Origin of the sequence: Bacteroides uniformis, assembly GCF_025147485.1 — a bacterium.
In the GTDB taxonomy this organism is placed as follows: domain Bacteria; phylum Bacteroidota; class Bacteroidia; order Bacteroidales; family Bacteroidaceae; genus Bacteroides; species Bacteroides uniformis.
Window position 1 is genome coordinate 3,733,994 of sequence record NZ_CP102263.1, and the last position, 57,671, is coordinate 3,791,664.

Consider the following 57,671-nt stretch of genomic DNA (forward strand, 5'->3'; position numbering starts at 1 on the left):
ATTGATTTATTTTAATAATCTCATTTAAGCACACAAGCGCAATTTAGTTTATAACAGAAACTTCCCTATGAAAAGGGGTGAGGTTTTCGGTACTCAACCCTAAGGTTTACGACGCTAAACCTCAGGTATAGGATTGTAAACCTCAAGTTTACGAAAACCTCTATTATGCGTTAGGGCACTTCAACCTTGTTCAGTATCTTGCTGACGATTTCATCAGATGTCATATTGCTGGCTTCCGCCTCGTAAGTCAAGCCGATACGGTGGCGAAGTACGTCGTGTGCCACAGCGCGCACATCCTCCGGAATGACATAACCGCGACGCTTGATGAACGCGTAGCTACGGGCAGCCAAGGCCAAGTTGATGGAAGCACGGGGCGAACCGCCGAAACCAATCATGTCTTTCAGTTCTTTTAAATCATATTTTTCCGGATAACGGGTAGCAAATACAATATCAACAATATATTTTTCTATTTTCTCATCCAGATACACCTGGCGAACCACTTTACGAGCTTCAATAATTTCGTCTGCCTTCAAAATGGGCTTCACTTCAAATTTATCACCATTGATATTCTGACGGATAATCAGTTTCTCCTCTTCCAGCTTCGGATAGTCTATTACGACTTTCAGCATGAAACGGTCCACTTGCGCTTCGGGCAGCGGATAAGTACCTTCCTGCTCGATAGGATTCTGTGTGGCAAGCACCAGGAATGGTTTGGGCAACCCGAAAGTTTCATTGCCGATAGTAACTTGACGTTCCTGCATGGCTTCCAGCAAAGCACTCTGTACTTTGGCCGGAGCACGGTTGATTTCATCAGCCAAAACAAAGTTTGCGAAGACCGGACCTTTTTTTACTTGGAACGTTTCATCCTTCTGGCTGTAAACCATTGTACCTATTACGTCGGCAGGCAACAAGTCAGGCGTAAACTGAATGCGGCTGTATTGCGCATCAATCAACGAAGCAAGCGTCTTGATAGCTAAAGTCTTTGCCAAACCGGGCACACCTTCCAACAACACATGTCCATCGGACAACAAACCAATTAACAACGACTCTACCAGATGCTTTTGTCCTACAATGACCTGGTCCATACCTGTGGTAAGATTGGTAACGAAAGCACTTTGTCTTTCAATCCGCTCATTCAGTTCGCGGATGTCAATTGTTTCAGCCATAAATCAATCTATTTTTTAATGTTTAATTTCTTCATTTATCCGGTTTTGAACCGGCAATTATTTTTTTCGCTCCCAAAAGTACGGGAATAAATTAACCATACCAACTAATTTTTATTAAAAAACTATGCGAAACCTTTTAGATTAAACTACTTTCATAGAGTTTAGTATTTAACAAAAAAGAAGCAGTAATTTTTTACTGCTTCTTGGCTAATTTCGGTATCTTGATAGTGGTACCATAAGGTACATTATCCGGATTCTTGATTACGCCGGGATTATGCTTCACGATATAAGGCCAAAGAGCTTTTGTCCCATAAAAACGAAGCGCTACCCTAGTCAGCGTTTCCCCTTCCTTGATGGTATAAGTGGTTTCTGTTCCCACAATCGTATACCCCACAGAATCCGGCTCAAACGGTGCAACTGTCTTTTTCTGCTCTTTTTTAGGAGCGGGAGACTGTGCCTGTACATTTTCCTTTGGAGTTGTTGTAAGCGCAGGAGTTGTTGTAGCAACAGTTTCTGCCACAGTATCTGTCCGGGCAGGAACTACAACATCTTTTGAAACAATGCTGTCTGTCAAGGCAATATTGTCTTGACCGGCAGGGACATCCACCTTTTCAGTAACAGATTCCTTCACATCCGAGTCTGCAACCTCTTCTACAAGAGGCTTTGCAGTAAGTTTGTCAAGCAAGTCCGGATAATACATGAAAGCTACGGCACCACCACACAACAACACTACAAATACAACGATGCCTATAAAATATTTCATAGTCGAAGAATCTGCCGTATCTTTTATCACTGGCTCAGACGGTTCCGGTTCAACAGCAACTATATTTTCAGGCATTGCTTCAGGTTCAGTTTTTTCCGGTTTCTCCTCTTCAACTTCCGGTTCGGGCTCAACTAACGGCTCTTCGACTACAGTTTCCACCAAAGGTTCTTCTATCGTGGCTTCTTCCACTAAGGCAACCTTCTCCTCCACCTCTTGTTCCGGAGTTTTGATTTCAGTATCTTCATCATCTTCACTGTCATTTTCCTGCAGGGTGTCCTCAAGCACCGTAGCGTCATTCAAAACTACAGTTTCAAAATGCGAAAATGGTCTATTGATAATATCTTTCAAAGCCGGTTCCGGTGTAAACGACACTTTTGTATGCCCTTGTATCTCAAACCTTTCCCCCGTATTCACATTAACGCTTTCACGACTCCCGACATCTATCAGCTTGAAAGTCCCCAAACCTCGTATCTTCACATATTTGTCCTTCTCCAAAGACTCCTCAATCAGCTGGAAGAATTCTTTCACAAAACTATCCGCATTCTTCTTGCTCATGCCATGCCTTTCAGCCAGCGTGTCAATCAGGTCTTGTATGTTCAGTTTCTCGTTCATAATACGGGAGATTTTTTAAAAGCCGGTTACTTAAACTTATCCTTTAACAATGTACTCGGCTTATAGGTCAACACCAATTTGGGAGGCACCAGCATACGTTGCTTTGTAGTCGGATTCACAGATATACGCTCTGCCTTCTTTTTCACTTCGAATGTACCGAACCCTTGTATAGAGATAATATTCCCCTCCTCCAACTGCCGTGTCATATCTGCCAGCAATGAAGCAACCAGCTCAGAAGTATCTTTCAATGTGTACCCTAACCTCCGCGACAATTCAGAAGTAAACTCTTTGTTATTCAAAATGTAAGCCTTTAAATTGAACTACGGTGCTATATTAGCAAATCTTCTTCACATATGCAAGAAGATAAGGAAAAATCTTTAAATTATTCGTCCAAAAAGGTCGAAATCATCGGATTTTACTATCTCTACGTGGTAAAAGTTACCTATATGCAACGCCCTGTCTCCACGCTCAATCAAAACCTCAGGATCCACTTCGGGAGAATCAAATTCTGTACGTCCAATATAATATTCGCCTTCCAGCCGGTCAATGATTACTTTCATCTGCCTGCCTACTTTCTCCGCACTCAACTCCCCTGAAATGCCTTGTTGAATAGACATTAACTCATCCAAGCGCGCTTGTTTCACTTCCTGGGGAATAGAATCCTCATATTCAGCAGCGGCATACGTCCCTTCTTCTTCCGAATACGCAAAAGCCCCCATTCTATCGAAACGCACTTTACGGACAAACTCTTTCAGCTCCTCAAAATCGGCTTCAGTTTCTCCTGGATGCCCCACCATCAGTGTAGTACGGAGATGAATACCGGGAACCTCCTCACGGAATTGTTCTATCAGCTTATACGTCTCATCCTTCGTCACATGGCGACGCATCTTTTGCAGCATATTGTCACTGATATGTTGCAGGGCAATATCCATATATTTGCATACATTGTCACGCTCGCGCATCACACGGAATAAATCAGCCGGAAAATGTGCCGGATAGGCATAATGCAAGCGTATCCACTCCACTCCGGGAATATCCGAAATCCGCTCAACAAGCTCGGGCAACATTTGCTTCTTATATAAATCTACTCCGTAATAGGTCAACTCCTGGGCTATAACCTGGAATTCCTTTACACCCCGTGCAACCAAATACTTCACCTCGTCAAGTATCTCCTCCATCGGGCGCGACACATGCCGTCCCGTAATGATGGGAATAGCGCAATAAGAACATTTACGGTCACATCCTTCGGATATCTTCAAATAGGCATAATGCTTGGGAGTGGTCAATGTGCGCTCTATGTGCAGCTCGTCATGATAGGCCTTTCCCAAATCCTGCAACAACTCTCTCCAATTGAATTTACCATAGAATTTATCCACCTGGGGAATTTCAACGGCCAATTCCTTCAGATAACGTTCCGAAAGGCAACCCATTACATAAAGCTTCTCCAAGTTTCCTTCCTCCTTGGCCTGCGCAAATTCCAGAATCATATTAATGGATTCCTCCTTGGCGTCACCGATGAAACCGCAAGTATTGATTACGGCAATCTGTCCCTTCGGTCTTTCCGCATCATGTGTCACATGGAATCCCACTTCCTCCAACTGACGCATCAAATGTTCCGAATCCACCAGGTTTTTAGAACATCCTAAAGTGATGATATCTATAGTCTTCCGTTTCATGCATTCTCCCCGAACAGTGAATCAACAAATTCCTTTTTACGGAACACCTGCAAATCTTCCATTCCTTCACCCAATCCAATATATTTAACCGGAATTTTAAACTGGTCTGAAATGCCGATGACTACGCCACCCTTGGCTGTTCCGTCCAACTTTGTAACAGCCATTGCCGTAACCTCCGTTGCCAGAGTGAACTGCTTGGCTTGTTCGAATGCATTCTGTCCGGTTGAGCCATCCAACACAAGCAACACCTCATTTGGAGCATCAGGAACAACCTTCTTCATCACATTCTTGATTTTCGTCAGTTCATTCATCAAACCGACTTTATTATGAAGGCGTCCTGCTGTATCTATAATTACCACATCGGCATTATTGGCAGTTGCGGAACTCAGTGTGTCAAAAGCGACAGAAGCCGGGTCAGCACCCATTTTCTGCTTTACAACAGGTACACCTACCCGTTCACCCCATATCACCAACTGCTCCACAGCAGCAGCACGGAAAGTATCGGCAGCACCCAGATAAACAGACTTTCCGGCTTTCTTGAATTGATAAGCCAGTTTGCCAATCGTAGTAGTCTTCCCTACACCATTGACGCCCACTACCATAATGACGTATGGTTTCTTCGCAATCGGTGCTTCAAAGTCATCCACATCCTCCGAATTATTCTCTGTAAGCAACGCTGCGATTTCATCACGTAAAATATGATTCAGCTCAGTGGCATTCATATATTTGTCGGCTGCTGCACGCTTTTCGATACGTTCAATAATTTTCAGTGTCGTTTCCACGCCCACATCCGAAGTTATCAACACCTCTTCCAGATTATCCAATACTTCATCATCAACTTTTGACTTTCCTGCCACGGCACGCGCAATCTTGCCAAACACACTTTCTTTGGTCTTAGATAATCCTTTATCTAATGTTTCCTTTTTTTCCTTGGAGAAAAAACTAAAAAATCCCATACACTAATTATTTTTATGCAACCTGTTTTCGCATTCCCTGCAAAGATAGTGCAAACCGGATGCAGAATAAAATGAACCCGTTCATTTTTTATGCCGAGGTGCAGCCTATCTTCGCATTTTCAGCAAAGATATAACAAAACTGACGAATATTAAAAACTTCGTCCTCTTTTTAAAAAGAAATCCCCTTACCGGAAATACCGACAAGGGGATCTTTATAAGTCATCAGCGCTTTACAGCCACTGTATTTATCTTATTTCTTAAAGAAGTTCTGAACATCTTCATTACGGACCATCTGTTCATCAAAGATGTAAGCACCAGTCTTAGGAGACTTCACCATTTTGATAACCTTTGTATAAGAACGTCCTTCTTTGCTTCCTTCGTGCAAGGTTGCTACCGCTTTCTTTGCCATAAGTTATAGATTTATTATTTAATTTCTTTATGTACTGTCACTCTCTTCAGAATCGGGTTGTATTTCTTCAACTCCAATCTCTCTGTGGTATTCTTTCTGTTCTTCGTCGTAATATAACGAGAAGTACCCGGCATACCGCTATCCTTGTGTTCTGTGCATTCCAGAATCACCTGTACTCTGTTACCTTTTGCTTTCTTTGCCATAATCAGTATTCTCCTCTACTTTAGCCAATAACTTTAATGCTTTTCCAATCACAATAACCTTTAGCTACCGCATCTTTCAAAGCAGCGTCCAGTCCTTTCTTATTAATAATGCGCAAACCATTAGCGCAAATGCTAAGGCTGATCCAGCAATCCTGCTCTACATAGTAGAACTTCTTGTTAAACAAGTTCAAATCAAAGGTTCTCTTTGTTCTTCTCTTTGAGTGTGAAACATTGTTGCCAATCATGGCCTTCTTTCCGGTAATTTGACAAATCTTTGACATTTCTATCTTAATTTTATAGTTTTCTTTTTTGCCTATTTCAAACAGAGCGCAAAGTAAGCACTTTTATCGTTACCAAACAAGTTTTTCTTAAAATAATTCACTGTATGATAGCATTTTTTCCTCATTTCAGCTTCTCACAAAGCAACAAAAGGGCATTTTGAATTGCTTTTTCCACATTTCCCTTTCTTCCCTCGTCTCCCTCCTGCTTCATGGAAACGATTTCATTTTTATAGGCAGCGGCTATCCACACCGTACCCACCGGTTTTTCCGGAGTCCCACCTCCAGGACCTGCAATACCGGAAGTAGCCACTGCACAATCTGTTTTCAGCGTTTTCATCGCACCTTTCACCATTTCTGTAACAGTTTCGCGGCTTACTGCTCCATGTTTTTCCAAAGTTTCGGCAGATACATGCAGCAAAGACATCTTTATTTCATTGGAATACGCCACTATACTACCATTAAAGTATTCCGAACTGCCGGGAACGGAAGTAATCAGAGCGGCAATCCCTCCACCCGTACAACTTTCTGCGGTGGAAAGGGACAATTTCTTTGCTTTCAGCAGCTCTCCTACCTTTTCTTCCAACTTCATACCTTATTATATATTATCCTAAAGTTACGCGTGAATAAGCAGGTGCTTCCATCGGACAAAAATCCTTATCCATATACTTGAAGTATCCGGTAATGGCAATCATGGCAGCGTTATCCGTTGTGTAGCTGAACTTCGGAATAAATATTTTCCAACCATACTTCCCGGCATGCTCACGGAAAGCATTACGCAATCCGTTATTGGCAGAAACGCCTCCTGCAACAGCCACTTCCTTTATTTTATATTGTTTGGCAGCTTTGCGCAACTTATCCATCAAGATATCTACAACGGTAGCTTCCAGTGATGCCGCCAAATCCGTCTTGTGATGTTCGATGAAATCGGGGTCGTCCTTCATCCAGTCGCGCAGAGAGTAAAGAAACGAGGTCTTAAGTCCGCTGAAACTATAATCCAACCCTGGAATATGCGGTTTGCTGAACGAGAAGGCTTTAGGATTACCTTGCCGAGCCAGTTTGTCAATAATCGGACCACCTGGATATCCCAATCCCATTACCTTCGAGCATTTGTCAATGGCTTCACCGGCGGCATCATCAATGGTCTGCCCCAAAATTTCCATATCGTTATAGGCTTTCACCAAGATAATCTGTGAGTTTCCACCGGAAACCAGCAAGCAGAGGAAAGGAAATTCCGGCTGCACATTATCTTCACCTTCTGCTTTAATGAAATGAGCTAAAACATGGCCAGTCAAATGATTAACATCAATCATGGGAATGCCTAATGAACGGGCGAACCCTTTGGCGAAAGATACCCCCACCAACAATGACCCCATCAATCCCGGTCCACGTGTAAAAGCCACAGCACTCAATTCCTCTTTAGTTACTCCGGCGCGTTTCAATGCCTCATGCACTACCGGAACTATATTTTGTTGGTGCGCGCGGGAAGCCAGTTCAGGCACTACCCCGCCGTATGCTTCATGCACAGCTTGGCTGGCCACCACATTCGAAAGCAGATAACCATCTTTGATGACAGCTGCAGAAGTGTCATCACAAGAAGATTCTATTCCCAAGATTATTGTACTCATAATGTTTATTTACGTTTAAACGCTGCAAAAGTAGTGATAAAAGTACGATTCATAACGTATTATTTCATATTTTTGTTGGCTGATTATAAAAATTAACCGCCTATCAGAAAGCTAAAAAAAACAGTACGCTGGGTACTCGGTATTGTATTGGGATTGTATATCGGTACCATATTGTTGCTGAACATTCCATCCGTTCAGCGACAAATGTCTGTATTTGTTGCCAATGAACTGGCTTCCATACTGGACAGCAAGATTTCCATTGGGCGAATAAACATAGGATTGCTGAACCGCATCATCATCGACGACCTGCTCCTGGACGACCAGTCTAGCAAGGAAATGCTGAAGGTGACCCGTCTTTCTGCCAAATTCGATATTCTCCCCCTATTCAGCGGCAAAATATCCATCAGTAACATACAATTGTTCGGCTTTAACATCAATCTGAACAAGCAGACTCCCAAGGATAAACCTAATTTTCAGTTTGTACTCGACGCATTCGCATCCAAAGATACGGTTCAAAAGAAAAATAACCTGGATCTCCGTATCAATTCCTTACTGATACGCCGCGGAAAGGTTTCATATGATGTGCTGTCCGAGAAAGAGACTCCGGGAAAGTTCAATCCACAGCATCTCCGCTTGCGTAACATTATTGCAAACATCTCCCTAAAAGCATTGCAAAATGATTCTATCAATGCTGCCATCAAGCGTCTGAGCATCGAAGAAGAACATTCCGGATTTGAATTGAAGAAACTAAGCCTAAAGGTTATCGGCAATGACCAACGGATGAAAATCGAAAATTTCGCCATCGACCTCCCCAACACCTCTTTGGCAATGGATACTATACACATGGATTATGACAGTCTGGGGGCGTTTGACAATCTTGCCCAAGATGTCCGTTTCTCATTCCATTTGCTGCCCTCTCAAATCGCCTTGCAGGATTTATCGGCTTTTGTTCCGGCTTTTGGTTCCTTCAAGGAAAAATTGCAAGTAGAGGTACAGACAGACGGCACCATCAATCAACTGAATTGCCCGCACCTTTCCGTCTCTGTCGGAAATCATTTTTATCTGAGGGGAGACGTATCTCTACAAGACCTTTCCCATCCGGAAAATGCTTATATATTCGGTAATTTGTCCAATTTGTACGCAGACCCGGAAGGAATTGCCTTCTTTGTCCGGAATTTCAGCAAGAACTATAATGGAGTACCTCCCGTCCTGCAACACTTAGGAACGGTTTCCTTCCGTGGAGAAGTCTCGGGCTACTTCACAGACCTCGTAACTTACGGACAAGTACGCACTGACATCGGAACCATCCAAACTGACGTAAAACTAAGTTCTAACAAAGATAAAGGTTATTTTGCCTATTCCGGTGCAGTGAAAACCAAAGAGTTTGAGCTGGGCAAGATGCTGGGTAACAAAAAACTGGGTAAAGTAACTTTCAATCTGGATGTCAACAGCAGCCATTACGAAAACCAATACCCGTCCGTACTGCTGAAAGGGCTGGTTGCCTCCATTGATTACAGCGACTACAATTACGAAAATATCACCCTAGATGGAGAATACAAGCAGGGAGGCTTCACGGGAAAAATCGCCTTGGATGACACCAATGGTTCTGTTATTTTGAACGGTACCATCAATACCGCCAGTCGGGTACCGACTTTCAACTTTCAGGCAAGCATCGACAAATTTCGTCCTCATGCCCTACATCTGACACCCAACTATGAAGATACGGAAATATCAGTCAAAGTCAAGGCGGACTTCACCGGCGGTTCCATTGACGAGATGAACGGTGAAATCAACATTGACAGCTTATCGTTCGCAGCTCCGGAAACACAATACTTCCTGGACAACCTGAAGATATCCGCCATAAGAGAAAGCGAAAACCAGAAACGGCTGACCATCCAATCCAACTTTCTCCAAGGTAGCATAGAAGGCGATTATTCTTATCGTACCCTGCCTGCCAGTGTACTGAATATCATGCGTCGTTATATCCCCGCCTTGATTCTGCCAGACAAGAAACCCATAGAGACGGAGAACAATTTCCATTTCGACATGCACATTTACAATACGGAACTGCTCTCCACCGTCTTTCAGATTCCGGTAAAAGTATATACCCATTCCACCATTAAAGGATACTTCAATGACAAGGCACAGCGGCTCCGTGTAGAAGGCTATTTTCCTCGTCTCCGCTATGAAAACAAATTCATCGAATCCGGAATGTTCCTTTGCGAGAATCCCGGTGACCAGTTTCATACACGCCTACGCTTCAGCAACCGTAAATCAAGCGGCGCTGTCAATATAGCTTTAGAAGCGCAAGCCCAGAACAACAGCATACAGACCACGCTGAACTGGGGTAACAGCAGCACTGTAACCTACAGCGGGAAACTCGCCGCCGTCGCCCACTTCATCCGTGAACAGAAAGAAGCGAATGAAAACAAGAGGAAACTTCCCCCCTTAAAAACCGTCATTGATGTCCAGCCCACCAACGTGATACTGAACGATACACTGTGGGATATACATCCTTCCCAGGTAGTACTCGACTCCGGCAAAGTGTATGTCAATGATTTCTACTTCAGCCATAAAGACCGGCACTTGCGTATCAATGGCATCGTTTCACCACATCCCGAAGATACAGTACGTCTGGATTTGAAGGAAATCAACATCGGTTATGTGTTCGACATTGCAGACCTCGGAGTCAATTTCAAAGGAGAAGCCACCGGTCCGGCTTTCGCCAGCGGAGTACTGGAAAAACCCGTCATGAGCACCGATTTGTTTATCCGCAACCTCGGATTGAACGAAGGCTTGCTGGGGGACGCCAACATACACGGAGAATGGCATCACGATGTGAAGGGCATCTATCTGGATGCCCATATCCAGGAGAAAGATATCGCCAAAAGCCATGTGTATGGCTATGTCTATCCCTTGAAGCCCACCAGTTCATTGGATCTCCAAATTGAAGCGGGCGGTACCAACTTGAAGTTTATACATCATTATATGAGCAGCATCACGCCCGAATTCAACGGACGTGCCACCGGCCATGTACATTTCTATGGCAAATTCAAGGCTCTCACCATGGAAGGGCGTGTATTCGGCGATGCTTCCATGAAGGTAGACGTGCTCAACACCACTTTCTCCGTCAAAGACAGCATCTACATCGAGCCCGGCGGGTTGACCTTCCGCAACAACCGCATTTTCGACACGCAAGGGCATCAAGGCAGCATGAGCGGCTATCTGCACTATCAGCATTTCAAGAACCTGGAGTACCGTTTCAATTTCAATGTCAACGACATGCTGGTGATGAATACCAAAGAATCACCGGACTATCCCTTCTACGGCACCGTCTACGGTACGGGGAATGCCACTATTGCCGGTAATGCCCAAGATGGCGTTAACATTGACGTTGCAATGACTACCAATCGTAACACCACCTTTACCTATATAAAGGATAACGTATCTACAGCGGTCAGCAACCAGTTCATCAAGTTTGTGGACAAGACGCCACGCCGTGCCGTACAAGACTCTGTCCGCCTTTCCGACTACGAGATTGCCCAAAAGGAAATCGAGGAAGAGAAAGAGAGCGACACTGACATCCGGCTGAATCTCTTGGTAGACGCCACCCCCGACGCTACCATGAAGATTATCATGGACCCTATCGCCGGCGACTATATCAGTGGACGGGGAACCGGAAATATCCGTACTGAGTTCTTCAATAAAGGAGATGTAAAGATGTTCGGCAGTTACCGAATAAGCCAGGGAGTCTATAAATTCAGTCTGCAAGAGGTTATCCGAAAGGACTTTATTATCAGGGATGGAAGTACCATTACATTCAACGGTTCGCCGCTGGATGCCACTCTGGACATAAAAGCAGGCTATACGGTCAACTCAGCATCCTTAAATGACCTAATGCCCAACGAGGCAACCTCCGGCTACATCAGCCAAACAAATGTAAAAGTGAACTGTATGATGGACCTTACCGGACAATTGACTTCACCCGATGTAAAATTCGACATCGAGCTGCCCAACGAACGCGATGAAGTGCAGGCCATTGTCCGTAACTATATTCCTACTGACGAGCAAATGAACATGCAGATACTCTATCTGTTGGCTATCGGCAAGTTCTATACCCCGGAAAACTTGGGAGCCACCCAGAATTCGAATATGATGTCCAGTGTTGTTTCATCCACCCTTTCCGGACAGTTGAATAACGCTTTATCGAACATTCTCGATGTTAATAACTGGAACTTCGGCACCAATTTCAGTACCGGTGAAAGAGGCTGGACAGACATGGAGTTCGAGACCATGCTTTCGGGGCAATTATTGAATAACCGACTACTTATCAATGGTAATTTTGGTTATCGTGACAATCCGATGGCAAATACCAATTTTGTGGGAGACTTTGAAGCGGAATGGCTCGTCAACCGTTCCGGAGACATCCGCCTGAAAGCGTACAACGAAACGAACGACCGCTACTACACCCGGACAAATCTGACAACACAAGGTATTGGTATTATCTTCAAAAAGGATTTCAACAAATGGAGTGAACTCCTTTTCTGGAACAGATGGAAACTCAACCGGCTGAGAAAGGAACAAGAAATAAAACAAGATACTCTATCCACTGATAAAATAAACACAGAACGGCAGATACCCGAGGCACAATCAAAGCGGAAAAGGGAGCAAAAGTAAGATTGACGTTCTTACTGTCCACACTGAAGGCTTTAGAGCAAGCAAATAGGCTAAAATACAGCATTTTAAATGGCTACACCCTTTGTGCCTAAAGGTGTAGCCATCACTCTACGATGGTATAGGCATTCAAGGCAAAGGGTGTAGCCATAAAAATACATCAGAAAGGTAATGGCCCATCCGACCCCACACCTCCAAACGGGTTGTCCGTCTGTGGCGGAAAATCAGCAGCCGATGGAGGTGGCGGTGTTGCCGTACTTCCGATAGGCGCATTCATACGTGAACCGAATGTAGCTCCTCCACCCTCCGTCGGAGGTGGGATAACCATATCATCCTCCGGATTCTGGAAACGGGTGTACTGTCCGATAAATCTCAGACGCACATCCCCCACAGCACCGTTACGGTGCTTTGCTATGATGATTTCCGCCATACCGCGCAAGTCACTGCCATCGGCAGAAGTATAAATCTTGTAATATTCGGGACGGTGAATGAAGCACACCATATCGGCATCCTGCTCGATGGCACCGGATTCACGAAGGTCGCTCAACTGGGGACGCTTGCCTTCCTCGCCTTCACGGTTCTCCACACCACGGTTCAACTGCGACAGAGCGATGATAGGAATGTTCAGCTCCTTGGCCAAACCTTTCAATGAACGCGAAATGGTACTAACTTCTTCCTGACGGCTGCCGAAAGACATTCCGCTTGCATTCATCAGCTGAAGGTAGTCGATGATGATAATCTTCACTCCGTGCTCACGTACCAGACGCCGTGCCTTCGTACGGAGTTCGAATACCGACAAAGAAGGCGTATCATCCACATAAAGCGGAGCATCCAGCAAGTCACGCAGTTTGTAATCCAACTGCTGCCATTCATAGTCCGCCAACTGGCCACTCTTGATTTTCTCACTCGGAATCTCGCACACGTTGGATATCAGACGGTTCACCAGCTGCACGTTACTCATTTCAAGCGAGAACAGCGCTACGGGATTGCGGAAATTCACGGCAATGTTTTTTGCCATGGAAAGTACGAACGCCGTTTTACCCATGGCAGGACGGGCTGCAATAATGATGAGGTCGGACTTCTGCCATCCGGAAGTCATCTTGTCCAGCTTGGTATACCCACTTTCCAAGCCACTCAAACCATCGGTACGGGCGGCAGCTTTCTGAATCAAATCATAGGCTTCGGCAATGACGGGATTAATTTGTGTATAATCCTTCTTCATGTTCTGCTGGGAAATCTCGAACAGCTTTCCTTCGGCCTCCTGCATCAGGTCGTCCACGTCCAGCGTCTCGTCGAAAGCCTTGCTCTGGATATTACTGGTAAAAGTAATCAATTCACGTGCCAAAGCTTTCTGCGCAATGATACGTGCATGGTATTCGATGTGTGCAGAAGATGCCACCTTACTGCTAAGTTGGGTAATATAGAACGGGCCGCCCACTTCCTCCAATTCTCCCCGCTTTGAAAGCTGCTCCTTCACGGTGAGGATATCGACCGGCTTCTGGTTCACGGCCAAATCGGTAATAGCGGAATATATCAACTGATGTCTATGCTCATAGAATGACTCCGGACGAAGAATTTCACTTACCAGCGAATAAGCGTCCTTCTCAATCATCAAGGCTCCCAAGACAGCTTCTTCCAGCTCCGGCGCTTGCGGCTGGATACGTCCGTAGTCTGTTACGGGCTGTGGTGCCTTTCCTTTCGGAGTACGGGATGTTCTTCTTTGTTCTGCCACTTTAAGAATTAAAAATTGAAAATTAAAAATTAAATGAACTTCCCTTTTTAGAAAGGGGAAGCAAAGATAGTGCAAACCGAATACATAACTTTCATGCTTGCATGAAAAAGTTATGTTGAGGTGCAGCCTATCTTCGCTCGTATGGCAAAGATAAGCGAATTTATTTATAAGCAGTAAATAAATCATTGTTAAGTTTTCAATCTACTATGAACAGAAATCACTAACTTTGTCTTCGGAAGCTGCACTCCAATAGCTTCTCCTTTTAATTTTAAATTATTAATTCTTAATTTTCAACGCCATGCTGACTTTTCCAAATGCCAAAATAAACCTGGGACTGAATATCACAGAAAAGCGTCCGGACGGATACCATAATCTGGAAACCATTTTCTATCCGGTTCCCATAGAAGATGCTTTGGAAATAAATATCTTGAACAAAGGAAACGGAAAGTTCCGTCTGCATCAAGCAGGTCTGGAAATTGAGGAAGAAGCAGAGAGTAACCTGGTAGTGAAAGCCTACAAGTTACTGGATGACCGGTTCAACCTTCCTCCGGTAGATATTCATCTCTTCAAGCATATTCCCTCGGGAGCCGGACTGGGTGGCGGTTCGGCCGATGCAGCCTTCATGCTGAAGCTTCTGAATAATAAGTTTGAACTCGGACTGCCGGATGACACTCTGGAAGAGTATGCCGCCAAGCTGGGTGCCGATTGTGCCTTCTTCATCAAAAACCGTCCGACTTACGCAGAAGGTATCGGAAACATATTTTCTCCCCTTCCCCTCTCACTGAAAGGATATCGGATATGGTTGGTGAAGCCGGACATTTTCGTCTCTACACGGGATGCCTTTGCAAAAATAAAACCGCATCATCCGGAAATGTCCCTGAAAGAAATTGCCCAACTTCCCGTAGAAGAATGGAACGGACGAATGGTCAATGACTTTGAAGAAAGCGTATTCCCCCAATTCCCGGCTATTGGAGAAATCAAGGAAGAGATGTACCGGCAAGGAGCTGTATATGCCTCCATGAGTGGTTCGGGGTCATCTGTTTACGGATTATTCAAGGAAGATGCCGTATTACCGGAAGTGGATTTCGGAGAAAAAGCTTTTGTATACAAAGGCCAGTTCACTGATATTTAAAAATGCATCAACCAATATACTGATTTCCGGAAACAAAAATACAACAAGGTTGTTCTTACAGAAAACTCAAAACAACCTTGATTATGAAAAAGTTCAAATTCTGTATTCTGGCAGGACTACTTGCCTTGCTGTCGGTGTCCGCTTTTGCGGAAGGACGTCTTCCTGCAAATATACAAACAGCTTTTCAAACGCTCTATCCTCAAGCAACGGATGTGGAATGGGAGCAAATGGCCGGTTGCTACGTGGCAGAATTTATTGCAGATGGTCAGGAAATTGATGTCTGGTTCAATAAACAAGCGGAGTGGGTTATGACTGAAACGGATGTAGAGTCACTGGAAAAAGTGCCGGCTCCCGTGGCAGAAGCATTCATGAGCAGTACAATGACCGGCATGAGATTAAGGGATATAAGAATCATCACCTTTCCCAAACATCCCACAGTGATAATAATTGAGGTGGAACAATACAATTCCGATGAAGAATTCCAACTGTTCTATGCTCCGGATGGAAAACTATTACAAAGCCTCGATGTAACAGAACTTGGAGGAGAGATTTATCCCGGACTCTTTTTCAATGATTAATACTGACGATTGGTGATTTGTTGATGGTATCCATTCATCAACAAATCACCAATCATTCATCACTAATCATTAATATACCTCTACCCTATCAGCAATACGCTTCGCTTTGTCGCGCAGCGTGTCAAGATCACTGTCAAGAGGTGCATAACACAGCACTACACCCATACGGCGGTTTACGCGGGTAGTAGGCTTACCAAAAATACGCAGATAAGTATCCTCTTCTTTCGTAACCTCTTCCATGCCACGATAATTGGGACGTTCCTGACTGGCTATCGGAGAAAGGATGACAGCACTGGCTCCTATACGCTCCTGCTTGATGCCAGGGATAGGCAGACCAAGCACCGCACGACAGTGCAATTCAAACTCATTCAGATTCTGGGTTCCGGCCAGGGTTACCATACCCGTATCGTGCGGACGTGGAGAGAGTTCGGAGAAATAGACACCGTTCTCATGGCTGAGAAAGAATTCCACTCCCCACAATCCGGCACCGGTCAAGGCACGGGTCACTTTCTCTGCCATATCCTGCGCCTCCCTTAGATGGGCAGGGTCAATATGGGCAGGCTGGAAGCTTTCACGATAGTCCCCACCCTTCTGTACATGGCCGATAGGCGGGCAGAACAAGGTCGGACCATTCTTCTGTGTTACGGTGAGCAGTGTTATCTCACTGTCGAACTTGATGAACTCTTCAATGATAAGTTCTTTGATGTCTCCACGGCTACCATTACAGCCATACTCCCAGGCATGCTCCAGTTCGTCGGCACTCTTTACGAGAGACTGGCCTTTACCGGAAGAGGACATCAGCGGTTTCACCACACACGGGAAACCTATCTTTTCAGCAGCAGCTTTCAGTTCATCCAAAGATTTGGCATAAAAATATTTAGCAGTCTTCAATCCCAGCTCTTTAGCTGCAAGGTCACGTATGGCTTTACGGTTCATGGTAAAGTTCACGGCGCGTGCACTGGGCACTACCTGAATGCCTTCTTTCTCGAAATCATACAGACGTTCCGTACGGATAGCCTCAATTTCCGGAACAATAATATCCGGCTGGTGTTTGCGTACTACACGTTCCAAAGCATCTCCATCGAGCATACTGAATACCTCACATTCATCTGCCACTTGCATGGCAGGCGCTCCAGCATACGAGTCGCAAGCAATGATATACTGGCCCTTACGTTGGGCAGAAATAACAAACTCCTTGCCCAACTCACCGGAACCTAACAATAAAATTTTTTTCATCAATTCTTTTATTTACAATTTTATATATTTACGATTTGACGACGTACGATGTACGATTAGAGTTACTTTAGACAATAAACCGCCACAAGCCAAAGCAATCCCAATCGTACATCGTAAATCGTCTAATAGTAAATCCTCTTATTGGTGTTGTTCTCTCAACAAGTCATTCACCGTCTTTACCGGATTGAATGTAGTCAGAGGCACTTCTACAAATACTGTGTTCCAATCACTCATGGCTCCGTTCCACAAACCGGGAAGTTCAAGCGCCTTCAGGTCCTTGCCGTTCTTGGACTTATAAGAGATGAAGCCTGTCGCTTTATCCACATACTTCACAAGATTGAACTTATGTCCTTTATAGTCACGTACGGCGCAAACCAAATCCACCGGATTGAAATGGGTACCTTTTTCAAACATTTCCTTCTTTTCCGGGTCGCCCATATCAATCTGCGAACTTTCCAGAATCTGCAGAGAGATAGTACCGTCACTGTTGTATGCCAGGAACGGACCTCCGCCCGGTTCGCCTACGTTCTTCACCATACCGCAAACACGCATCGGACGGTTCAGCTTCTCTTTCAGATATATAACCAACTCGGCATCTTCCAGATTCTTTGTCTCCGGATTCTTGCAATAGAGTTGTTTCTGCAGGAATTGCAGAACTTCAAGAATTTGCTCGTGTGTATACTTCCCGCTGTCAAGCAACTGCAGATAAGCAAACGCTCTCTGCTGTAACGCTACCAGCACACCGGCAATCAGTTTCTTATATAATACGGTGTCACCTTTCAGCTTGTCGGGTACCACATTGTCTATATTCTTTATGAAGATAATATCCGCATCAAGGTCATTCAAGTTTTCAATCAAGGCGCCATGACCGCCGGGACGGAACAACAATTTGCCATTGTCGCGGAAGGGTTTGTTTTCCATATCGGCGGCAATGGTATCGGTGCTCGGCTTCTGTTCCGAAAAAGAGATGTTATAATCCACCCCATACTTCTTTGCATAAGCGGCAGCCTTTTCGTCTACCAAAGCCTTGAACAAGGCACGATGTTCGGGCGAAACCGTGAAATGCACATTCACCTTACCGTTCTTATTGGCAGCATACAATGCTCCTTCTACCAAGTGCTCTTCCAGCGGCGTGCGGCTACCGTCTTCATACTTATGGAACTTAAGCAATCCTTTGGGCAGAGCACCATAGTTCAGTCCGGCCCCTTCGAGTAAGGCAGCAACAACCGCCTTGTAGTTTCCAGCGGCAACCAAAGTCGGTATATCCTTTCCGGCAGTCCTCTGGCAAGCGGTATTCAAGTCATCATAGAAGGCAAACTTCTCTATTTTCTCAAAGAAAGTCTTTTCAAAGTTTGTCTGGGGAGAGTCATAGTCTGCCCCGAGAAATTCAAACAAGTTCTTGAACATACGGCTGGCAGCACCCGAAGCAGGCACAAACTTCACCACCACTTTATCGGTTTGTGTATATGCCTCCCAGGCATCCAGGTATTTCTTCTGTTCATCCGTATCCGGAGCCAGTATACCCTTTTCTACAGAAGCGGCGGCAGACAGCTTCAAGTATGGAAAACCTTTTTCGAAACAAGCCAACTGTTCGGCTATTTGTTCTTCGGAGATGCCTTTATTTTCGAGCAACTCTTTGTCTTGCGGTGTTATCATAATATCTTGTTTTATTAATTCATGCCCAAAAATACAAAAAAAGCAGAACTGCCGTCAAGAAAATGAAGAAAAAACTTACCTTTGAAGCATAAAATACGGACGATTATGGAAACTGATGAATTTTTCACTATCAAAGAGAAAGATTTACTCTTCTCGCTCTACCGCAAACTGTTGCAACTTTCCGGAGAAACCCTCCAGAAGGGGGACTGCAAAAAGCTGAAAACACATCTTGTCAATACTATACAGAACAACCGTATCCAGCGTGATATATTCGGTTTGAATCCCGTCATCAAAGATATGCAGACGGCTGTCATTGTAGCGGAAGAAATCGGAATGAAGCGTGCTTCTATCCTGGGGCTCATGCTGCACGACTCCGTGCGCTGCGGCACTTGCACCGCTCTGGAAGTGGAGCAAATCTATGGCGAGGATGTGGCAGGCATCATCCGGGGATTGATACGTGTAAACGAACTTTATTCCAAAAGCCCTACCATCGAGTCCGAGAATTTCCGCAACTTGTTGCTGACTTTCGCCGAAGACATGCGTGTCATTCTCATCATGATTGCCGACCGCGTAAACATCATGCGGCAGATAAAGGATTGCAAGAACGATGAAGCCCGTCGGCAGGTAGCCAACGAAGCGGCTTATCTCTATGCGCCCCTTGCCCATAAGCTGGGTCTGTACAAATTGAAGTCGGAACTGGAAGACCTCTCATTGAAATATACAGAAAAGGAAGTTTACTACCATATCAAGGAAAAACTGAATGAGACCAAGGCATCGCGTGACAAGTACATTGCCGCCTTCATTGCACCGGTACAGAAGAAGCTCGAAGAAGCCGGACTGAAGTTCCATATTAAAGGACGCACCAAGTCCATCCACTCCATCTACCAGAAAATGAAGAAGCAGAAATGCCCCTTCGAAGGCGTGTATGACCTGTTCGCCATCCGCGTCATCCTGGACTCTTGCCTGGAAAAGGAGAAACTGGAATGTTGGCAGGCCTACTCCATCGTAACAGATATGTACCAGCCTAACCCGAAAAGGCTACGCGACTGGCTGTCCGTACCTAAAAGCAACGGATATGAATCACTGCACATCACCGTGATGGGCCCCGAAGGCAAATGGGTGGAAGTACAAATACGTACCGAACGCATGGATGATATTGCCGAACGAGGCCTGGCCGCCCATTGGCGATACAAAGGAGTGAAAGGTGAATCTGGTCTTGACGAATGGCTGACTTCCGTACGCGAAGCCTTAGAGAGCTCGGACAGCAACGGACTGGAAACGATGGACCAGTTCAAACTGGATTTGTACGAAGACGAGGTATTTGTATTTACCCCCAAAGGTGATTTGTTCAAACTTGCCAAAGGCTCCACCGTGCTCGATTTTGCGTTCCACATCCATAGCAAACTGGGCTGCAAATGTATCGGTGCAAAAGTGAACGGCAAGAATGTACAGCTGAAGCAAATGCTGCATAGCGGTGACCAGGTGGAGATAATGACATCGAATACGCAGACGCCCAAGCAGGACTGGCTGAACATCGTAACCACCTCCAAGGCACGCACCAAAATACGCCAGGCATTGAAGGAAATGGCTGCACGCCAGCACGCCTTCGCTAAGGAAACCCTGGAACGCAAGTTCAAGAACCGGAAGATAGAGTATGATGAAGGAACCATGATGCGCCTCATCAAGCGCCTCGGTTTCAAGATAGTGACCGACTTCTATCAAGCCATAGCCGATGAAGAACTGGATGTCAACGAGATTATAGACAAATACCAGGAACAGCAAAGACGGGAAAATGATACGCGCGACGATATTGTCTACCGCAGTGCTGAAGGCTATAACCTTCAACAAGGCATACCGGAAGAGATAGGTACCAAAGAAGATGTACTGGTCATTGATCAAAATCTGAAAGGATTGGATTTCAAGTTGGCACGCTGCTGCAATCCCATCTATGGAGATGATGTATTCGGCTTTGTCAGTGTGACGGGAGGTATCAAGATACACCGTTGCGATTGTCCCAATGCCAGTGATTTGCACTCACGTTTCGGCTACCGTATCGTGAAGGCACGCTGGGCCGGAAAGTCACAAGGTACACAGTACCCCATCACCCTGCGCGTAGTGGGACACGATGACATCGGCATCGTGACCAACATCACTTCCATCATTTCCAAAGAAACGGGTATTACTTTGAGAAGCATCGGCATTGACTCGCATGACGGGCTGTTCTCCGGAACACTAACCATCATGGTGAGCGATACGGGACATCTGGAAGCACTTGTCAAGAAACTGAGAACAGTAAAGGGAGTGAAACAGGTTTCAAGGAATTAAGCAACAACTATAATCCATGAAGTACGACTTTAAAAAGCAGTTGCGCAGTTTCGGATATGCCTGGAAAGGTATCCGGTGTTGCATAGGAAAAGAACAGAACCTGAGCTTCCATCTGATAGCTACGGCTGTGGTAGTCATTGCAGGATTCGTTTTAGGCATTACCCGCATGGAGTGGATGATAATCATTCTCTGCATCGGAGTGGTGATAGCAGCCGAACTGTTCAATACCGCCATTGAGAAGCTGGTCGACCTGGTGTCTCCCCAACAGCATCCCGTGGCAGGGCAAGTAAAAGACATAGCCGCCGGAGCAGTACTGGTATGTGCTGCAACGGCGGCCATTATAGGATTGATTGTATTTATCCCTTACCTCACCCGCTTCTTCTTATAATAAGGATAGGTCAGCAGTACAAAGAAAAATACGGCAAGCATAGCAGCAACAGACGCCACATGGTATATCTGCGCTTTGTCCATCAGGTGGCAAGCCACAGTCATGCCCACCAGCAGCCCTGCCTCCATAGACAAATGACAAGTGGTGTTTGCCGTTCCACGCTGGCAATGGTGCGACAGCTTGACGAACATCTTCATGAACGGGACTGTAATGAACACCAATACAGCCAATGCCGCCAATGACCAGTAATCGCCCACAAACATCAGTGGCAGCAACGCTCCCGGTACAAAAGCAATCAGTAGCATATTGATGGCAGGTATCCATGCACGCGGCAATAAGAAGCGGTCCATATTGCACAACGACACGCCTATCGGAGCACGGAAAGCCACATATACCCTCGATGCGAAAAATATGCTAGCCAGTCCGGCCGCTACGGACAGATAGGTCACCATACGGAAACCATACATCTTATACATTCCAATGCCCAACACAACACCCACCAGCATGCCCAAGCGTGCAGCCCATGCATATACCATGTTTCCTGCGCTGCGGCGCGCGGAAGTCGTTATGTCGATGGCCACCGTAATGCCCGCTGTGGTTGCCAGCCCGAAACATGCTCCCTGCACAGCGGCAAGCAGCAGAAATTTCGTATAACCATCCACAAAGGCATATCCCAGAACAGCCGCCAGCATAATGAGTGCGGAGTAAAGGAGCACGTGTTTCCTTTTATATTCATCGACCAGATAGGCATGGAAAGGACCGACAGCAAACATGGCCACCACAAAGACCAGAAACATGCTGCCCGCCTGCCCGACGGAAACACCCAACTGCTCTCCCATCACAAAAGGAAGCAAAGGGAAAAGCATATAGACGGATATGAACAGCAACAGATTTGCCGTACACATCCGCCAAAAATTGAGTGTCATGAGTTTGTTAGTACTGTTCTTTCTCATTCGGGAAATCTAAATTCTTCACATCGGATACATAACGGCTGATGGCATCCGTCATCACTGTATGCAGGTCGGCATAGCGACGCAGGAAACGGGGACGAAAACCGTTATTCATACCCAGCATATCCTGAACCACCAACACCTGGCCGTCCACATCGCCACCGGCACCGATGCCTATAACGGGTATAGTCAGCTCGCTTGCCACGCGGGCAGCCAATGCGGCAGGAATCTTCTCCAATACCAGTCCGAAGCATCCGGCTTCTTCCAGCAAATGCGCATCGCGTACCAGTTTCTCGGCTTCGGCATCATCCTTGGCACGGACCGTATATGTTCCATACTTGTTGATGGATTGGGGCATCAGTCCGAGATGTCCCATGATGGGAATACCGGCGCTGAGGATACGCTTCACCGTACCGATGATTTCCTCGCCTCCCTCCAGTTTGAGGGCGTCGGCATGGCTTTCTTTCATAATACGGATAGCGGAAGCCAATCCCTCCAGTTCGTTGCCCTGATAAGAGCCGAAAGGCATGTCGACAATGACCATGGCACGCTTCACACCGCGAACCACGGATTTGCCATGATAAATCATCTGGTCGAGCGTGATGGGAAGCGTGGTGACATTGCCTGCCATTACATTGGAAGCGGAATCTCCCACCAGAATCACGTCTACCCCGGCACCGTCCACAATCTGCGCCATAGTATAGTCGTATGATGTCAACATTGATATTTTTTCGCCTCTCTGTTTCATTTCGATAAGGCGATGTGTAGTCACTTTACGAGTGTCGTCTGAAATATAACCCATGATAGTATTTACAATTTGGCAATTTACAATTTACAATTACTCAATTTAATTTTCGGCGCAAAGGTAATCCTTTTTCTGATTACTTGTGCAATTGAGTTAATTTATCGTAAGTGAATCCCTGAAAGTCATCCAATACATAATGACACAACGGAGCTATGTCTTCACGGGAATTGGTGGTTGCCAACCCTATAACGGTAGCTCCTGAAGCCATGCCGGCTTTCAGCCCGTTGAAAGAATCCTCGAATACATATGTGGTGTCGGGAGTTGTGCCGAAAACCTCCATACCCAACAGAAAACAATCCGGTGCAGGCTTGGAAGCCGTAAACATCTCGGCCGTAAGGATACGGTCGAAAAGAGTCTTTATTTCGGGATGAACCCGATAGACAGCTGCCATCTTCGCTTCGTTGGAGCTGGTCACTACGGCAGTCTTCACCCCATTCCGGTGTAGGTCGGCAATGAAGTCAAGCACTCCGGGAATAAAGTCGAATGACATTTCCTGTTCAAAGCGGTTCAGCCGTTCGGTAATTTCGGCTTGTTCCTTCGCCATACCCGGAAAAAAGGTATCATAAATATAGACCAGCGTCTGGCCCTTCACCCTGCCTTCAATATCATCCATACCCAAATACTGCTTTCCCATTTCATGCCAGAAGTGACTGTACTGTGTTTCCGTGTCTACCACCACGCCGTCAAAATCAAAAAGTACGGCGGTTGCTTTTGTTGTGTCCATAAACTTTCTTTTACCTAAATCTGTTAATACCAAAACATTATAGCGTACAAAGGTGGGAATAATCTGCGAATCAAACAAATATTTTATACCTTTGTGCTCCTTAATTGACTCATATCAAATGAACAACGCGCATATATTAGGAACCGAACGTATTGGCAAACTGCTTGTGCAGTACTCCATTCCGGCCATTATAGGCATGACGATTACTTCGTTGTACAACATCATCGACAGCATTTTCATCGGTCATGGCGTAGGTCCTATGGGCATTGCCGGACTCGCCATTACTTTCCCTCTGATGAATCTGGTCGTGGCTTTCTGTACGATGGTATCGGCAGGTGGCTCCACCATTTCGTCCATCCGGTTGGGACAGAAAGACCTGGACGGAGCAACGGAAGTATTGGGAAACACACTGATGTTCTGCCTGGTCAACGCATTCATATTCGGCAGTGTTTCATTCATCTTTCTGGATGACATCCTGCGCTTCTTCGGTGCCAGCAATGATACGTTGCCATATGCCCGCGACTTTATGCAGGTGATATTACTGGGTACCCCCGTCACTTATACCATGATTGGCCTAAACAATATCATGCGTGCCACGGGATATCCCAAGAAAGCGATGCTCACGTCTATGGTAACGGTAGTCTGCAACATAATCCTCGCTCCCATTTTCATCTTCCAATTTGACTGGGGAATACGGGGAGCTGCAACGGCAACGGTCATCTCGCAGTTCATCGGCATGGTGTGGGTAGTGAGCCATTTCCTGCAAAAGACAAGTGTGGTACGTCTGCAACGGGGGTTCTGGAAGATGAAGAAACGTATCATCAGTAGTATATTATCCATCGGTATGTCACCGTTCCTGATGAACGTCACGGCATGTGTCATTGTGATTATCGTAAACAACAGCCTCCAACAGTACGGAGGCGATATGGCCATCGGGGCATATGGCATTATCAACCGACTGCTGGTACTCTATGTAATGATTGTATTGGGGCTGACGATGGGAATGCAACCGATTGTAGGCTATAACTTCGGTGCGCAAAAGCACGACCGTGTGAAGGCTACCCTGCGCCTGACCATCATTGCCGGAGTATGTATCACCAGTACCGGCTTCCTTATCTGCGAATTGTTCCCCCATGCCATATCTGCCATCTTTACCAGTGATGAAGAGTTGATAGATATTGCTTCCAGAGGCGTACGCATTGCCGTAGCCATATTCCCGCTGGTAGGCGCACAGATTGTCATTGGCAATTTCTTCCAAAGCATCGGGAAAGCGAAAATCAGCATCTTCTTATCGCTGACACGCCAATTACTGTATCTGTTGCCGGGACTACTGATATTCCCACATTACTTTGGGCTGGACGGCATCTGGATATGTATGCCGGTATCGGACTTCTTTGCTTTTGTAACGGCAGCGGTGGCATTGTGGATATATGTAAAGAGATTACCCACAGGAATTACCGAAAAAGCGAGGTGAAAGTGATTTATTCTACTGCAAATATTGCATTTTATGTTATAACAAATAAATTGTTCGAAAATATATCATTCATTCAGCCCAAACACATCATCTATTCGCCCCAAACAGATGGTCTGTCTACCCCAAACGCATGATGTATGTTGCGGCAACTTTATTCGCTCTTGATGCTCTTTACCGGATTTTCATTGGCAATGCACCATGCCTTCAACACCACGGTAGCAACGATAAACAACAGCAACAGACAACCTACAAGAATATATCCGCCTATAGGGAATGGCACAACATCAGAGAACTGGCTCGCCCAAAGCTTTCCGGCCCGGCATGCTCCCCCAATACCTATGGCGACAGACGGAATGGCCAGCCAAAGCACATCTCTTGACAATAACAGCAAAATACTTTCCGTCTCCGCTCCATTCACTTTACGAATGGCAATCTCTTTTGAACGCAGGCGGATTTCATCATTCACATAGCCTATCAGTCCCATCAGAATGATAAAGAGTATGGTCAATGAAACCAGCAGGGTAACATCACGAAATACCCGTACAGACTCGGCATAACTGCGCATTTCCTGCTCCACCGAACGGAATACGAGGCTTTTCTGAGGATAAATCCGATGCATCTCTTCATTGAGGCGGGCGAGATTTTCATCCAATGGCTCTTTGAGGCGAACATGCAGGGTGGCAGCTGTCTTCCCCGTCCATTCCACCATCACCGGCAAATTATCGTTGGGCATATCGGCAAAACTGAAACTGTCTAACAGCCCGACAACAGTGCCATAATCATTCACCCGCTTGCCTATGGGGCTGTCTGTCCAATTCATCTTCTCATAAAAGACACTGTTGACAAGCAACTGACCTTCTCCCGTCAAGTTATGCCCCTCTTTCAGTCTCAGACCAATGAAAGGAAGAAAATCACTGTCGAACCAAGTATTACGAGGATAGAAAAGCTCGTTACCCTGATTGTCAAGAATTGGCTGGTTAGAACCGAACCACAATATAGGGCGTTCTGCCGAAGCAACCCCTTCCACATAAGGCAAACTGCCGACAAGACTACGCAGGCTATTGCCATCCACTTCCCGCTGGGTGGTATATGCCACACGTTCAGGACGCCAACCACGGTCACGCGTCGTTACATAACTGTACTGTGAAACGACCATCAGCATCATCCCCAGAATGAATGCCGCTCCGATGAACTGAACAAAAAGCAGTACCCGTTTCCAGCCACGACGCCCGGAAGTGTAGCGGCGGAACACTTGTGTCACCGGAATACGAGCGAAAAGCATGGCAGGCAGGCAACCACCTAAAATAAACAGTAACAGTATCACCGACAATGGTGCCCAAAGATTCTGCCAGTCAAAAAGAGCACTGAGAGGTACAGCTGCCAATTCTTCCATTTTTTCGTGGAAAATATACACCAGCAGTCCAATGAGCAGCAAGGCAAGCCCTACTACTATAGCAGTCTCTACCATGAACATGGAAAAGATGCTACTTCCCGAAGCACCGCTGCATTTGTGTACACCGATGGCCTTGGCACGCTGTGTCAGCGAAGCCACGGAAACGAGTACATAATTCAATGCGGTCGTAAAAAGCAGCACGATACCCAGGAAGAACATAATCCAAATCATCTTCCGTACTTGAGGAGTCTCGACATGCAGATTATGGATAGGGACAATACGTACGCTCAATTCTAAACCACTTTCCGGTGGAATATGACGGGCAATAGCTATGGACATACGCTCATTCAGCCAATCAGCATCCTGCGGACTGCGCAGCCTGAGATAACCGTCGTAGTTTCCGCCGCTCTGCCAACCCAGGTCCCACTTCAGATGCCGCCCTATAGTAGGAAAGGAAATGATTGCCTCTGGACGCCTCTCCAAAGAAGTGTTCAACGGAATATCGGCAAAGATACCCTTCACGAGCAGTGTAGTCTGATATCCCCAAAAATCATAACGCAGTGTTTTCCCTATCGGATTTTCGTCACCGAAGGCCTCCTTTGCTGACTTGGCGGAAAGGAATACGACATCCGGACCCGCCAAATCCTGTGGATTGCCTTCTATCATCTCCAAACCGAGTACAGAAAAATAAAGTGTATCTGCCATCACCGTGGACATATCTAATTGGCGCTCACCCAACTGGAAACTATTATCAAAAAGAGAACAGCTCACTGTGCTACTTTCCACTTGTTCCGGAAACTCTTCGGCAATGGCAGCCGGAATCGGAATGATGGTAAAGCGACTTTCGTTACCTTCCAACACTCCATTTTTCAACCAACCCGTCTTCACAATATAAAGGTTATCCGAATCATGATAAAAGTTATCAAAACTCAACTCGAATGCAATCCGTGCAAATAGAAATACAGACATCAGCAGTCCCAATGCCAAAGATACAATCTTAATGGCATTGGAACCTTGCTTGTGCAACAAGCTTTGTAATGTATAATAAATGTGCCGCCTCATAATTTCCTGAAGTTATTCTTTATTCACTCTTGATACTGTCTACCGGATTCTCATTGGCAATCCGCCATGCCTTGAATACTACACAACCGATGATGAGCAATAGTACAATGCATGCAATAAGCAAGAATCCGCAGATACCAAAATCCACTCCCTCCACAAACTGCTCTATCCAGACACCGCCTATATACCAGGCTCCCAGCCCTCCAAGAAAAACGGCCGGCAAGGATATCCAGAATATATCCTTCGAGAAAAGCCGGAGAATGGATGACGCTTCCGCACCATTCACTTTACGGATGGCAATTTCCTTGCTGCGGCGTTGTATCTCGTCATTGATGTAGCCAATCAACCCCATTAACGTAACAAAAAGGATGGTTATGGCAGCCAGTAAAGCTGCATTACGGAAATCCGTGACGGTACTGTTCTGGTCGTCAATGACCTTTTGGAACGAGGAAAATACAATGTCACGGGTGGGAAACAGCTTTTCCATGTCTTCGTTCAAACGCTTGAGGTTATCGTCAAAAGGCTCTTTCAGACGTAATTGGATGTTTCCGGAAAATCGGTCAAGATAAGTTGCATACATAGGTTGCACCACCACATAAGCGGCATTGGATGTAGCAAAGTCTTTCAGTACACCTACAATATTGCCCGCTATGCGATCGCCGTTGCGCACTTGCCTGCCTATCGGTTTATCTTCCCAATGCATCATTTTCAAAAATGTTTCATTGACCAATATCTGCCCAGGGGCATCCATATTCTTGCCTTCCGCAAATTCCAACTTCATAAACGGGGCATAGTCCTTGCCAAATTCCACCCAACGCATGCTCATCCACTGCCCGTTATCAGTCGTAACCCCTTCTCCGCTCAATCCGTCTGTAAGAAGATTACCGCTACAAGCTCCATCTTCCACATAAGGCAAAGAAAGCATCACACTACGATTTGCATCGCTTTCCGCATCCGAGTCAAAGGATACGCCCGAAGCATAAGCCACCCGGTGGTAATCGAATCCACGTTCTTTATTGGTGATGTAATGGCTCTGCATAAGCACCAGCCCCAACAAGCCGAAAATAAAAGAGGTACCGGCAAACTGCACAAACAAGAGCGGACGTTTCCAGCCTTTCTTGCCTTCGGTATACCGGCGGAAAACCTGCGTCACCGGAATGCGGGCAAAAAGCTGCCCGGGCAACATGCCGCCTATCATAAACAAAATGACTATCACTGAAAGCGGTGCCCAAATGTTTTCCCAAGAGAAAAGACCGGCAAGACTAACGTCGAGCATGTCCTCCAACGGCTCACGGAAATTAAATAGAAGCAGCGCTACAAGCAGCAAGGAAGAAAGCATGATGACTCCGGTCTCCCATAAGAACATACCGAAAATAGTTCCCGTATTTGCCCCACTACATTTATGTACGCCTATAGCTTTGGCACGACGGTTCATGGCTGAGATGGAAATAAGCACATAATTCATCGCCACAATAAAAAGTATGGCGGTTCCCAGCGTCAACAGAATCCATACCATACGCATGGTACTGATACCAAATTCCATACGGTAGTCCTTTATCGGAACCAGACTGATAAACACATCATCGCTCTTGCGCACCTGCTCGGCAAGTTTCTCTATTCGGGTGTTCACATCGTCCAGTTGCACCCCCGGGCGCAGACGGACAAAGGACATATAGCTGTCTCCACCTCCCCATCCCCAGTATCCCCAATGATGCTTGAAGGAGGTAGCCAGAGACATCACGACACCACTTCCATAGAAACTGGAGTTTTCGGGGAAATCTTCAAAAATGCCCTTCACGGTCATTGACATCTGTTTGTTATAGACCACCGTCTGCCCGATGGGATTCTTATCGGCAAACATGCTGCCGGCCAGCTCCCTGCTGATGAAGACCACCTCCGGATTATTCAGCTCGCGAGGGTCTCCACTGACAACATCAATGCCCATAGTGGCAAAGAAACAAGAATCGGCCGTCATGGCATTGGTCTGGAAACGGCGTTCATTGGCAAACCAAGCCGAATTGCTCCACCATTGCTGGGTGACGGTAACACTCTCCACCTCGTCAGGCAGGTTTTCGGCAATGGTACCAGCCACCGGTCCAAGAGTTATATGCGAAGGATGATACTCGTTGTTGTAATACCATACTGTTTTGACAAGACACAAACGTTCATGGTCCTTGTAGCAGGTATCATAATTGAGCTCGAATGCCTGACGGGAAAAAATGAGGATACTGACTGCCAACCCCAGTCCCAAGGAAATAATCTTGATGAGGTTGGAGCCTTTTCCTCGTATCAGTGTCTGAAGAGTGTAATATAGTTGTCTCATGGAAGTTGTTTTAAAAGTCTGTTACAAATCCTGCGCTGCCACACTTGCCACCACACTACCGTCGAAAAGATGTATCGTGCGGTGTGCAAACGAGGCGTCGTGCTGGCTGTGGGTCACCATAATAATCGTAGTACCCTCTTTATTCAGTTCTGTCAACAGATTCATCACCTCAGCTCCGTTCTTGGAGTCCAAGTTACCGGTAGGCTCATCGGCGAGTATCAGCTTGGGATTGGTTACGACCGCACGGGCTATCGCCACACGTTGCTGCTGACCGCCGGAAAGCTGTTGCGGGAAGTGTTTGGCACGGTGGCTGATGTTCATTCTTTTCAGTATATCCTCTACCATACGCTTACGTTCACCCGCCTTTACGCCAAGATACGTAAGGGGAAGTTCCACATTCTCGTAGACGTTCAGTTCGTCTATCAGGTTGAAGCTCTGGAACACGAATCCCAGCTTGCCCTTGCGCACACGGGTACGTTCCTTTTCCTTCAAGTCCGCTACTTCCTGACCGAGCAGCTTGTAACTGCCCTCCGTAGGATTGTCCAGCAGCCCGAGGATGTTCAGCAAGGTGGACTTGCCGCAACCGGACGGCCCCATAATGGCTACAAACTCTCCCTCCTTTACATCGAGGTTTACGTGATTCAATGCTACCGTCTCTACTTCCGAAGTACGGAATACTTTGCTGATGTTGTTAATCTCAATCATGATATTTAATGTTTTAATATTGTTTTATTCGCTCTTAATACTATTCACCGGATTCTCGTTCGCTATCCGCCAGGACTTCCAAAGTACGCAGGCTACGATAATCACCAAATTGGCCATCACTACCAGTACGTATACTGCCCAACTGATGTGAATACGCTCCGCAAACTGTTCCATCCACATTCCGTTGACATACCATGCCAATACCGTACCGATGACAACTGCCGGAGCCGCCACCACAAGTATATCCCTCGACAGCATTTCCAAGATACCGGAAGCCTCTGCCCCGTTCACTTTACGGATGGCAATCTCCTTACTGCGGCGGCGCACCTCGTCGGTGGTATACCCAATCAGCCCCATCAGCATAATGAAGAACATGGTCACTGCCGCCATCAAAGTGGCATTGCGGAATACACGGACAGAATTATAGCTGTTCTCTATCCTTTTCTCATAACCGGTAAAGTCAATGGTCTGGTCATGGAAAGCCTCGGCTACATCGTGGTTCAACTTCTGCAGATTTTCGGTAAAGGGTTCTTTCAAACGAACATGTACCGTTCCATAAAAATTCTTGTTCCCACGGGCTATGAAAGGCATCTTCTCGGTTCTGAAACTCTCTATCTGGAAATCCTTCAACTGCCCTACGACCTTGAATGTATTCCCTTCGGTATATACCGTACGGCCCACGACGTCGTCTCCCCAACGCATCATCTCGGCAAAGGTCTCGTTCACCACGACTTCCTCTTTATCGCGCGCCATACGTCCCGTCTTCATAGTCATGCCCATCAAAGCAGGAAAGTCCTCGCGCATGAAATAAGAAGAACGACAAGAGAACAGTGCCTGCCCGCTCTCACTATGAATCATCGAACCGCTATATCCGCTAATGGGCGTGCTGTTGGCGCTGGACACCGCTTCCACGTAGGGCAATCCCTTGAAGAACTGATAAGCCGCATCACGCGTCGCTTCATTATCCCAGTAGGCATTGCCTATGGCTATCTGCTTGGGATTATACCCCATATCCTTTTTCAGTACATACTGGTATTGCGACATCACCACACACATCAATCCACTAATGAATGCCACGCCTGCAAACTGGACAAACAGCAACGGACGCTTCCAGCCCTTCTTCCCCTCGGTATAGCGGCGGAACACCTGCGATACGGGAATACGCGCAAAGAGCCGGCCCGGCAATACGCCTCCCACTATAAACAGCAGAAGCACTACCGACAACGGTACCCAGATACGCTCCGGAGCCAACAAGGTGGAGAGCTTTACAACGACCGTGTCTTCCACAAAATCGCGGAAGTTGAGCATTATCAACGCCATCAGCAGCAATGCCGCCACAATGATGATACCCGTTTCCAGCAAAAACATGCTGAAAACCGTGCCACCGCTCGCACCGCTGCATTTATGTACGCCTACCGACTTGGCGCGGTAGCTCAAAGAGGAAATGGAAATCAGCACATAGTTCAACGCCGCAATGAAAAGAATGGCAAAACCAAGAATGCTCATAATGACACGCATCCGCTGCACATCATCATAATTGCGGTATGTATCACGGATGGGCTGCACAAAAGCCGTGTAACCGTACTCTTTCTTATCTTCTGCCGGGCGATATTTGTCTATCATGGCATCAATACGCGCATTGACAACAGATTTGTCGGCACCGGGACGGAAACGGATAAACTCTACCCAACTGTCTCCCCCGCTCCACGAGTAGTTATTCCAGTTGCGGCTCCACAAGGTAGGCATCGAGATAACCGCTTCCGGATTGATTGTGGCGTTCTCAGGCAAATTGGCATAGATTCCCTTCACCGTCAGGTCAAACTGATGGTCATAATTAAGCGTTTTCCCTATAGGATTCTCCTCACCGAACACTTTCCTTGCAAAGCGTTCACTCAAGAAAATAATATCCTTCTGCACCAAGTCCTTTTCGGGATTGCCGTTCAGGACGTCGATGCCCATAGTACGGAAGAACAGCGAATCGGCTGCAATCTTCCTGTCATCAAGACGCACGCTTCCATTGTAAAGGGGAGCAGATACCATAGACGTGCTCAAACTTACCGCCGACTCCACCTCTTTGGGGAAGTTCTCCAAAATGGCCCCTGCCACGGGACCGCAATTCCACTCCTGAGGCTCAAATTTCTCCCCTTTCACCGAGAATATCGACCATACCTGATACAAGTTATCATAATCCTTAAAGCAAGTGTCAAAACTCTGTTCATATGCCACGCGGGAGAAAAGCAGAATACTCATCGTCAATCCCAATCCCAAAGAAATGACCTTGATGATATTCGAACCGCGTCCCCGCAGTAAAGTCTGAATTACATAATAGATTTGTTTCATTCCGTTTATCGTTTATTAGATTTATTTTCTTGCTTTTCATATTGCAGAAAGCGTGCCAAAGAATGCACAAACCTGATTATCAGCGCATATCGTATTTCAGAAGAAGACAAAGGTGTCTAATTTTTAGACACTCCCGTCTAAAAATTAGACAGAGGCCGAATCTCTGTTCAGCCTCATAGAACAAAAAAAAGGGAAATTAGAAAAGAATCCATAAGAATGAAAACTTTACCTTTGCCCACAGTTTTCTAAAGATAGAGTATAAACGTAAAATGAAGCACCTGCACATGAAATTCCCCAAACTCTTATATCCTTCATTCCTATGCCTGCTTATAGCCGGCTGCGACATGATAGATTATCACCCTTACGATGTACACATCAGCGGTGAAACCGATGTCAATGCCCACAACATTGCCCAAATAGAGCAGAACTGCCAGAACAAGACAACAATCCGATTCGTAACAATGGGGGACTCCCAGCGCTGGTATGACGAGACCGACGACTTTGTAAGCCACCTCAACAAGCGGGACGACATAGATTTCGTCATTCATGGCGGAGACGTCAGTGACTTCGGTGTAACAGACGAGTTCCTTTGGCAACGGGACATTATGAACAAACTCAAGATACCCTATGTGGTACTTCTCGGCAATCACGACTGCCTGGGCACGGGCGAAGAGACTTATCGTGCAATATTCGGAGACCCCAATTTCTCCTTCATTGCAGGACGGGTAAAGTTTGTCTGCCTGAATACCAACGCCATCGAATTTGACTACTCCCGCCCCATTCCCGACTTCGAGTTTCTTGCCGCACAGATACGCGACCGTGAAGAGGAATTCGATAAAACCGTTGTGTCCATGCACATACGCCCGTTCTGCAACGAGTTCAACAATAATGTGGCACACGTATTCCAGCGTTACATCAAGGAATTTCCCGGACTGCAGTTCTGTACATCCGCACACGAACACCATCGCTTCGAGAAAGACCTCTTTGAAGATGGGATAATGTATTACATGAGCGACTGCATGAAGAACCGCAATTACTATATATTCACCATAACCCCCGACGGATATGAACGCGAAGTGGCATATTATTAATCACCTGGCATGCGCCGTCGTCTTCTTGTCGGTATGCTCTTTTTCTGCTTTTTCACAAGAGAGAGATACCATCTTCATCATAGAACACGATACCGTATGGATGGACCTGCAACCGGATGCCGTCATTGAAAGCCAGACCAGAGAGAACCGTTATGACCGCCGCGTACACCGCTACCGCAGGCATTGGGAGGCCTTGATTCCGACGCACACCAAAATTCAGTTTGCCGGCAATATGGGGTTGCTGTCATTCGGTACCGGATGGGATTACGGCAGAAGAAACCAATGGGAAACAGACGTATTCTTCGGAGTATTGCCCAAATATGACTCCAAACGTACCAAGCTGACATTCACCGTCAAGCAGAACTACCTTCCCTGGAGCCTGCAAATAAAACAGAGCCGTTTTTCTGTAGAACCGCTGGCTTGCGGTATGTATCTGAACACGGTATTCGGCGATGAATTCTGGGTCAATGAACCGGAACGCTACCCTAAAGGATATTATGGTTTCTCCTCTAAGGTACGCATCCATGCATTCTTAGGACAGCGCATCACTTACGACATCGACCCGCAACGACGGTTCACGGCCAAAGAAATCACTTTCTTCTATGAAATAAGTACATGTGACCTATATGTAGTCAGCGCCTTCACCAACAAGTATCTGAAACCCAAGGATTATCTGAGCTTGTCATTTGGCATCAAACTGCAACTGCTATAAATTTTTTCAGTACCGCCATGAGCTCTTACTGAAGTTGCTACAAACTAATTTCTGTTTTACTTAAATCTATTCGTCCCACAATCGTTATATTATCGTCCGACAGCTGTTGAATTATCGTCCAACAGTTATCGGACGATAATTCAACAGCTGTCGGACGATTAATTCTTAGTAAGCAAAAATATAGAATAAAGCATATAATACAGATAAATCATTAACTTTGCCTGCAGAAAACAGAAATAGTTTATGGCAAAAAAAAATGGAAACATCCTGATTGTCGATGATAACCGAGGCGTACTTACCGCCTTGCAGCTTTTGTTAAAGCCATATTTTGAAGGGATAATCACACTTCCCTCTCCCGTAACCCTGCCCAGCGTATTGCGAGAAAGGTCATGGCAAGTGGTTCTTCTTGACATGAACTTCACCTCGGGCATCAATACCGGCAACGAGGGACTATACTGGCTCCATGAAATAAAGAAGCAATGTCCCACCCTGCCCGTAGTGCTGTTTACCGCCTATGCCGACATTGACCTTGCCGTACGGGGAATCAAGGAAGGAGCCACAGACTTCGTCGTAAAACCCTGGAACAACCAGAAACTGGTGGAAACCTTACTGAATGCCGTATCAGCTTCTGAAACAAAATCTCCGGCCAACGGCCCAAATGCCGGACGTACGGCAGAAAGCAGCCACCTGTTTGCAGATACCCGCAACATGTATTGGGGAAACAGCCCCGCCATGCAGCAGCTCCGCCTTTTGGTGGAAAAAGTGGCCTCTACCGATGCCAATATCCTTATTACGGGCGAGAACGGTACCGGTAAAGAGATGCTGGCACGCGAAATTCACTCCCTTTCACCGCGCAACCGGCAGGAGATGGTAAGTGTGGATATGGGTGCAGTCACCGAAAGCCTTTTCGAGAGCGAACTGTTCGGCCACATGAAAGGCTCTTTCACCGATGCCCATGCCGACCGTGCCGGCAAGTTCGAAGCAGCCAGCCGCAGCACCCTCTTTCTCGATGAAATAGGCAATCTCCCCTACCATCTGCAAGCCAAACTGCTGACCGCCATCCAACGACGCAGCATTGTCCGTGTAGGCAGCAACACTCCCATTCCCGTAGACATACGGCTGATTTGCGCTACAAACCGCAATCTGCCCGAGATGGTGGCAAAAGGCGAATTCCGCGAGGACTTGCTGTACCGCATCAACACGATACATCTCGAGATACCTTCGTTGCGCGAGCGGCCCGAAGACATCATCCCCCTTGCAGAGCTTTTCATCGCCCGCTTCTGCAAGCAATATGACAAGCCCCCCGTCCGCCTGACGGACGGCGCTTGCGAGAAACTTACGCTCCACCCCTGGTACGGCAATATCCGCGAACTGGAACATGCCATCGAAAAAGCCATTATTATCTGTGACAACGAAACCCTTCCCGCAGAACTGTTCCAGCTGGCACGGCGAACCGGCACTCCCGAAGCAGCCGCATCCACGCTCGAAGAAATGGAAATGCAGATGATACGGAAGACGCTCGACAAATGTAGCGGAAATCTCTCTGCCGTCGCCGCACAGCTGGGTATCACCCGCCAGACGTTGTACAACAAAATGAAGAAGTATGGCCTTTAATTATTCATTCCGCGTTGCCGTCAGTCTGGCAGTAGCGCTCCTTGCAGGGGTGATGTGGACTGTCGACGTATTCTGGGGCGCGTTCTGCACTGCGCTGCTTCCCATAGCCTTGTACTGGCAGCAGAAGCTATACCGCCATCATGTGCGGAAAGTGCTTTTCATGCTCGACGCCATTGAAAACAACGACAATGCCATCCACTTCTCCGAAACGGAAAACACTGCCGACGCACGACTCGTGAACCGTGCATTGAACCGGGTTGCCCATATACTTTATAATGTGAAAAGTGAAACAGCCCAGCAAGAAAAGTACTACGAACTCATCCTGGACTGCGTGAATACCGGCATCCTCGTGCTGAACGACAATGGTGCCGTATATCAGAAAAACAGCGAAGCCCTCCGTTTGCTGGGCCTCAATGTCTTTACCCACGTCAGCCAGCTGAACCGCGTGGACCCGCGTCTTTCGTCCCTTCTTGCCAATTGCCGCCCGGGAGACAAATTGCAAATGCCTTTCAACAACGAGCGAGGCACTGTCAACATGTCTGTCCGCGTCAGCGACATCACAGTCCGTAAAGAACATCTGCGCATCCTCGCCTTGAACGACATCAACAACGAGCTGGATGAAAAGGAAATAGATTCCTGGATTAGGCTTACCCGCGTACTGACGCACGAAATAATGAATGCCGTCACTCCCATAACCTCCCTGAGCGATACACTGCTGGGACTGACCGAAGCGCAAGTTTCCAAAGAAGAAATCAGAAACGGCCTGCAGACTATCAGCAGTACAGGCAAGGGCCTGCTCTCTTTTGTGGAATCATACCGGAAATTCACCCGTATTCCCACCCCCGAACCATCCTTGTTCTACGTAAAAAGCTTTATCGAGCGGATGGTCGAACTCGCCCGTCACCAGCACCCCGATGTCCGGGTCACCTTTCATACGGACATCGCGCCAAGCGACCTTATTCTATATGCCGATGAAAACCTGGTATCACAAGTGGTCATCAACCTACTGAAAAATGCCATACAAGCCATCGAATCGGATAAAAATACAGATAAAGAAGGACATATCAACATACGTGCCTACTGCAACGAAGCGGAAGCCATACTGATAGAAATTTCCAACAACGGACCTGCCATTCCCAATGACATTGCCGAACACATATTTATCCCCTTCTTTACGACCAAAGAGGGCGGAAGCGGTATTGGATTGAGTATTTCCCGGCAAATAATGAGGCTTTCCGGCGGAAATTTATCCTTATTGCCTGGTAAAGAAACCACCTTTATTTTAAAATTCAATTGAACTATTTTAGATTTGTATTTGTTAAACACATTGCATATCTTTGTACTATTAGACATAAGAAACATCACATTTCAAACTATATAGCATAGAATTTATGATATTTACAGCAGGAAACATACTACTTATAGGTTCCATATTACTTTTCGTCAGCATCATTGTCGGCAAGACCGGCTACCGTTTCGGAGTGCCTGCGTTATTGCTTTTCCTTGTCGTCGGTATGCTGTTCGGCAGTGACGGATTGGGATTGCAGTTCCACAACGCCAAGGAAGCACAGTTCATCGGCATGGTTGCACTCAGCATCATTCTGTTCTCCGGTGGCATGGACACCAAGTTTACGGAGATAAAGCCCATATTGACTCCCGGCATTGTTTTGTCAACTGCAGGAGTGCTGCTCACGGCCCTCTTTACCGGATTATTTATCTGGTGGCTGTCCGGCATGAGCTGGACCAACATCCACCTGCCGTTGATAACCTCCCTTTTGCTTGCATCCACCATGTCATCTACCGACTCAGCCTCTGTATTCGCCATTCTGCGTTCACAAAAAATGAACCTGAAGCATAATCTGCGCCCCATGCTGGAACTGGAAAGCGGTAGTAACGACCCGATGGCATATATGCTGACAATCGTGCTGATTCAATTCATCCAGTCCTCCGGAATGGGAGTTCCCCAGATATTGGGCTCTTTTGCCATACAGTTCATTGTCGGTGCCGCAACCGGTTATTTCCTCGGAAAGCTGGCCATCCTTATGCTGAACCGGCTGAATATAGACAACCAGGCACTCTATCCTATCCTGTTGCTGTCCTTTGTATTCTTCACCTTCTCCATCACCGACCTGCTGAAAGGCAACGGTTACCTGGCCGTGTATATCGCCGGAATGATGGTAGGCAATAACAAAATCATGCACCGGAAAGAGATTTATACTTTTATGGACGGACTGACCTGGCTTTTCCAAATCATCATGTTCCTCTGCCTCGGTCTGCTTGTCAACCCCCATGAGATGCTGGAAGTTGCAGTCGTGGCATTGCTCATCGGCGTATTCATGATTGTCGTGGGACGTCCTCTCAGCGTTTTTCTTTGCCTGCTGCCTTTTGGCAAGAGAATCACCCTCAAGTCACGGCTATTCGTATCGTGGGTAGGATTACGTGGCGCAGTACCCATTATCTTTGCCACCTATCCCGTGGTGGCTAATGTGCCCGGTGCCCATGTCATCTTCAACATCGTATTTTTCATAACCATCGTCTCACTGGTCATCCAGGGTACCACAGTCTCCTGGGTAGCCCGGCTGCTTGGCCTCTCCACCCCGCTGGAAAAGACCGGAAATGATTTCGGAGTTGAACTGCCCGAAGAGATTGACTCCAACCTGCACGACATGACCATTACACAAGAAATGCTGGAGCAGGCAGACACCCTGAAAGACATGAACCTGCCCAAAGGCACACTGGTGATGATTGTAAAACGTGGCGATGAGTACCTCATTCCGAACGGAACATTAAAACTTCATGCCGGTGACAAGCTGCTTCTTATTTCGGAAAATAGCAAGGAATAAGAATTACAGATAAGTTTCTATCCGTTTCAGGGCAAGAAAAAAGTGGAAACTATTTGCTTTGCATCACTATAAGACCTATCTTTGCGCAGTTTTAACTAAAGTGTGCAACAGCTGAATGGAACAAGAACAAGGGTTCATCGATTATATAGAACAAAGCATTATTAAAAACTGGGATCGCAACGCCCTGACAGACTACAAAGGAATTACACTGCAATACAAAGATGTAGCACGGAAAATAGCCAAATTCCATATCGTATTGGAAAGCGCCGGCATTAGGCCCGGTGACAAGATTGCCGTTTGCGGACGTAACAGTGCACATTGGGCAGTCGCTTTTCTGGCTACAGTTACCTATGGAGCTGTCATTGTTCCCATTCTGCATGAGTTCAAGGCCGACAATATCCACAACATCGTCAATCATTCCGAAGCCAAGCTGCTGTTTGTCGGCGACCGGGCATGGGAAAACCTCAATGAAGAGGCAATGCCCCTGCTGATGGGTATCGTACTGCTGACGGACTTCACTCCGGTAGTTTGCCGCAACGAGCAGCTGATGGAGGCTTTCGAGCATCGCAACGTCCTCTATGGCACACGTTTCCCCAAGAATTTCCGCCCCGAGCATATCAGCTACCGCAAGGAGGAATCACCCGAAGAACTGGCTGTCATAAACTATACTTCGGGCACCACGGGATATTCCAAAGGGGTCATGCTCCCCTATCGCAGCCTTTGGTCCAATGTTGCATATTGCCATGAGATGCTCCCCGTACGTCCGGGCGACCATATTGTATCCATGCTGCCTCTGGGACATGTATTTGGTATGGTGTACGATTTTCTATACGGTTTTTCCGCAGGCGCCCATCTGTATTTCCTTACCCGTATGCCGTCTCCCAAGATTATTGCACAGTCATTCTCCGAAATCAGGCCACGGGTCATTTCGTGTGTACCGCTCATCGTAGAAAAGATTATCAAGAAGGATATCCTGCCCCGGATAGACAATAAAATAGGCAAGCTGCTATTGCGGATGCCCATTGTCAACGATAAAATCAAGGCTGACATGCGCAAAAAGGCAATGGAAGTATTCGGCAGTAATTTCGATGAAATAATCATCGGAGGAGCACCGTTCAATGCCGAAGTGGAACGCTTCCTGAAGCAGATAGGCTTCCCCTATACCATTGCATACGGAATGACGGAATGCGGCCCCATCATTTGTTCCAGCCGCTGGGAAACATTGAAACTGGCCTCTTGTGGCAAGGCAACCACCCGCATGGAAGTAAAGATAGACTCTCCCGACCCTCAGAACGTGGCAGGAGAAATAATCTGTAAAGGTGCCAATCTGATGCTGGGCTATTACAAAAATGCCGAAGCGACTTCCCAAATCATCGATGTAAACGGCTGGCTGCACACCGGCGACCTTGCAACGATGGATACCGAAGGATATGTCACTGTCCGCGGACGCAGCAAAAACATGTTGCTCACAGCCAGTGGTCAGAACATCTACCCCGAGGAGATTGAAAGCAAACTGAACAACATGCCCTATGTGTCCGAATCACTGATCGTATTGCAGAAAGACAAGCTCGTGGCTCTTATCTATCCGGATTTTGACGATGCATTCGCCCATGGTATGGAACAATCGGACATCGAAAAGGTTATGGAGGACAATCGGAATGAATTGAATCTGCAATTACCGGCCTACAGCCAGATTACAAAAGTCAAGATACACTTCGAGGAGTTCGAGAAAACGGCAAAGAAGAGCATTAAAAGATTTATGTATCAGGAAGTAAAAGGGTAAGGGGAATGTGTCAAAACCTTCTTTAACGCTTTATTTTAGGCGCGGATGACGCAGATTTCACGGATTTAGTTTATTGAATCCGCATTATTCCGCGTAATCCGCGCCTAATATTATAACATTATAAAAGTCTTCATGTGCTTTTGACACATTCGCATCCTTTTTGTTAACAAAAATAGAAGCAAAGGAATAAACGGCTAATAAGTGTTATAAAACATACTTTTTTAGTTGGATAATTTGCAGATTTATCAAAAGTCCGTATCTTTGCAATGTGTTTTTCATAGTATTAGATTTAAGGTTAACAAAGGTTGGAGTACAGCGGTACTCCTTTTTTTATGCCCGTAAATCAGATATTCCCGGAAAGCCTCTTCAGTCCCTTCAATACAGATTTATCTTTCACCTCCATGATGCTGATGGCATAGCCGCCACCGGAAGCAGCTTTCAGTTTCAAGACCGTTTTGGGAGAAACGATACCTTCACGGATAACATAAGCTTGCGGATTTGTCTTATAATCGGCATCTTTTGCATCGGCATAGACGGTTGCAATATACTGCTTGTCTGCATCCAGGAAGTCCAGTTTCAGAGTTGAAGCATGTCCGTGCTCACTGCTGGTGCAACCGATAAACCAGTCATTCGTACCTTTTGCCTTACGGGCAACAGTGATGTAACGTCCCGGCTCAGCTTCCAGATAGCGGCTGTCGTCCCAATCCACAGCCACATCTTTGATGAACTGGAAAGCATCCATGAAACGCTCATAATTCTCAGGAAGGTCGGCAGCCATTTGTAGAGGGCTGTACATAGTGACATAAAGTGCCAGCTGACGCGCCAAGGTAGTATTGGCATGCGTATGGCTGTTCGGATTCAACTTATTGATGTCCATTTCAAAGATACCGGGCGTATAGTCCATCGGACCACCCTGCAAACGGGTAAACGGAAGTACCGTTGTGTGGAAGGGCTTGTTACCGGCAAAAGCCTCGTACTCCGTGCCTCGGGCAGATTCATTGCCTATCAGATTGGGATAGGTACGGCATAAACCAGTCGGACGTACCGCTTCATGGGCATTGACCATTATCTTGTGTTTGGCAGCTTCGGTCACGGCGTATAGGTAATGGTTGTTCATCCATTGTCCATAGTGATGCTCGCCACGGGGAATCATATTGCCTACGTAGCCACTCTTTACCGAATTATATCCATATTTATTCATCAGACGGTAGGCAGCTTCCATGTGCCGCTCATAGTTACGGACGGAAGCCGATGTTTCATGGTGCATCATCAGACGGACACCCTTGGAATGAGCATATTCATTCAGATACTTGATGTCAAAATCGGGATAAGGAGTCACGAAATCGAAAACATAATCCTTGGAATTACCGAACCAGTCTTCCCAACCCGTATTCCAACCCTCCACCAATACCTGGTCAAAACCGTGTTCGGCAGCAAAGTCTATGTACTTCTTCACATTAGCCGTGTTGGCCGGATGAATGCCGTTCGGTTTCACCTTGGAATAGTCCGTATCATCCAGTTTCACAGAAGGGAGGTCAAAAGTATATGCCCAGGGCTTTCCCCCTGCAATCATTTCCCACCATACGCCGACATATTTCACCGGCTTAATCCAGGAGGTATCATCATACTTACAAGGCTCATTCAGATTGAGAATCAAATTGGAGGCCAGTATCTCGCGGGCATCATCACTGACTATGACCGTACGCCAGGGAGTATGGCAGGGAGACTGCATATACCCTTTATTTCCTTGAGCATCCGGAGTCAGCCAGGATTCAAAAACGAGGTTCTTGTCATCCAGGTTGAGATGCATGCAAGAGTAGTCCACCAAGGCTGCCTCGTGCAGGTTAAGGTACACTCCATCAGCTGTTTTAAGCTGTATGGAAGTCTGGACACCTGTCGGCGAAAAGACAGTTTGTGACGCATTGTCACTCACAGCTCCCTGCAGCAGTCCACGGATTTCAGAGAGTTTGGACTCCGTGTAATCATATTCCTGGGTATCATAATCTCCCGGAATCCACCAGGCAGTATGGTCGCCGGTCATGGCAAACCGGGAATGCTCTTCCTTTATCACAAAATAAACCAGATTCTTCTGTTGCGGAAACTCATAACGGAATCCCACGCCGTCATCATATACCCGAAAACGGATATTCATAAAACGAGTGGTAGACGGTTGTTCAAGTTCTACCAGCAATTCGTTGTAGTGGTTGCGGATATCTTTTGTTTCCCCCCACACCGGTTGCCAGGTTTCATCGAAAGTGGAAGTAGAAGTCTTTACTACTTTGAAACCATCCATCAGGCTGGTAGCTCCTTTCAGTTCCAATCCCAACGTACTGGGATTGATGACGGGAGTCCCTTTATAATCCACCTGATAGGCTAGTCTCCCGTCTTTTGTCAGTTCAAAATCCAGCTTCACCATGCCCGAAGGGGATGAAATGCCTTCAGCATTCCCCGCCAGGGCAGAAAAAAGCAAAGCTGCGCTAAGTACAAATTTCTTCATAATAATGATATGTTTTTTGTGTTAATAGACAAACTCAATGATATGTTCCTTTCCATCATCCGGCAACCTCAGCAGGCAGGTCCCCTGCTTCTTGTCGGGACACCAGGCAGTTATCGTAAACTCTGTCTCCCGATTTTCTTCCAGCTTTCCGACATTCGTTTTCTTGATTTTCTGACCGTCCAGCAAAGCTGTTTTCGGCATCTGTTCCGTATAGATGCAGAACATCAGGTTTCGTTGGCCGGGTAAGCTATATTTCTCACCGGTCCGTGTACCTACTTTCAGCGTATAGCCTGTGTCGGTAGTCTGGCAAGTAATAGGAGTGCGCATGAACTCTCCACGCAAATATCCTAAATCAGTTCCTGCATCTTCATAAAGCGAGAAGGTAGTTTCACTGCCCGCTGCAGCAGGAAATATCTCAAACGTAACCGGATAGACCGGTTTCTCATCCGTATAGTTCATGACCGGCATTTGAGGTATGATACTTCCCTGCTTTACAAACATAGGAATAGTATTGAGGGGAGCATCCACCGTCATCCATTGCTCACCGCTATATGCTGTGTGTTTGTTGTTGTAGTCAATCCAAGTTCCTTCAGGAAGATACACATTCTTGTTTCGCGCTCCTTTCTTTACCACCGGAGCAACCAGCAGTTCGCTGCCAAACATGAACTGGGCATCCGTAGAGAACGTTTCCATATCTGCCGGATATTCCAGAAACATCGGTCGCATGAGAGGCAACCCCGTTTCGTGTGCTTCGCGGGCATACGTATAGATATAAGGCAAAAGACGATACTTCAATTCGATGGCTGCCTTGGCATTCTTCTCGGCCTCTTCGCCGAACAGCCACGGCTCCACAGCCACGTTGCCCTCATGATGAATGCGGCTCAGGGGATTGAAAGCGCCCATCTGTATCCACCGCGTATAAAGTTCAGCCATCGCAGGATAATCCTCTATATCTCCGCAATAACCGGTAATGTCACAAGTAGTAAAAGGAATAATTCCCAAACCGGCAGACAACAGTACCGGAATCTGATTGGCCATCTGTCCCCAACCCTGCGTCACGTCATCACCGTTTCCACAGTCACCGGTCCAGCCGAAAGTATAGCGTTGCAAGCCCGCAAAAGCGGCACGTGTCATCTGAAATACGCGACGGTTAGGATTCCGTTTTTCAAACTGCTCCTTCACCACCTTATCCCACGTAAGACCATAAACATTGTGAATCTCATCATGCATGCCCAAATGGTGTTTCATCACCAGGCGTTCCGTCTGCTCCTCATTGCTCCAGGCAGGTTCACCCATATCAGTCCAGAAACCGGCAATGCCATCATCAATGGGCTTCTGCTGATAAGCTCCCCACCAGTCTGCCACAGCAGGAAGGGTGAAGTCCACTACGCCACAATTACCGCCCCAGGGCCAGGGCATGTCATAACTCCTGCCGTTGGTGGAGTCCTTTACCAGATACCCTAACCTATCGGCTTCCTCCCATTGCCGCTTATTGGCTTGTGAAATGACCGGATCTTGCGAAACCACCACCTTGAAGCCCATATCCTTGAGGTCTGCAAGCATCTTTTTCGGATTCTCGTAGTTCCCTTTCCGCCACTCAAAATCCTGCAAATACTGTGTCCAGCCTATGTCCTGGTAAATAACATCACAAGGAATTCCGCGCTTACGATAGCCTTCAGCTATTTCATAAGACAATTTCTCGCTCGTCAGCAGTCCCCGGCATTGTGCAAAGCCCAATGCCCATTTAGGAGGCATTATGGGTTTTCCCGTCAGGTCGACATATTGTTTCATGATTTCCTTATAATCCTTCCCGAAGATGAAATAATAAATCATCTCTCCCCCAGGAGCCTCGAAACTGTAGTAATCGCGGCTTTCCGTACCAAACTTAAATTCGGTTTTATACGTATTGTCCAGGAAAATACCATAACGATAACTGCTCATAAAGAACGGAATACTCTTGTAGAGCGGGTCCTCAACGGCACTATAACAAGGCTTGTCACTGTTCCACATCTTGTAGGCTTCGCCGCGACGGTCCAGCTTGCCGGTCTTTTCTCCCAAGCCGAAGAAGTGTTCGTCACGACGGAGGGTCTTGTATTCCAATTTGCGCTGCCCGTTACTGATATGCCCCTTATCGGCATAATCACTGAACAGCAGTTTCTGATACTTGTCGAATATCTGTAAGTTAAACGGAGACTTGTTTACCCGGATACGGAGTTTAGGGGTAAAAATCTCGTAGCAGGCATTCTGCTCGTCCACATGGACGGTACCGACATCCTCCAAGTCCTCATTGACGACGGCAAAGGAAGGATTACTCCGCTGGAAACTACCGTCGGGAGAAAACCATATACGTACCGTAGACTGGCTACACAGACGTAATTGTATGGCAGAACTGTCATTTAAATAGAAGGTCACACTCCGGTCATCACTGGTATAGGAAGTGCAGTCTCCGGTGCGGTTCTGTGCATTCGCATATACTGAAAATGCACAGACGGCAAAAAATAAAAATATATATTTCTTCATTACTATAATCTGTTTGTTCCTTTATTGGATACTCTTATTCCATCACAAGCATGCTCCAGTACTTCAGCAAAGGCAAGATAAAGGTAACCGTGCCGTCCTTCTGTTCGAATGACAGTTCCTGCGAAGCACCGGCATGGAAATCGGGCGATGCAACCCATATCTTGTTCACTTTACCGGAAACATTCATCTTCAACGGCACGTCGGACACCAGACGCGGTTCGGGCATTGTTCCGTTCAAATCCCTCCAGCTTAAGTTATCCGCATTGAGGAAGTTGAGCAGATGAATGACTTGCCTGCCATTTACATTCTTGGCATATACAGTGATGGCAGACTTCTGCGGCGGCCATGCATTCAGAGAAAGATTCCGCGCAGCATCCGTACAGTTCAGAGAAACGGAAATCTCCGCCTCCGTATCTTTATCACGAAGCAGGTTCTGATAAGCCGTCATAAAGTCATAATAACGAATCATGGCTGTTTTCAGTACATCGTTCATCTGCAAAGCCGTGCTTGGAAAGTACTCGCGGCATAGCATGTGGTCACCCAATTCCAAATGAGAGCCTCCCAAAGCAAATATCACAGCATCCGTCAGCAGCACACCCGGTGTATTGAACTCACCGGTACTGCTACCTGCCTTGTCATAGTTCATATATGCGGCAAACACCGTTTTCAAGGCATGGTTGCCATACTGGTCGTTCGCTTTGATAATGGTGTGCAGATCCTTGAAGCCTGCCTCATCGCCCCATACTTCATTATAAAGGAAATCCACTTTACCCGTACCAGCTATCTGGGAAGCTCCATAGCTGGAGACGGCATTCATCACCAAACGCTTGTCCGGATGCTTCTGTTTCATGGCTTCGATGAACGAGGCATATCCCTTAGGCAGATTTACCTTATTGCCATCATAGTCATAGCGGTCACCCCGGTTTCCCAGTTGGTCTATCTGATAACCGTCAAAGTCCAGATTGGCATAAACATCATCGTTTTTCTGGGCAATATATGCCTGCCATTCCGTATTGGTGGGATTGAGCAGGAAGATATTACTTTTCCAACTGGAGGGCAAGTCATGCGAATCCTTATCCATGCGTCCCGTGTTCTTGAATATGTACCATTCTTCCTTTACTCCGTCGGAAACGGCATCGTCCAAAGCTCCGAAACATAGATTGTAAAACATGGACTTCATGCCCAGGCTGTGTTGTGTAGAGATATACTTCTTCACTACCTCGGTATAGACCTCCCGGTTGGCAATGTCCTTATAGACCTCGTCCAGATGCTCACGCGTACCGCCCAACGGCCAATGATGCTTGTTGTGCCAATCCTGAAACTGTACCCCGTTAATGTGGCAACGGTTCAGGAAAGCCATCTCCTTCTCTATCACTCCATCCACCTTTTTCGAAGCATCAAAAGTGGCAACGAAACCATAACGTGGAAAACGTGTCCAGTCACTGGATACATCTACGGCAATAGTACCAAGAATAACCTCTGTTCCATTCTCTTTTGTACGGTATACATCCACCAGATAACCGGTATAATCGGTTGCCGGAGCAGTCCAAGTCCAAGTAGTACCGACAGCAGCCTGCTCCGATACAACCTTGTCCATTGTCCGGTAGCGGATTTTAGCTCCGGCAGGAAGGGCGTCAGCTGTAAAAGAAACACTCTCGCCCGGCCGGTAACATGCCTTGTCGGTAGTGAGATTGACCGTCAAGTCCGAGGTGACTGGGGTTACTTCCGTAACCCCTCCACTCTCTCCGCCTCCACCGGTACCGCTACCGGTATCATCACTCTCCTTGCTGCATGCAACCAGCAGCAAGGCTACCATTGTTGTATAAACTATCTTCTTCATCTATTGTAGATACCTATTGTTTCACGATTGAAATTGTCTCTTCCAGCTGATTCAAAGTAATCAGATAGGAACCTGCTGTCGTAATCTTCCACTTCTGGTCGATGCCGCCTACCATCACGTCCAGATATTGCGCTTTGAACGCTTCGTCTGATTTATCAAGGAAAAGCATCGGTTCTGTTTCTCCTGCAGGCTGTTTGTCTGCTACAGCCGGCATGAACCAAGCTCCATTCCAATCTTCCTGCTTATCACAAGTAAATTTCAACTCACCGGCATTCAGCGTACCTTTCCAAGTAAACACATACGGATTATCCGTTGTCTGCATCGGCGTAGCATCACCAATCGTCCAACCGGCCGGAGTAGCATCACCTACCATATAAATCATCTCATACGGAGTAAATTCGCTCATCATCATGCGTTCCTTACCACTACGGATATCCATGCAAATCTTGTAGGCCTTGCCGCATTCCCCGTCTTTCAGCACCCATTTATTGTCCGGGTCGAACCCTTTCACAAACACCACTTCTGTATCGGTATAAGCAGCATCGGCATTCTTGGCCTTATACATGTTCTCCCAACTTCCATCGGAGGTTCCGAACTTGAATTCCCCTCCTTTGCCCACTTCAAAGAACTTGCCGAAGCGGAACAAGTATGGATCGAGCACATCTTGTTTCATCTTCACGAATCCCCAATCCGTAGCGTTACCCACAAAATAAAGCTGGTCGTAGGCAGGTGCCAACGTCTCTGTCTGGGTCAATGTAAGAACACCGGTAAACAGATTGGCTTCGACGATGTAATTATGGTCTTCTTCGACAACAAAAGGTTCATCCGGCTGGTCATCACTGCTACGAAGAACCAGCAATCCATCTGTTCCTTTGTTGTAAGAGGGCAGGAATGAGCCTAAGGTCGTGATGAACTTAAACTCACCGGCCACAAGCCGGCCCGTCCATGTAAAGATACCATTGTCCTTGCGGGTCATCTCTGTCGCATCATCGGCACTCCAGCCGCCCGGAGTGGCACTACCTATCAGATAAAGGGTGGATGTGAGCGGTTTATAGGCTGTAACACTGAAAGCAGTGGTAGACACCTGTTTTTCGTCCCGTTCTGTTACAGTAGCTGTCAAGCGCGCTTCCAACGAAATGTTCTCCCCGGCAGTTGCCCCAAAATGGTTGCGTAGGATGTCATTCAATTCCTCCACGCTCTTTTTCCATGAGTATTCTTGTACGGCATTCTCCACAGCTACATAAGAATCTGCAAAATCACTGCCGGTCTTGGTCAATTCCAGCGTATAGGAAATTTTATTACCCGTCCCATAATTGGTTCCCGTAGTCCAGGAAAGCTCCAGGGCATCATCGGCATGTGCCTGCTCATTCAAAACAACTTCCGTCTTGCTGGCCGTCAGTACAAGTTCATTCTGTCCTTTATCCAATTCCATGTAATCATCATCTACACAAGCAGATAAGGCTGCACAGCCCAGTAAGGCAAATACAAGGTGTGAAATATATTTCTTCATATTCTTCTGATTAAATTAATTAATAACCCGGGTTCTGCACCATTAAGGTATTAGCATCCATCTCCGTCTGCGGAATAGGGAACAGCAAGCGGTTCTTGTTCACGTTGCTCTTTCCAATGGAATGCAGGAATTTAATGGCATACTCTCCATTGTTGACACGAATCATGTCGAACCAGCGATGCCCTTCGAAAGCTAGTTCCATGCGGCGCTCATGGATAATCTTTTCACGCATGGTTTCCTGTGACAAGCCCGAAACCTCCGGCAGTCCGGCACGCTTACGTACAATATTCAAAGGCACGGCAGCCTAGTCAGGGCGTCCCATTTCATTCAAAGCTTCGGCCTTCTTCAGCAGGACGTCCGCATAACGATAAATCACGAAGTTGGCAGGATTGGTATTGTATTCCGGAGAAACCGTTTTCGACACCAGAAACTTGCGTACATTGTATCCCGTATTGGAATAAGAGCTTTTGTAAGCCTTACCGTCAAAATCCGGACATCCGGCATAAAGCACGGTCAAATCCTTACGTTTGTCACCGCTCTCATATTGACCCACAAATTCTTTTGTAGGCTGGTTCCAGCCATAACTGCCGGCAACAAAGTCCGAATTACGGGGACCCATGAAAGTAGAAAGCCAGGAAGACTGCGGATTGTTTCCCCAAAAATCATATTCCGTATTGCCCGAATACTGGACCTCGAACAAAGATTCCGGCCCGTTATTGACCAATGCATCGAAATTATCCTCATACTTGCAGGAAGAAAGGTCATACCCCAAATTTGTTATCTCATCACACAAATCAGACACCTCCTGATAATATTCCGTATGATTAGGAGCCAGCGTCAGATAAATATCTGCCAACATGGCCAAAGCTGCATCTTTGCAGGCACGTCCCACGTTCTCGTCGTCGTAAGAAGACTTGGCAGGAAGCAGGTCAACCGCATTCTTACAATCGGAAATTATCTGGGCATAAGTCTCTTCGACTGTAGCGCGTGCAATGTCTGTCGGTTCTCCCGGATTATAAGGAGCCAAACGCAGTGGAACACCACCGTACAGACGTACCAATACATAGTAATAATGTGCACGGAGAAAATAAGCCTCTCCCAGACAGCGGTTCTTGATTCTCTCTGACACAGCTTCAGCCTCCAGAAGACTATTCAACACAATGTTGCATTGTCCTATCCCCACCCAGGGAGAACGCCACATGTACAATGCCATGCCATTGTCGCTCTGCGTTATGAAGTTAGAAGCTTGTATCGTTTCAAGGCCGTCGGTACCGCCACCGGCACCCACCAAACTGTTACCCGCCACAATATCCAGTGTCCAGATACGCTGGTTGTACATATTGGAAGACTGAAGGGTGCGATAGCAGGCATTGGTCAGAGCAATGGCCACATCATCGGTCACCGTCGTTTCCGGGTCAACCGTATTTTTAGGAGACTTGTCCAGAAAGTCGCTGCAGGAAGCCAGCAGCAATACTGCCAGCATATATAGTAAATTTGTTATCTTTTTCATATCCGAGTCAATCATTAAAAGTTAAAGTTTAATCCTAAGCTGAACGTACGGGAAATGGGGTAACGGTTCTGGTCTATTCCGTTAATACCCACTTCAGGGTCGAAACCGGAATATCCGGTGATGGTAGCCACATTCTCACAAGATAGGGAAAGGCGTGCATTTTCAATCTGGGCTTTCTGTAACCACTGCTTCGGGAAAGTGTATGAGAGTGTGATATTCTTCAAACGCAGATAAGAACCATTCTCCACAAAGCGGTCTGACACGCGTGTATTCTGATTGGGGTCGCCGAACACGGCACGCGGCATCGAATTGCTGGTCCCCTCTCCTTGCCAACGCTTCAGTACGTCGGTAGTCTGGTTATAGGCAGCTGCCATACCGGTATTGTCGATATTGTTGGCATTGTATATCTTATTTCCGGCTATACCTTGTAAGAAAACAGAAAGTTCGAAACCCTTATAGGAAAGGCTATTGTTCATGGAGAACAGCCAACTTGGGTTCGGGTTACCGATGACGGTACGGTCACTATCATTGATGACACCATCGTTGTTCAAATCCCTGAAACGGATATCACCCGGCTCAGCTCCCGGCTGCACGGCATGTGTATTCACTTCAGACTGGTTCTGGAAGATTCCGTCCGTAACATAGCCGTAGAAGACATTAATGGGATAGTCCTTTGCCAGCATCGTTACATAGGAGTTATTGATTTGGTTAATGTAATAAGGAACGTCGCTGTTCAAATCCTTAATTTTATTCTTATTGTAAGTGGCGGTCAGGTTCGTTTCCCATCCCAGTTCACCGGTAAGATTGATGGTATGCAGACTCATTTCAATACCTTGATTACGTACTTTTCCGGCATTGGTATACGTGGTTGTAGTATCTTCAAATCCCGATGTGATGGGGATAGACGCCTTTACCAGCATGTCTCTCGTCTCCTTCAGATAAGCATCGAACGAGAACATAACGCGTGAATTGAACAGTGAGGCATCAAAACCGATGTTGGTTTGTGCCACCTCTTCCCAATGGATATACGGGTTGGCGAGAGTAGAAGAAACCAGCGCTGTCTGATTGCCGCTCGAAATGCCGAAAGGATATACACTGGTATTGTAGGATGCCAGATAGCTGTAGTTTCCAACACTTGCCTGGCTACCGGTCACACCGTATCCCGCACGCACTTTCAGGTCATTGATATAGTCGTTTTTTGGAAACCACTTTTCCTGAGAGGCACGCCATGCCACAGATACGGAAGGGAAAGTACCCCAGCGATGTTTCTTACCGAAACGGCTGGAACCGTCACGACGAATGGTTGCAGTCAGCAAATAGCGGTCTTCGTAAGAGTAGTTGACACGTGCCATGTAAGAGAGCAATGCCCACTCTGTCTCGTTTCCACCGATGGCATACATTTCCTCGCCATTATCCATTTCGTGCACATTGTCGAACATAAACACATTCTTCTGCGCATTCAGGTAGTCGTTGGTGTTCCATTGGGCAGACATACCGGCCATCAATCCCACACGATGTTTTTCTGCAAAAGTATGGTCGAATAGGAAATAGTTGTCCCACAAATAAGTGAACGACTTGTTATCGCTCTTATAACGTGAAGTCTCCTCTGTGGGAGTGGGTTTCCAGTTATACTTGGGGGTAAAGTTGTCTATGAACCAGAATTTGGCATCGTAGCCGAAAGTACTTTTAAACTTAAGCCATTTGGTAAAAGTAAGTTCTGCCGTCAAGTTGGCCAGGAAGTTATATCCATCAGTCTGACTCTTGTTCAGTTCCGTCGGTCCAATGGGGTTGCGCGTGCTGCCATACCATTCCGAGTTACCATCAGGGCCACTCCAACTGCCATCTTCATTCTTCACCGGATAAATGGGGAGCGCTTTCAGCGCATCACCTATATTATAGCTGCCCGACTTCTTCGTATCGGCACTGAACGTAATGTTATTGGAGAACTTCAACCATTTCAAGACTTGCGCATCACTGTTGGACTGGAATGTGAAGCGACGGTAATTCACACTCTTCACGATACCGGACTGATCCAGAAAACCACCGGACACATAATAATGGGATTTCTCGTTACCGCCGGAATAACTTACCGTATAGTTCTGCATCACACCCGTACGGAGCAATTCATCCATCCAGTCGGTACCTGCACCCAATTCAGAAGGATTGGCCCATTCCGGATTAGGATTGCGTCCACTGTTCACCATCATGTCATTACTCAACTCGGCATACTGCGCCGCGTTCAATAAAGAAGGTACGTTCGTAGCATTCTGGAAAGAGTAATTGGCAGATACAGCAAGTTTTCCTTTTCCTTCCGTACCGCGTTTGGTGGTAATCATCACAACTCCATTAGCTCCCCGAGAACCGTAGATGGCTGTGGCCGAAGCATCCTTCAATACATCCAAACGTTCCACATCGGCCATATTTAAGGAAGACAAGCCCAAGTCGGTAGGCACTCCGTCAATCACGACCAGCGGGTCGCAGTTGTTGATAGAACCCAAACCACGAATCTTGATGGATACATTGTCTCCCGGTTTACCGGCATCTACAATCTGCACACCTGAGATTTTTCCCTGGATGGCTTGTCCCAAATTGGATACGGGGGAATCCTTGATATCCTTGTTACCGATGGAGGACACTGCTCCTGTAAGGTCGCTTTTCTTCATGGTGCCATACCCTATCACCACCACTTCATCCAGCATTTCGGCATCTTCAGACAAAACTACCTGAAGCTGTTTCTGTCCCTTCACCTGCACCTCTTGAGTCTTATAGCCTACAAATGAAACGACAAGAGTACCGTTCGGAGACATGTTCAAAGAGAAATCACCGTCAATACCGGTTATTGTCCCATTTGTGGTTCCTTTTTCCATTACACTGGCGCCAATAACCGTTTCACCGGTCTGGTCTTTCACTACACCTTGTACTGTAATTTGCTGTGCGAACATGCACATCGGAAGTAACATTCCTATCAGACAAACCATCATCCGTAGCCTGCTGATTGGCATTTTGTACTTTTGCATAATATAAGAATTTAAAGTTAATAATAAAAACATAAATCACATGTGTCACTCTTTCCGAAGAGGGACAATGCAAATGTATCAGATAAGAGAAGCCAATAGTGGAGGAAAGAGTAAAAAAGTAGTGGTTTACATCATTCAAAAATACTTAAACCACTATATACCAATAATATATAAAATTATTACCCAACTAAAAAAGTAGTGAAAATATAAGCGTAAAAGAGACACTTCCAAGCTTCAAAACCCCTATTCTCAGTTCTTCGACTTGCCAATTGTCATCACTTCCTGTTCCAACAAGTCGCGGTCACCGGCAGCCTTGTTGCGAACCTTCGTACGATAGTTATAAATGGTGGTAACAGAATATCGAAGGAATTGGGCTATCTTCACGCTGTCAGTAATACCCAAACGTATCAATGCAAAGATGCGCAACTCTGTATTCATCCGTTCGCCGGCTTTCAAGGATATTTGCTCATCATCGGCAAGCAGGGCATTGAAGTCTTCTACAAAAGTAGGAAACAGCTGCAGGAAGGTATTATCAAAGTTGGTATAGAATTCCTTTAATTCCCCCTCTATGAATTTAGAAGACTTGATGTTCTTGTAGAGTTCCTCCACATTTCCGGTAGCGGCAATCTTTCCCAGCGACCGGCGGTAATTGTCCATCTTTTCCAAATAGACCGAGCACTGGTCCATATAACGGCCGATATACTCCTCCTTCAGATAGGAGTTTTCGGCAATGCTGTGGTTGGCCTCCTTGAGTTGTGCATTGGAAAGGTGAAGCTCATCATTCAGCTCCTTCAACCGTTTGTTGGCGTCAATCACTTCCCTGCGGGCGGCAGCCACTTTCTTCATCTGCTTGTATACATAAAATATGGCAAGCAACAGAAAAAGTGAAAGCAGGCTGATAGATACCAGTGCCCATTTCATCTGCTCCTGCTGCTTCTCCGTCTTTTGCTGGTAAGCATCATTAATGATAGGAAAGATTTCCAGAATCTCCAGCTTGCGCAACCGGGCATTGCAGGCGGCTGCATCTTCCATACATATCTTTACATAAGAATAGGCACGCTCGATGTCTCCTTCCTGGTAAAGCAGTACGGCGAGCTTGCGTAAAGAGATATATTCACGGACAGCGGTTTTCATATCCGCCATAGCAGAAACAATCAGGTATTCCTTTTCCTTCTCTTTGTCCCCTTTCAGCCGGTAAGACTCTGATAAAGTATAGGCACAAATCGCAACGTCGTGTTCATAGTCCTTCTGCAGCGCCAGATAATCCGTCAGCAAACGGATGGCCTTGTCATATTCATTGCGTACATTATACTGGTCGGACTGAATCAAGGTATGTATCAGAAGATTATCTTTATTGACCAACAGCAACGAATCACGATATTTGTCCGTAAGCTCCGTATAAAGCTTCTTTTCATATGCCGTCACGGCATAATCGGCCATAAGGCCATAGACCGTACGGTAGATATGGTAATAATATGGATGGATATCCACCGGTAACCGGTCTATATGGATATTCCGCATCAAATCCATAACTTCCTTATACATACCGGTCATTCCCAAAACATCTGCTTTATTCATGCGGGCATTGTCTATGTATTCCCGGTTTCCAAGACGTATGGCTATCTGTTCCCTTTCCTCGGCCATGTGCAATGCAGAATCCGTATTGAACGAACGGTACTCATCCAGCAATGTGCCAAGAATGGCAAAACGTTCTTCATCCGGTATCTGCCGATGCAACTGTCTTTTCAGTTCCACCAGTTTCAGCTCTTTCTGCTCCATGTATATGGGACGCTCCTTTATCGCCTGGTCCAGTTTCAGCAGCAAAGAATCCGCCCGGCTGCTGTCTGCAGCATGAAGGCGGCACATACAGATGGTACAAAGACACAAGAATATGATTATATTTTTCATCCGGCTTTCCGATTAGTTAAAGGCAATACTTTTTGAGAATCCTCATGCAAAAGTAATTAAAATACCATAAAAACCTATTCTACTATCATTAAAAGCTCGAAAGCAGAGTGATAAAAAGGCATACTGCAAGCAAAAGAATCAAAATATTGAATTACCTTTACGGAAAATCCAAAGAAAGACCATATCATAAATATCATCCGAGCATCATGGATATACACACATTTATTGCCAATTATCAGGAAGCTTTCGGCCAACACGCCGAACTCCCCATCGCCTTTTGGTATTCAGACCGAATGGGGGCATCTACAGAGAGAGTAACCGGTTGTCTCTTCAAATGCATGAAACAAGTCAGAGACGGCAAAATCGTCAGTCTCAGCAACAAAACAATTACCTGCGGAGGAGGCAAGTTCTATACCGGATTTACTGAAATGCCCGAGCGCGTCCCGGGGTTTGTCTCTTTGAAAGAGAAATACAAGAAGACTCCCGAAATGGTGGTAGATTTTGTCAATGAGCTACAGATTTCCAGAACTGACAAAGCCTATCTGCATTTTGCCCGCATAGACAAGATACCTTCCTTTGATGAAGTGGAAGGACTGCTGTTCCTGCCAACTCCCGACATTCTATCCGGACTGGCGACATGGACCTTCTTCGACAACAATGCATCGGATGCCGTAGCAGCCCCATTCGGCTCCGGCTGCTGTTCCGTCATTACCCAAACCATCATTGAAAACCGGAAACAAGGGAAACGTACTTTCCTGGGATTCTTCGACCCCTCCGTCCGCCCATACTTCGAAGCGGACTTATTGAGCTTCACTATCCCCATGTCCCGATTCAAGGAAATGTATCACACCATGCGCGAAAGCTGTCTGTTCGATACACATGCCTGGGGAAAAATCAAGGAAAGGATACAGCTGTCCCAATCAGGAGACGTACATATCCTCCCCTCTCCCATTTCCTTCCCCATCCTTCCGGACATTTATCTGCAGGAAATCAGAATAGAAGATGCCGCAGCCATCTACCATGCCATCGACACACACCGGGACTACTTAAGAACATGGCTGCCATTTGTGGATAATATGCGCACAATAGCTGATGAAGAAGCTTTTTTACGTCAGGTATTATCTACTCCTGCCGAACGAAATGAGCCAATATTCGGTATTTGGAACCAACAACATGAAATCTGCGGACTGATAGGTTTCCATTTCTCCGATTTCGACAACCACCGTACAGAACTCGGCTATTGGCTACTGCCGGAATACCAGCATCGGGGCATCATTACTGAAAGTGTCCGCAAGCTGTGTCTGTGGGCCGTACAAGAAAAAGAGATAAAGCGGATACAAATTCGCTGTGCCGTGGGCAATGCAGCCAGTAACGCCGTACCGGTTCGCCTCGGTTTCGTCCATGAGGGAACAGAACGTTGCGGAGAACTGCTGGCTTCTGGAGAATATACAGATATACATATATACAGCATCCTGAAAGAAGAAGTGCTGGCCAACCTCAAACGATAAAATATCAAATATATATCAACTATTGAAATTATACATGGAACAACAACCTCATCTCAATGACCACAACAAGCAGGAGTACCCTCCTATGCACACCACGGAGCACATCATCAACCAGACCATGATAAGGTTA

41 protein-coding genes and 1 pseudogene (2 of these 42 running past the window's edge) are annotated in these 57,671 nt (G+C 46.5%); 14 read left to right on the top strand and 28 right to left on the bottom strand.

Annotated elements, in window-relative coordinates:
• The 11 genes from NQ510_RS15115 to tsaD all read right to left on the bottom strand — a co-directional run.
• A protein-coding gene (locus NQ510_RS15115) for a DUF58 domain-containing protein (RefSeq protein ID WP_005827747.1) crosses the window boundary here: on the bottom strand, nucleotides 1-2 show a 2-nt sliver of it. It extends 868 nt beyond the left edge of the window; only 2 of the gene's 870 nt are visible here; its start codon straddles the left edge of the window (only 2 of its three bases are visible, at nucleotides 1-2); its stop codon lies off the left edge, out of view.
• A gap of 168 nt (nucleotides 3-170) precedes the next feature.
• Nucleotides 171-1,166, bottom strand: coding sequence for an AAA family ATPase (locus NQ510_RS15120; protein ID WP_005827745.1), 996 nt, complete (start codon nucleotides 1,164-1,166; stop codon nucleotides 171-173).
• Nucleotides 1,167-1,359: 193 nt separating this feature from the next.
• Nucleotides 1,360-2,541 (bottom strand): HU family DNA-binding protein, encoded by a 1,182-nt coding sequence (locus tag NQ510_RS15125; RefSeq protein ID WP_005837202.1) that lies wholly within the window; start codon nucleotides 2,539-2,541, stop codon nucleotides 1,360-1,362.
• 26 nt (nucleotides 2,542-2,567) lie between these two features.
• Nucleotides 2,568-2,840, bottom strand: a complete 273-nt coding sequence (locus NQ510_RS15130; RefSeq protein ID WP_005827742.1) for an HU family DNA-binding protein — start codon at nucleotides 2,838-2,840, stop codon at nucleotides 2,568-2,570.
• 78 nt (nucleotides 2,841-2,918) lie between these two features.
• On the bottom strand, nucleotides 2,919-4,217 hold the full coding sequence (gene rimO, locus NQ510_RS15135) for a 30S ribosomal protein S12 methylthiotransferase RimO (RefSeq protein ID WP_005827740.1): 1,299 nt from the start codon (nucleotides 4,215-4,217) through the stop codon (nucleotides 2,919-2,921).
• Nucleotides 4,214-5,173, bottom strand: coding sequence for a signal recognition particle-docking protein FtsY (gene ftsY / locus NQ510_RS15140; RefSeq protein WP_005827738.1), 960 nt, complete (start codon nucleotides 5,171-5,173; stop codon nucleotides 4,214-4,216). Before ftsY ends, rimO begins: the two co-directional genes overlap by 4 nt.
• Nucleotides 5,174-5,423: 250 nt before the next feature.
• Nucleotides 5,424-5,582: a DUF4295 domain-containing protein gene (locus NQ510_RS15145; protein ID WP_005827735.1), complete on the bottom strand. Its 159-nt coding sequence runs from the start codon at nucleotides 5,580-5,582 to the stop codon at nucleotides 5,424-5,426.
• A gap of 14 nt (nucleotides 5,583-5,596) precedes the next feature.
• A complete protein-coding gene (gene rpmG, locus NQ510_RS15150; protein WP_002560155.1) occupies nucleotides 5,597-5,785 on the bottom strand; it encodes a 50S ribosomal protein L33 in 189 nt (62 codons plus the stop codon).
• Nucleotides 5,786-5,805: 20 nt separating this feature from the next.
• On the bottom strand, nucleotides 5,806-6,066 hold the full coding sequence (gene rpmB, locus NQ510_RS15155) for a 50S ribosomal protein L28 (RefSeq protein WP_004291052.1): 261 nt from the start codon (nucleotides 6,064-6,066) through the stop codon (nucleotides 5,806-5,808).
• A gap of 121 nt (nucleotides 6,067-6,187) precedes the next feature.
• Nucleotides 6,188-6,655, bottom strand: coding sequence for a CinA family protein (locus NQ510_RS15160; RefSeq protein WP_005827733.1), 468 nt, complete (start codon nucleotides 6,653-6,655; stop codon nucleotides 6,188-6,190).
• A gap of 13 nt (nucleotides 6,656-6,668) precedes the next feature.
• Nucleotides 6,669-7,691, bottom strand: coding sequence for a tRNA (adenosine(37)-N6)-threonylcarbamoyltransferase complex transferase subunit TsaD (gene tsaD / locus NQ510_RS15165; protein WP_005827731.1), 1,023 nt, complete (start codon nucleotides 7,689-7,691; stop codon nucleotides 6,669-6,671).
• Nucleotides 7,692-7,895: 204 nt separating this feature from the next.
• On the opposite strand from tsaD, the gene NQ510_RS15170 reads away from it, so the two are divergent.
• Nucleotides 7,896-12,368: a translocation/assembly module TamB domain-containing protein gene (locus NQ510_RS15170; protein ID WP_005827729.1), complete on the top strand. Its 4,473-nt coding sequence runs from the start codon at nucleotides 7,896-7,898 to the stop codon at nucleotides 12,366-12,368.
• A 157-nt stretch (nucleotides 12,369-12,525) separates the two neighbouring features.
• On the opposite strand, the gene dnaB is transcribed toward NQ510_RS15170, so the two are convergent.
• Entirely contained in the window at nucleotides 12,526-14,097 is a 1,572-nt protein-coding gene (gene dnaB / locus NQ510_RS15175) for a replicative DNA helicase (RefSeq protein ID WP_008664493.1), read from the bottom strand.
• Nucleotides 14,098-14,395: 298 nt separating this feature from the next.
• Between dnaB and ispE the strand changes: the two genes are divergently transcribed.
• Together ispE and NQ510_RS15185 are read left to right on the top strand one after the other, a co-directional pair.
• Nucleotides 14,396-15,229 (top strand): 4-(cytidine 5'-diphospho)-2-C-methyl-D-erythritol kinase, encoded by an 834-nt coding sequence (ispE, locus tag NQ510_RS15180; RefSeq protein WP_005827724.1) that lies wholly within the window; start codon nucleotides 14,396-14,398, stop codon nucleotides 15,227-15,229.
• A gap of 83 nt (nucleotides 15,230-15,312) precedes the next feature.
• On the top strand, nucleotides 15,313-15,807 hold the full coding sequence (locus NQ510_RS15185) for a PepSY-like domain-containing protein (protein ID WP_005827722.1): 495 nt from the start codon (nucleotides 15,313-15,315) through the stop codon (nucleotides 15,805-15,807).
• Nucleotides 15,808-15,876: 69 nt separating this feature from the next.
• On the opposite strand, the gene purT is transcribed toward NQ510_RS15185, so the two are convergent.
• Nucleotides 15,877-17,043, bottom strand: coding sequence for a formate-dependent phosphoribosylglycinamide formyltransferase (gene purT, locus NQ510_RS15190; RefSeq protein WP_005827720.1), 1,167 nt, complete (start codon nucleotides 17,041-17,043; stop codon nucleotides 15,877-15,879).
• Between the two features lie 138 nt (nucleotides 17,044-17,181).
• On the bottom strand, nucleotides 17,182-18,699 hold the full coding sequence (locus NQ510_RS15195) for a DUF4301 family protein (RefSeq protein WP_005827718.1): 1,518 nt from the start codon (nucleotides 18,697-18,699) through the stop codon (nucleotides 17,182-17,184).
• A 105-nt stretch (nucleotides 18,700-18,804) separates the two neighbouring features.
• On the opposite strand from NQ510_RS15195, the gene NQ510_RS15200 reads away from it, so the two are divergent.
• Both NQ510_RS15200 and NQ510_RS15205 read left to right on the top strand, forming a co-directional pair.
• Nucleotides 18,805-21,024, top strand: coding sequence for a RelA/SpoT family protein (locus tag NQ510_RS15200; RefSeq protein ID WP_005827714.1), 2,220 nt, complete (start codon nucleotides 18,805-18,807; stop codon nucleotides 21,022-21,024).
• Between the two features lie 16 nt (nucleotides 21,025-21,040).
• Nucleotides 21,041-21,412: a diacylglycerol kinase family protein gene (locus NQ510_RS15205; protein ID WP_005827712.1), complete on the top strand. Its 372-nt coding sequence runs from the start codon at nucleotides 21,041-21,043 to the stop codon at nucleotides 21,410-21,412.
• On the opposite strand, the gene NQ510_RS15210 is transcribed toward NQ510_RS15205, so the two are convergent.
• The 3 genes from NQ510_RS15210 to NQ510_RS15220 all read right to left on the bottom strand — a co-directional run bounded on the left by NQ510_RS15210 (nucleotide 21,388) and on the right by NQ510_RS15220 (nucleotide 23,891).
• The gene (locus NQ510_RS15210) at nucleotides 21,388-22,365 is read right to left on the bottom strand and encodes an MFS transporter (RefSeq protein ID WP_005827710.1); all 978 of its coding nucleotides are present in this window, start codon (nucleotides 22,363-22,365) and stop codon (nucleotides 21,388-21,390) included. The two genes, NQ510_RS15205 and NQ510_RS15210, sit on opposite strands and share 25 nt — an antisense overlap.
• On the bottom strand, nucleotides 22,346-23,167 hold the full coding sequence (gene panB, locus NQ510_RS15215) for a 3-methyl-2-oxobutanoate hydroxymethyltransferase (protein ID WP_034523185.1): 822 nt from the start codon (nucleotides 23,165-23,167) through the stop codon (nucleotides 22,346-22,348). Before panB ends, NQ510_RS15210 begins: the two co-directional genes overlap by 20 nt.
• Nucleotides 23,168-23,243: 76 nt before the next feature.
• A complete protein-coding gene (locus NQ510_RS15220) occupies nucleotides 23,244-23,891 on the bottom strand; it encodes an HAD family hydrolase (protein WP_005827705.1) in 648 nt (215 codons plus the stop codon).
• Nucleotides 23,892-24,009: 118 nt separating this feature from the next.
• On the opposite strand from NQ510_RS15220, the gene NQ510_RS15225 reads away from it, so the two are divergent.
• A complete protein-coding gene (locus tag NQ510_RS15225; protein WP_005827703.1) occupies nucleotides 24,010-25,365 on the top strand; it encodes an MATE family efflux transporter in 1,356 nt (451 codons plus the stop codon).
• Nucleotides 25,366-25,516: 151 nt separating this feature from the next.
• Here the strand turns inward: NQ510_RS15225 and NQ510_RS15230 are convergent, their stop codons facing one another.
• The 4 genes from NQ510_RS15230 to NQ510_RS15245 are packed head-to-tail and all read right to left on the bottom strand — an operon-like array spanning nucleotide 25,517 to nucleotide 33,188.
• Nucleotides 25,517-27,820: an ABC transporter permease gene (locus tag NQ510_RS15230; protein WP_005827699.1), complete on the bottom strand. Its 2,304-nt coding sequence runs from the start codon at nucleotides 27,818-27,820 to the stop codon at nucleotides 25,517-25,519.
• 19 nt (nucleotides 27,821-27,839) lie between these two features.
• Nucleotides 27,840-30,143, bottom strand: coding sequence for an ABC transporter permease (locus NQ510_RS15235; RefSeq protein ID WP_005827696.1), 2,304 nt, complete (start codon nucleotides 30,141-30,143; stop codon nucleotides 27,840-27,842).
• A 21-nt stretch (nucleotides 30,144-30,164) separates the two neighbouring features.
• Complete coding sequence (locus NQ510_RS15240) at nucleotides 30,165-30,848, bottom strand: ABC transporter ATP-binding protein (RefSeq protein ID WP_005827694.1); 684 nt, start codon at nucleotides 30,846-30,848, stop codon at nucleotides 30,165-30,167.
• A 24-nt stretch (nucleotides 30,849-30,872) separates the two neighbouring features.
• Nucleotides 30,873-33,188: an ABC transporter permease gene (locus tag NQ510_RS15245; protein ID WP_005827691.1), complete on the bottom strand. Its 2,316-nt coding sequence runs from the start codon at nucleotides 33,186-33,188 to the stop codon at nucleotides 30,873-30,875.
• Between the two features lie 284 nt (nucleotides 33,189-33,472).
• Between NQ510_RS15245 and NQ510_RS15250 the strand changes: the two genes are divergently transcribed.
• From NQ510_RS15250 to NQ510_RS15275, 6 genes are all read left to right on the top strand, one after another.
• A complete protein-coding gene (locus NQ510_RS15250; protein WP_034525553.1) occupies nucleotides 33,473-34,279 on the top strand; it encodes a metallophosphoesterase family protein in 807 nt (268 codons plus the stop codon).
• A complete protein-coding gene (locus NQ510_RS15255; RefSeq protein ID WP_005827685.1) occupies nucleotides 34,254-34,991 on the top strand; it encodes a hypothetical protein in 738 nt (245 codons plus the stop codon). Before NQ510_RS15250 ends, NQ510_RS15255 begins: the two co-directional genes overlap by 26 nt.
• Nucleotides 34,992-35,234: 243 nt before the next feature.
• Nucleotides 35,235-36,605: a sigma-54-dependent transcriptional regulator gene (locus NQ510_RS15260; RefSeq protein ID WP_005827680.1), complete on the top strand. Its 1,371-nt coding sequence runs from the start codon at nucleotides 35,235-35,237 to the stop codon at nucleotides 36,603-36,605.
• Nucleotides 36,595-37,902: a sensor histidine kinase gene (locus NQ510_RS15265; protein ID WP_005827678.1), complete on the top strand. Its 1,308-nt coding sequence runs from the start codon at nucleotides 36,595-36,597 to the stop codon at nucleotides 37,900-37,902. The genes NQ510_RS15260 and NQ510_RS15265 overlap by 11 nt, the downstream gene beginning before the upstream one ends.
• A 94-nt stretch (nucleotides 37,903-37,996) precedes the next feature.
• A complete protein-coding gene (locus NQ510_RS15270; protein WP_005827676.1) occupies nucleotides 37,997-39,448 on the top strand; it encodes a potassium/proton antiporter in 1,452 nt (483 codons plus the stop codon).
• Nucleotides 39,449-39,563: 115 nt separating this feature from the next.
• Entirely contained in the window at nucleotides 39,564-41,231 is a 1,668-nt protein-coding gene (locus NQ510_RS15275) for a long-chain fatty acid--CoA ligase (protein ID WP_005827674.1), read from the top strand.
• A gap of 343 nt (nucleotides 41,232-41,574) precedes the next feature.
• Here the strand turns inward: NQ510_RS15275 and NQ510_RS15280 are convergent, their stop codons facing one another.
• The 7 genes and pseudogenes from NQ510_RS15280 to NQ510_RS15310 form a co-directional block, all read right to left on the bottom strand.
• Nucleotides 41,575-43,728, bottom strand: coding sequence for a glycoside hydrolase family 97 protein (locus tag NQ510_RS15280; protein ID WP_005827672.1), 2,154 nt, complete (start codon nucleotides 43,726-43,728; stop codon nucleotides 41,575-41,577).
• 21 nt (nucleotides 43,729-43,749) lie between these two features.
• Nucleotides 43,750-46,248, bottom strand: coding sequence for a glycoside hydrolase family 31 protein (locus tag NQ510_RS15285; RefSeq protein ID WP_005827670.1), 2,499 nt, complete (start codon nucleotides 46,246-46,248; stop codon nucleotides 43,750-43,752).
• A gap of 34 nt (nucleotides 46,249-46,282) precedes the next feature.
• Nucleotides 46,283-48,088, bottom strand: a complete 1,806-nt coding sequence (locus tag NQ510_RS15290; protein ID WP_005827668.1) for an endo-dextranase — start codon at nucleotides 48,086-48,088, stop codon at nucleotides 46,283-46,285.
• Between the two features lie 13 nt (nucleotides 48,089-48,101).
• Nucleotides 48,102-49,598, bottom strand: a complete 1,497-nt coding sequence (locus NQ510_RS15295) for a SusF/SusE family outer membrane protein (protein ID WP_005827666.1) — start codon at nucleotides 49,596-49,598, stop codon at nucleotides 48,102-48,104.
• A gap of 19 nt (nucleotides 49,599-49,617) precedes the next feature.
• Nucleotides 49,618-51,108: pseudogene (locus NQ510_RS15300) on the bottom strand (RagB/SusD family nutrient uptake outer membrane protein).
• Between the two features lie 14 nt (nucleotides 51,109-51,122).
• Nucleotides 51,123-54,125 (bottom strand): SusC/RagA family TonB-linked outer membrane protein, encoded by a 3,003-nt coding sequence (locus NQ510_RS15305; protein ID WP_005827660.1) that lies wholly within the window; start codon nucleotides 54,123-54,125, stop codon nucleotides 51,123-51,125.
• 249 nt (nucleotides 54,126-54,374) lie between these two features.
• Nucleotides 54,375-56,033 carry a DUF6377 domain-containing protein gene (locus NQ510_RS15310; protein WP_008664452.1) on the bottom strand — a complete coding sequence of 553 codons (1,659 nt, stop codon included), beginning with the start codon at nucleotides 56,031-56,033 and terminating at the stop codon, nucleotides 54,375-54,377.
• A 206-nt stretch (nucleotides 56,034-56,239) separates the two neighbouring features.
• On the opposite strand from NQ510_RS15310, the gene NQ510_RS15315 reads away from it, so the two are divergent.
• Both NQ510_RS15315 and NQ510_RS15320 read left to right on the top strand, forming a co-directional pair.
• Complete coding sequence (locus NQ510_RS15315) at nucleotides 56,240-57,541, top strand: GNAT family N-acetyltransferase (RefSeq protein ID WP_005827652.1); 1,302 nt, start codon at nucleotides 56,240-56,242, stop codon at nucleotides 57,539-57,541.
• Nucleotides 57,542-57,575: 34 nt separating this feature from the next.
• On the top strand, nucleotides 57,576-57,671 hold the 5' portion of the coding sequence (locus NQ510_RS15320) for an alanyl-tRNA editing protein (RefSeq protein ID WP_005827650.1). The gene runs 372 nt beyond the window's last position; 96 of the gene's 468 nt are visible here — the first part of the coding sequence; it begins with the start codon at nucleotides 57,576-57,578; the stop codon falls past the right edge of the window.

What these genes read in the sequence shown, in the direction of transcription:
- NQ510_RS15120 (WP_005827745.1), bottom strand. Translation starts at nt 1,166, where the DNA reads ATGGCTGAAACAATTGACATCCGCGAACTGAATGAGCGGATTGAAAGA.
- NQ510_RS15125 (WP_005837202.1), bottom strand. Translation starts at nt 2,541, where the DNA reads ATGAACGAGAAACTGAACATACAAGACCTGATTGACACGCTGGCTGAA.
- rimO (WP_005827740.1), bottom strand. Translation starts at nt 4,217, where the DNA reads ATGAAACGGAAGACTATAGATATCATCACTTTAGGATGTTCTAAAAAC.
- ftsY (WP_005827738.1), bottom strand. Translation starts at nt 5,173, where the DNA reads ATGGGATTTTTTAGTTTTTTCTCCAAGGAAAAAAAGGAAACATTAGAT.
- NQ510_RS15145 (WP_005827735.1), bottom strand. Translation starts at nt 5,582, where the DNA reads ATGGCAAAGAAAGCGGTAGCAACCTTGCACGAAGGAAGCAAAGAAGGA.
- rpmG (WP_002560155.1), bottom strand. Translation starts at nt 5,785, where the DNA reads ATGGCAAAGAAAGCAAAAGGTAACAGAGTACAGGTGATTCTGGAATGC.
- rpmB (WP_004291052.1), bottom strand. Translation starts at nt 6,066, where the DNA reads ATGTCAAAGATTTGTCAAATTACCGGAAAGAAGGCCATGATTGGCAAC.
- NQ510_RS15160 (WP_005827733.1), bottom strand. Translation starts at nt 6,655, where the DNA reads ATGAAGTTGGAAGAAAAGGTAGGAGAGCTGCTGAAAGCAAAGAAATTG.
- tsaD (WP_005827731.1), bottom strand. Translation starts at nt 7,691, where the DNA reads ATGAGTACAATAATCTTGGGAATAGAATCTTCTTGTGATGACACTTCT.
- NQ510_RS15170 (WP_005827729.1), top strand. Translation starts at nt 7,896, where the DNA reads ATGTCTGTATTTGTTGCCAATGAACTGGCTTCCATACTGGACAGCAAG.
- ispE (WP_005827724.1), top strand. Translation starts at nt 14,396, where the DNA reads ATGCTGACTTTTCCAAATGCCAAAATAAACCTGGGACTGAATATCACA.
- NQ510_RS15185 (WP_005827722.1), top strand. Translation starts at nt 15,313, where the DNA reads ATGAAAAAGTTCAAATTCTGTATTCTGGCAGGACTACTTGCCTTGCTG.
- purT (WP_005827720.1), bottom strand. Translation starts at nt 17,043, where the DNA reads ATGAAAAAAATTTTATTGTTAGGTTCCGGTGAGTTGGGCAAGGAGTTT.
- NQ510_RS15195 (WP_005827718.1), bottom strand. Translation starts at nt 18,699, where the DNA reads ATGATAACACCGCAAGACAAAGAGTTGCTCGAAAATAAAGGCATCTCC.
- NQ510_RS15200 (WP_005827714.1), top strand. Translation starts at nt 18,805, where the DNA reads ATGGAAACTGATGAATTTTTCACTATCAAAGAGAAAGATTTACTCTTC.
- NQ510_RS15205 (WP_005827712.1), top strand. Translation starts at nt 21,041, where the DNA reads ATGAAGTACGACTTTAAAAAGCAGTTGCGCAGTTTCGGATATGCCTGG.
- NQ510_RS15210 (WP_005827710.1), bottom strand. Translation starts at nt 22,365, where the DNA reads ATGAGAAAGAACAGTACTAACAAACTCATGACACTCAATTTTTGGCGG.
- NQ510_RS15220 (WP_005827705.1), bottom strand. Translation starts at nt 23,891, where the DNA reads ATGGACACAACAAAAGCAACCGCCGTACTTTTTGATTTTGACGGCGTG.
- NQ510_RS15225 (WP_005827703.1), top strand. Translation starts at nt 24,010, where the DNA reads ATGAACAACGCGCATATATTAGGAACCGAACGTATTGGCAAACTGCTT.
- NQ510_RS15230 (WP_005827699.1), bottom strand. Translation starts at nt 27,820, where the DNA reads ATGAGGCGGCACATTTATTATACATTACAAAGCTTGTTGCACAAGCAA.
- NQ510_RS15235 (WP_005827696.1), bottom strand. Translation starts at nt 30,143, where the DNA reads ATGAGACAACTATATTACACTCTTCAGACACTGATACGAGGAAAAGGC.
- NQ510_RS15240 (WP_005827694.1), bottom strand. Translation starts at nt 30,848, where the DNA reads ATGATTGAGATTAACAACATCAGCAAAGTATTCCGTACTTCGGAAGTA.
- NQ510_RS15245 (WP_005827691.1), bottom strand. Translation starts at nt 33,188, where the DNA reads ATGAAACAAATCTATTATGTAATTCAGACTTTACTGCGGGGACGCGGT.
- NQ510_RS15250 (WP_034525553.1), top strand. Translation starts at nt 33,473, where the DNA reads ATGAAATTCCCCAAACTCTTATATCCTTCATTCCTATGCCTGCTTATA.
- NQ510_RS15255 (WP_005827685.1), top strand. Translation starts at nt 34,254, where the DNA reads ATGAACGCGAAGTGGCATATTATTAATCACCTGGCATGCGCCGTCGTC.
- NQ510_RS15260 (WP_005827680.1), top strand. Translation starts at nt 35,235, where the DNA reads ATGGCAAAAAAAAATGGAAACATCCTGATTGTCGATGATAACCGAGGC.
- NQ510_RS15265 (WP_005827678.1), top strand. Translation starts at nt 36,595, where the DNA reads ATGGCCTTTAATTATTCATTCCGCGTTGCCGTCAGTCTGGCAGTAGCG.
- NQ510_RS15270 (WP_005827676.1), top strand. Translation starts at nt 37,997, where the DNA reads ATGATATTTACAGCAGGAAACATACTACTTATAGGTTCCATATTACTT.
- NQ510_RS15275 (WP_005827674.1), top strand. Translation starts at nt 39,564, where the DNA reads ATGGAACAAGAACAAGGGTTCATCGATTATATAGAACAAAGCATTATT.
- NQ510_RS15280 (WP_005827672.1), bottom strand. Translation starts at nt 43,728, where the DNA reads ATGAAGAAATTTGTACTTAGCGCAGCTTTGCTTTTTTCTGCCCTGGCG.
- NQ510_RS15285 (WP_005827670.1), bottom strand. Translation starts at nt 46,248, where the DNA reads ATGAAGAAATATATATTTTTATTTTTTGCCGTCTGTGCATTTTCAGTA.
- NQ510_RS15290 (WP_005827668.1), bottom strand. Translation starts at nt 48,088, where the DNA reads ATGAAGAAGATAGTTTATACAACAATGGTAGCCTTGCTGCTGGTTGCA.
- NQ510_RS15295 (WP_005827666.1), bottom strand. Translation starts at nt 49,598, where the DNA reads ATGAAGAAATATATTTCACACCTTGTATTTGCCTTACTGGGCTGTGCA.
- NQ510_RS15305 (WP_005827660.1), bottom strand. Translation starts at nt 54,125, where the DNA reads ATGCAAAAGTACAAAATGCCAATCAGCAGGCTACGGATGATGGTTTGT.
- NQ510_RS15310 (WP_008664452.1), bottom strand. Translation starts at nt 56,033, where the DNA reads ATGAAAAATATAATCATATTCTTGTGTCTTTGTACCATCTGTATGTGC.
- NQ510_RS15315 (WP_005827652.1), top strand. Translation starts at nt 56,240, where the DNA reads ATGGATATACACACATTTATTGCCAATTATCAGGAAGCTTTCGGCCAA.